General features: G+C 53.6%; 44 protein-coding genes and 4 pseudogenes. 17 read left to right on the top strand and 31 right to left on the bottom strand.

The annotated features are described in order from the left end of the window. A pseudogene (locus tag CX650_RS14310) lies at positions 1-250 on the top strand (IS4 family transposase); the annotation flags it as partial. A 93-nt stretch (positions 251-343) separates the two neighbouring features. Here CX650_RS14310 and CX650_RS14315 read toward each other — a convergent pair. From CX650_RS14315 to CX650_RS14365, 11 genes and pseudogenes are all read right to left on the bottom strand, one after another. After that, the gene (locus CX650_RS14315; protein WP_101057597.1) at positions 344-1,126 is read right to left on the bottom strand and encodes a CsgG/HfaB family protein; all 783 of its coding nucleotides are present in this window, start codon (positions 1,124-1,126) and stop codon (positions 344-346) included. Then, positions 1,123-1,515 (bottom strand): curli assembly protein CsgF, encoded by a 393-nt coding sequence (locus CX650_RS14320; RefSeq protein ID WP_071237368.1) that lies wholly within the window; start codon positions 1,513-1,515, stop codon positions 1,123-1,125. The genes CX650_RS14315 and CX650_RS14320 overlap by 4 nt, the downstream gene beginning before the upstream one ends. 12 nt (positions 1,516-1,527) lie before the next feature. Then, positions 1,528-1,950: a curli production assembly/transport protein CsgE gene (locus tag CX650_RS14325; protein ID WP_373297561.1), complete on the bottom strand. Its 423-nt coding sequence runs from the start codon at positions 1,948-1,950 to the stop codon at positions 1,528-1,530. A 164-nt stretch (positions 1,951-2,114) separates the two neighbouring features. Next, positions 2,115-3,449, bottom strand: coding sequence for a sensor histidine kinase (locus CX650_RS14330; RefSeq protein WP_101096181.1), 1,335 nt, complete (start codon positions 3,447-3,449; stop codon positions 2,115-2,117). Further along, the gene (locus CX650_RS14335; RefSeq protein ID WP_101096182.1) at positions 3,446-4,876 is read right to left on the bottom strand and encodes a sigma-54-dependent transcriptional regulator; all 1,431 of its coding nucleotides are present in this window, start codon (positions 4,874-4,876) and stop codon (positions 3,446-3,448) included. The genes CX650_RS14330 and CX650_RS14335 overlap by 4 nt, the downstream gene beginning before the upstream one ends. A 126-nt stretch (positions 4,877-5,002) precedes the next feature. After that, positions 5,003-6,203, bottom strand: a pseudogene (locus tag CX650_RS14340) (ABC transporter permease). A gap of 10 nt (positions 6,204-6,213) precedes the next feature. Continuing rightward, positions 6,214-7,524, bottom strand: a complete 1,311-nt coding sequence (locus tag CX650_RS14345; protein WP_101096183.1) for an ABC transporter permease — start codon at positions 7,522-7,524, stop codon at positions 6,214-6,216. Between the two features lie 11 nt (positions 7,525-7,535). Then, a complete protein-coding gene (locus CX650_RS14350) occupies positions 7,536-8,258 on the bottom strand; it encodes an ABC transporter ATP-binding protein (RefSeq protein WP_101096184.1) in 723 nt (240 codons plus the stop codon). A 35-nt stretch (positions 8,259-8,293) separates the two neighbouring features. Beyond that, a complete protein-coding gene (locus CX650_RS14355) occupies positions 8,294-8,542 on the bottom strand; it encodes a hypothetical protein (protein ID WP_101096185.1) in 249 nt (82 codons plus the stop codon). 10 nt (positions 8,543-8,552) lie between these two features. After that, complete coding sequence (locus tag CX650_RS14360) at positions 8,553-9,815, bottom strand: efflux RND transporter periplasmic adaptor subunit (protein WP_025008866.1); 1,263 nt, start codon at positions 9,813-9,815, stop codon at positions 8,553-8,555. Between the two features lie 390 nt (positions 9,816-10,205). Then, positions 10,206-11,045, bottom strand: coding sequence for a cobalamin-binding protein (locus CX650_RS14365; protein ID WP_478011956.1), 840 nt, complete (start codon positions 11,043-11,045; stop codon positions 10,206-10,208). Between the two features lie 281 nt (positions 11,046-11,326). Here CX650_RS14365 and CX650_RS14370 point away from each other — a divergent pair, with 281 nt between their 5' ends. The 5 genes from CX650_RS14370 (at position 11,327) to CX650_RS14390 (ending at position 17,972) form a co-directional block, all read left to right on the top strand. Continuing rightward, on the top strand, positions 11,327-12,733 hold the full coding sequence (locus CX650_RS14370; RefSeq protein WP_229800124.1) for a glycerophosphodiester phosphodiesterase: 1,407 nt from the start codon (positions 11,327-11,329) through the stop codon (positions 12,731-12,733). Between the two features lie 10 nt (positions 12,734-12,743). After that, positions 12,744-15,095 carry a PEGA domain-containing protein gene (locus CX650_RS14375; RefSeq protein WP_101096187.1) on the top strand — a complete coding sequence of 784 codons (2,352 nt, stop codon included), beginning with the start codon at positions 12,744-12,746 and terminating at the stop codon, positions 15,093-15,095. 12 nt (positions 15,096-15,107) lie between these two features. After that, positions 15,108-16,781: a hypothetical protein gene (locus CX650_RS14380; protein ID WP_101096188.1), complete on the top strand. Its 1,674-nt coding sequence runs from the start codon at positions 15,108-15,110 to the stop codon at positions 16,779-16,781. Between the two features lie 74 nt (positions 16,782-16,855). After that, positions 16,856-17,422: an imm11 family protein gene (locus tag CX650_RS14385; RefSeq protein WP_101096189.1), complete on the top strand. Its 567-nt coding sequence runs from the start codon at positions 16,856-16,858 to the stop codon at positions 17,420-17,422. 49 nt (positions 17,423-17,471) lie between these two features. Next, positions 17,472-17,972 (top strand): hypothetical protein, encoded by a 501-nt coding sequence (locus CX650_RS14390; RefSeq protein WP_198552057.1) that lies wholly within the window; start codon positions 17,472-17,474, stop codon positions 17,970-17,972. Between the two features lie 656 nt (positions 17,973-18,628). Here CX650_RS14390 and CX650_RS14400 read toward each other — a convergent pair. Then, entirely contained in the window at positions 18,629-20,557 is a 1,929-nt protein-coding gene (locus tag CX650_RS14400; protein ID WP_101096191.1) for a toxin-antitoxin system YwqK family antitoxin, read from the bottom strand. 10 nt (positions 20,558-20,567) lie between these two features. Beyond that, positions 20,568-22,727 carry a hypothetical protein gene (locus CX650_RS14405; RefSeq protein ID WP_101096192.1) on the bottom strand — a complete coding sequence of 720 codons (2,160 nt, stop codon included), beginning with the start codon at positions 22,725-22,727 and terminating at the stop codon, positions 20,568-20,570. A 294-nt stretch (positions 22,728-23,021) separates the two neighbouring features. Here CX650_RS14405 and CX650_RS14410 point away from each other — a divergent pair, with 294 nt between their 5' ends. The 3 genes from CX650_RS14410 to CX650_RS14425 all read left to right on the top strand — a co-directional run bounded on the left by CX650_RS14410 (position 23,022) and on the right by CX650_RS14425 (position 27,081). Beyond that, a complete protein-coding gene (locus CX650_RS14410) occupies positions 23,022-23,279 on the top strand; it encodes a DUF2999 family protein (protein ID WP_039034164.1) in 258 nt (85 codons plus the stop codon). A gap of 671 nt (positions 23,280-23,950) precedes the next feature. Further along, positions 23,951-24,556 carry a hypothetical protein gene (locus tag CX650_RS14420; protein ID WP_052248059.1) on the top strand — a complete coding sequence of 202 codons (606 nt, stop codon included), beginning with the start codon at positions 23,951-23,953 and terminating at the stop codon, positions 24,554-24,556. Continuing rightward, positions 24,556-27,081 (top strand): hypothetical protein, encoded by a 2,526-nt coding sequence (locus CX650_RS14425; protein WP_101096194.1) that lies wholly within the window; start codon positions 24,556-24,558, stop codon positions 27,079-27,081. Before CX650_RS14420 ends, CX650_RS14425 begins: the two co-directional genes overlap by 1 nt. A gap of 191 nt (positions 27,082-27,272) precedes the next feature. On the opposite strand, the pseudogene deoD reads toward CX650_RS14425, so the two are convergent. Both deoD and CX650_RS14435 read right to left on the bottom strand, forming a co-directional pair. Beyond that, a pseudogene (gene deoD, locus CX650_RS14430) lies at positions 27,273-27,455 on the bottom strand (purine-nucleoside phosphorylase); the annotation flags it as partial. A 158-nt stretch (positions 27,456-27,613) separates the two neighbouring features. Next, the gene (locus tag CX650_RS14435) at positions 27,614-28,786 is read right to left on the bottom strand and encodes a winged helix-turn-helix domain-containing protein (protein WP_373297562.1); all 1,173 of its coding nucleotides are present in this window, start codon (positions 28,784-28,786) and stop codon (positions 27,614-27,616) included. Between the two features lie 237 nt (positions 28,787-29,023). Between CX650_RS14435 and CX650_RS14440 the strand changes: the two genes are divergently transcribed. The 3 genes from CX650_RS14440 to CX650_RS14450 all read left to right on the top strand — a co-directional run bounded on the left by CX650_RS14440 (position 29,024) and on the right by CX650_RS14450 (position 33,377). Continuing rightward, positions 29,024-30,583: a POT-type proton-dependent oligopeptide transporter gene (locus CX650_RS14440; protein ID WP_039034112.1), complete on the top strand. Its 1,560-nt coding sequence runs from the start codon at positions 29,024-29,026 to the stop codon at positions 30,581-30,583. A gap of 1,028 nt (positions 30,584-31,611) precedes the next feature. Further along, positions 31,612-32,715 (top strand): phosphoribosylaminoimidazolesuccinocarboxamide synthase, encoded by a 1,104-nt coding sequence (locus CX650_RS14445; protein ID WP_101096196.1) that lies wholly within the window; start codon positions 31,612-31,614, stop codon positions 32,713-32,715. A 203-nt stretch (positions 32,716-32,918) separates the two neighbouring features. Further along, positions 32,919-33,377: a universal stress protein gene (locus CX650_RS14450; RefSeq protein WP_101096197.1), complete on the top strand. Its 459-nt coding sequence runs from the start codon at positions 32,919-32,921 to the stop codon at positions 33,375-33,377. A 10-nt stretch (positions 33,378-33,387) separates the two neighbouring features. Here CX650_RS14450 and CX650_RS14455 read toward each other — a convergent pair whose 3' ends face one another. The 10 genes from CX650_RS14455 to CX650_RS14500 all read right to left on the bottom strand — a co-directional run bounded on the left by CX650_RS14455 (position 33,388) and on the right by CX650_RS14500 (position 42,549). After that, positions 33,388-34,668 carry a winged helix-turn-helix domain-containing protein gene (locus CX650_RS14455; RefSeq protein ID WP_101096198.1) on the bottom strand — a complete coding sequence of 427 codons (1,281 nt, stop codon included), beginning with the start codon at positions 34,666-34,668 and terminating at the stop codon, positions 33,388-33,390. Positions 34,669-34,839: 171 nt separating this feature from the next. Next, positions 34,840-35,679: an ABC transporter permease subunit gene (locus CX650_RS14460; protein ID WP_101096199.1), complete on the bottom strand. Its 840-nt coding sequence runs from the start codon at positions 35,677-35,679 to the stop codon at positions 34,840-34,842. After that, on the bottom strand, positions 35,679-36,377 hold the full coding sequence (locus CX650_RS14465; RefSeq protein WP_101096200.1) for an ATP-binding cassette domain-containing protein: 699 nt from the start codon (positions 36,375-36,377) through the stop codon (positions 35,679-35,681). Before CX650_RS14465 ends, CX650_RS14460 begins: the two co-directional genes overlap by 1 nt. 32 nt (positions 36,378-36,409) lie before the next feature. After that, on the bottom strand, positions 36,410-36,697 hold the full coding sequence (locus tag CX650_RS14470) for an ATP-binding cassette domain-containing protein (protein WP_478011948.1): 288 nt from the start codon (positions 36,695-36,697) through the stop codon (positions 36,410-36,412). Then, positions 36,669-37,973, bottom strand: a complete 1,305-nt coding sequence (nosD, locus tag CX650_RS14475) for a nitrous oxide reductase family maturation protein NosD (protein ID WP_101096202.1) — start codon at positions 37,971-37,973, stop codon at positions 36,669-36,671. The genes CX650_RS14470 and nosD overlap by 29 nt, the downstream gene beginning before the upstream one ends. Positions 37,974-37,978: 5 nt before the next feature. Further along, on the bottom strand, positions 37,979-38,479 hold the full coding sequence (locus tag CX650_RS14480; protein WP_101057553.1) for a nitrous oxide reductase accessory protein NosL: 501 nt from the start codon (positions 38,477-38,479) through the stop codon (positions 37,979-37,981). A 77-nt stretch (positions 38,480-38,556) separates the two neighbouring features. Beyond that, on the bottom strand, positions 38,557-39,210 hold the full coding sequence (locus CX650_RS14485; RefSeq protein ID WP_101057551.1) for a nitrite reductase: 654 nt from the start codon (positions 39,208-39,210) through the stop codon (positions 38,557-38,559). 11 nt (positions 39,211-39,221) lie between these two features. Further along, positions 39,222-39,974 carry an FKBP-type peptidyl-prolyl cis-trans isomerase gene (locus CX650_RS14490; RefSeq protein WP_101096203.1) on the bottom strand — a complete coding sequence of 251 codons (753 nt, stop codon included), beginning with the start codon at positions 39,972-39,974 and terminating at the stop codon, positions 39,222-39,224. Between the two features lie 38 nt (positions 39,975-40,012). Beyond that, positions 40,013-40,399, bottom strand: coding sequence for a rhodanese-like domain-containing protein (locus tag CX650_RS14495; RefSeq protein ID WP_226684573.1), 387 nt, complete (start codon positions 40,397-40,399; stop codon positions 40,013-40,015). A 113-nt stretch (positions 40,400-40,512) separates the two neighbouring features. Then, the gene (locus CX650_RS14500; RefSeq protein ID WP_101096204.1) at positions 40,513-42,549 is read right to left on the bottom strand and encodes a multiheme c-type cytochrome; all 2,037 of its coding nucleotides are present in this window, start codon (positions 42,547-42,549) and stop codon (positions 40,513-40,515) included. Positions 42,550-42,940: 391 nt separating this feature from the next. Here CX650_RS14500 and CX650_RS14505 point away from each other — a divergent pair, with 391 nt between their 5' ends. From CX650_RS14505 to CX650_RS14515, 3 genes are read left to right on the top strand one after another with little or no spacing between them, the layout of a single operon-like run. Further along, complete coding sequence (locus tag CX650_RS14505) at positions 42,941-44,869, top strand: heme lyase CcmF/NrfE family subunit (protein ID WP_101096205.1); 1,929 nt, start codon at positions 42,941-42,943, stop codon at positions 44,867-44,869. After that, a complete protein-coding gene (locus CX650_RS14510; protein ID WP_101096206.1) occupies positions 44,862-45,260 on the top strand; it encodes a cytochrome c-type biogenesis protein in 399 nt (132 codons plus the stop codon). The genes CX650_RS14505 and CX650_RS14510 overlap by 8 nt, the downstream gene beginning before the upstream one ends. Further along, the gene (locus tag CX650_RS14515) at positions 45,257-45,856 is read left to right on the top strand and encodes a TlpA family protein disulfide reductase (RefSeq protein ID WP_025009291.1); all 600 of its coding nucleotides are present in this window, start codon (positions 45,257-45,259) and stop codon (positions 45,854-45,856) included. The genes CX650_RS14510 and CX650_RS14515 overlap by 4 nt, the downstream gene beginning before the upstream one ends. 124 nt (positions 45,857-45,980) lie before the next feature. Here CX650_RS14515 and CX650_RS14520 read toward each other — a convergent pair whose 3' ends face one another. The 6 genes and pseudogenes from CX650_RS14520 to CX650_RS14550 all read right to left on the bottom strand — a co-directional run bounded on the left by CX650_RS14520 (position 45,981) and on the right by CX650_RS14550 (position 52,833). Next, the gene (locus tag CX650_RS14520) at positions 45,981-47,033 is read right to left on the bottom strand and encodes an HlyD family secretion protein (protein ID WP_101096208.1); all 1,053 of its coding nucleotides are present in this window, start codon (positions 47,031-47,033) and stop codon (positions 45,981-45,983) included. Continuing rightward, a complete protein-coding gene (locus CX650_RS14525) occupies positions 47,033-48,361 on the bottom strand; it encodes a glycosyltransferase family 2 protein (protein WP_101096209.1) in 1,329 nt (442 codons plus the stop codon). The genes CX650_RS14520 and CX650_RS14525 overlap by 1 nt, the downstream gene beginning before the upstream one ends. Next, positions 48,354-49,790, bottom strand: a pseudogene (locus CX650_RS14530) (TackOD1 domain-containing metal-binding protein). The gene CX650_RS14525 and the pseudogene CX650_RS14530 overlap by 8 nt, the downstream one beginning before the upstream one ends. Before the next feature lie 213 nt (positions 49,791-50,003). Then, the gene (locus CX650_RS14540; protein ID WP_101096212.1) at positions 50,004-50,939 is read right to left on the bottom strand and encodes a pseudouridine synthase; all 936 of its coding nucleotides are present in this window, start codon (positions 50,937-50,939) and stop codon (positions 50,004-50,006) included. Positions 50,940-51,021: 82 nt separating this feature from the next. Continuing rightward, a complete protein-coding gene (locus CX650_RS14545; protein ID WP_100143023.1) occupies positions 51,022-51,609 on the bottom strand; it encodes an LON peptidase substrate-binding domain-containing protein in 588 nt (195 codons plus the stop codon). Between the two features lie 168 nt (positions 51,610-51,777). Further along, on the bottom strand, positions 51,778-52,833 hold the full coding sequence (locus tag CX650_RS14550; protein WP_101096213.1) for an alpha/beta hydrolase: 1,056 nt from the start codon (positions 52,831-52,833) through the stop codon (positions 51,778-51,780). A 469-nt stretch (positions 52,834-53,302) separates the two neighbouring features. Between CX650_RS14550 and CX650_RS14555 the strand changes: the two genes are divergently transcribed. Both CX650_RS14555 and CX650_RS14560 read left to right on the top strand, forming a co-directional pair. After that, positions 53,303-55,696, top strand: coding sequence for a TonB-dependent receptor plug domain-containing protein (locus CX650_RS14555; protein ID WP_101096214.1), 2,394 nt, complete (start codon positions 53,303-53,305; stop codon positions 55,694-55,696). Between the two features lie 214 nt (positions 55,697-55,910). Then, on the top strand, positions 55,911-56,375 hold the full coding sequence (locus CX650_RS14560) for a NanQ anomerase/TabA/YiaL family protein (RefSeq protein WP_039034806.1): 465 nt from the start codon (positions 55,911-55,913) through the stop codon (positions 56,373-56,375). The last annotated feature ends 115 nt before the right edge of the window (positions 56,376-56,490 follow it).

Genomic DNA, 56,490 nt, shown 5'->3' on the forward strand with positions numbered 1-56,490 from the left:
AGCGGCAGTAGAGCATGGTCGAATGCCCAATGAAATCAGCTTTAAGTACGCTTGTCAGTTCATCGCAAGTCAGCTCAAAGTCATGAGCAAAGCGGTGTCACCAGGTAATACGCCGAAGCGTCTAAACAGTCTGCGAGGAGACTTGTCCATCCTCTTTATAGACAAACGCCCTAAGCCAAATCGGCCTAGGGCGGTAAAAATATCAAAGACCCGATATCCTGTTAATCACAAGGCAGCTCCGCTTAAGTGAACTACGTTGCCGCAATTGCGGGCCCTTCTTTTTAAAAATCAACAAACTGCGGTTTACCTATCGCTCAAGCTGTTGCTCTCTCGCTCAAGCTGTTTATCCCTGACTCAGGCTGTTGTCGCCCGAAGCCTCGGCGCTCCAGTAACCCATGCGGCTCCCCTTATCGATAAGCTCGGAGACCGCCAGTTCTATCGCCTGCAACACACAAAACTGTACCGGCTCATTGGTGGTAAAGCCCACTTCGGCCTCGGCCAGGCGGTTCAAACTGGTGTAACGGAACAGGCCGGCACGCATCTCCTGAGAGAACACCCGCTTGGTGGTATTGACCGACATCAGCACTTTACCTGTGTGTACATCAACCGCCCTGAGATAAATGGTCACCTGATCTTCCCGGTACAGCTCAGAGGCGCCTATACCGTAGTATTCCACGCCGCTGCCGCCGGTTTCCACGTTGGTTTCATAGCTGATGATCCCGCCTTCCAGAAGCAGCCTGGCATTGGTCAGGGTCGGCACTTCATTATTGCGCCCCTGCTGCTTACCTGAGATCTTGCGCTCGGTCAGCAGGTTCTGCAGCCCTTCCCGCTCCACAGGGGTAAACCACCTGGAGTCCAGCAGAGTCTGCACCAACATGGAAGTAGCCCCCTGGGTCACTGCGGTCGAGAAGGAACTGACATTGGCCTGGGGCTTATATTGCCCGGTCTGATCCCGGAAAGAGTAAACCGCAACCGGGATAGGAAAACGCGGCCCGGGACGCGACTGCAGCGCCTTCATGGTTTCACTCAAGGGATTTACCTGGGCCTCATTGATATTCAAATCAGGCTTGGGAACCAGGCTGCAGCCCCCCAGTAGTAACAGTGAAACCAGTGCCAGCCACCTCATGGATTACCTCCATAGATAGGCATCTCTATCACAGTAACTTCGCCGGAAAGCAGGTTGGTAATAGTCAACATCACACCGCTGCCGGTGGAGGCAACTTCGACCCGGTAGTCCCCAGTATCATAAACGCCGTCTGTGATATCACCGTCGGCCACACCGCGGGTGATGGAGTTGATAATGTTACGCTCCAGCGACTCCTTGAAGCGGGTAACAAAGTCCTTTTCATTGCCGGCGACCTGATTGTCATTTTGGGCCTGGGCCTTGCTCAGCAGAAACGAACCGTTGAGAGGGTTACCGCCAAAACTGGGGTTGATTGGGGTATAGACCAGTTCGGTGGTCTGCCCCGAAAAAGCCAGCAAGGCGCCGGCTGCGATTAACATCCTGAGTGTCATTGTGCTTGCTTCCTAAATTCCATCCCAATGGGATCCCAATTCCCCTGTCATGGATTGGGCTCTGACCGAGGCGATATAATCTATGGTCAAGAGAATCGCCTGTTCGGCCCGCTCCTTGATGGGACTGGCTCTGCGGCCAAAATGGGTTTGGTAAATACGGGTACCGTTAACCTCCAGTGTCAGCAAGGTGCCGGCCTGAGGGAAAACCGTTTCGTAAAGGGTGACATTGAATCCCTGGGTAAAGGGCAGATCCCGCCAATACCCCGAGTAGTAAAAACCAAAATCCTTGCCAAAGCGGGTCAGGGTTCTGTCTATGACCAAGCCACTGATCTCTATGTCATCCGCCTCGGCTGCGGCCAACGCCGGAGCAGACGGAAGTGTCAGCATCAGTAAGCACAAGATACAGCGCATGGATAACAAGACAGAGTGCGGCATTGTCCCCGAAAATTCCCTTTGTTGCCTGAAAAGGCCATTCCTTTAACAAGAGCATTACATTAACAGCAGCGCCGGAACCGAGTCACCCGCCAGCGACATATTTACCTGAAAAATAGCTATTTCGGCTGAGTCGAGAACCGTTGAAAATCACCCGAAAGTATGACTCACTGTTGCGGTAACCATAGCTGAACCAGCAAGCCACCATCCTGACGGTTTTGCAGGCTGAGACGACCGTCGTGAGCCTCGGCAATCTCCCGGCAAAGCGCCAGTCCCAGGCCACTGCCCTGAGGCTTGGTGGAATAGAAGGGTAACAGCGCCTGCGACAACACCTCCGCTGACATGCCACTGCCGCGATCCATCACGCAGATACTGACGCCGGCAACCGGGTCGGCAGCATCGCTGCGCCAACCGGAGCGGCCGGCTATCTGTAGCTCAATCTCCTCAGGCGCCGAGCCGGACTCATGGGCGTTTTTGAGCAGATTCAGCAACACCTGCTCCAGCTGCACCTCATCGGCCAGCAAAGTCAGCGTAGGGGTCTCGTGGCAGACAAAGGCGTAATGCTCAGCCAACTCAGGCAGCAAGCGGGCCCATGGAATAACTTGTTGCCTGGGGCTGGGCAGTTTGGCAAAACGGGCATAACCCTCGATAAATTGCCCCAGATGATTGGTGCGATTTTCTATGGTATCGAAGATCAGGCTCAGCTTGGGATCGCGGTTCTCCGTGGTCAAGCGCCGACCCGAGTTGACCATGGAGGCAATAGGCGCCAGCGAGTTATTGAGTTCATGACTGATTACCCGGATCACCTTTTTCCACACCGCCACCTCCTGGCGGTTGAGCTCACGGGTCATCTGCTTGAGCAGCAGCAACTGATGCTGCTGACCATTGAGGTTGAACTGGCCGCGACTCAGGTGCCAGCTCTGGTTTTCGCCTTCCGGCAAGCCGAGATTGAACAGGCCATCGCGCTCACTCTCCAGCATTTGACGCATCTCTTCGCTCACCTTGGCTTTGAGCTCAGAGAGGCTGCTTCCTTCCAGGCCTTTCCTGGCATTGAACAGATGTTTGGCGGCGTCGTTGGCATAAATGATATGACCCACGCTATCGCACAGCAGCATGATATTGGGCGAGTTTTGAATGACCTTATCCAGCAGCAATTCCCGCTGGTAAATATGCTGCCGCTCCTGCCTGAGCCGGGCCGACGCCTCGTTGAACAGTTGAGCCAGTCTATCCAGCTCATTGATGCCGCTGTCCGGCAACGAGACACTAAAATCTCGATCAATCAGGTTAAGCATGCCGATTTCCAGCCCCGCCAGGCTGTCACCCAGGGTTCGGGTCAACCTAAGCCCTATGCCCAGCGCTGCCAGCAATCCTGCCACCACCGCCAGCCATAACCATTCAGGTCCCAACCACAACAGACAAAGCCACCCGAGCAGCAAACCCAGCAAGGTGCTCAGCAGCATGCCCAGCAGCAGCCTGTGTCTTAGACTGAGTCCTCCTGTCATGCCTGCCTCTTGCCGTCGATACCAAACTTCTCCATCCGCCGATAGAGCGCCTGACGGCTGATGCCAAATGACTTGGCAACCCTGGCGATAACGCCGCCGTGCTCAGCCAGCGCCGCTTCTATTTCCGCCTTACCCGGCTCCTCTGCCCCGGCTTGTTGGCCTTGGCTCTGTGGAGCTTGGCCGACACTTGAATCCAAGATAGTTTTCGAGGCGGTTGCCGCTGCCAAACCGAAATCACTGCAGCTCAAGGACTCGCCGCGACTCAGCAAAACCGCGCGTTTACAGGCGTTCTCCAGCTCGCGTACATTGCCGGGCCAGTCGTGGGCCAGCAGTGCCTCTTTGGCACTCTTGTCCAACGTAAGGCTCTTGCTCAGCGCCGAGCTCTTGTTCAAGGCCGCGGCCGCGGCGGCACAAAAGTGTTCCACCAGCGGCAAGATGTCGTCTTTGCGCTGCGCCAATGGTGGCAATGCCAGTTCCACCACATTGAGGCGATAGAAAAGATCCTCGCGAAAACGGCCTTCGATAATGTCCTGGCGCAGATCGGCGTTGGTGGCACTCAGCAGCCTGACCTTGACCTTACGGGTCTGGTGGCTGCCCAGGCGTTCAAACTCGCCCGTCTGCAATACCCGCAGCAGTTTTATCTGCCCGGACAGCGGCAGGTTGCCTATCTCATCCAGAAACAGGGTACCGCCATCGGCCGCTTCGAAACGGCCGATACGGGCCTTGGTGGCGCCGGTAAATGCACCGGCCTCGGCGCCAAACAGCTCGGCTTCCATCAACTCCATCGGCAAGGCGCCGACATTGACCTTGATAAGCGGCTTGTGTTTCAGCGGCGAATTGGCGTGCAGTATGTCCGCCAGTTTATCCTTGCCTGCGCCATTGGGGCCGGTGATCAGCACTGAGACATCCGAGCGTGCCAGTTGCAACGCCAGATCAACACAGCGCTCCATGGCAGCGCTGGCAAATACCAAACCACAGAGATCGGCGCCGTCGAATGCCGCCTGCCGTTGCTGCTCACGCTGCTGCAACTGCTGGTTATCCTGTTGCAGCTTGTAGAGGGAAATCAGGTTGGCGACACTGTTGAGCAACTTGTTGTCATCCCAGGGCTTGGCCAGATAATCGGCGGCCCCGGCCTTCATCAATTCCACTGCCATTTCCAGCTCGGTCCAGGCAGTGAGCAAGATGATTGGCAGTTGCGGCTGGCGACTGCGCAAGGCGTGAAACAGCTCCCGCCCTTCCTCCCCCGAGGTGGTGTCGCGGCTGAAATTCATGTCCTGGATCACCAGGCTGACCTCTTCTTGCTCAATAAAGTACAGCGCCTCCTGAGGGCTCTGACAACTGAGCGGCCGGTAACCAGCAATTTCCAACATCAGCGACAACGCCTGACATACGGCCTGATTGTCATCGACAACGAGTACAGTATCCATCATGCCTGCTTGTTACATCCTGTTATATCTATTGTAAAAATTATGAGTAAAACTAACCTAAAGCTGCCGCCAACGCGAGCCAAACTGCATGAGCCATGCCGTCGACTCGAATGGGCGGCAGGCGGTTCAGACGCTGCGGGTCGCCATTGCCGGTGAGATATTCGCCGCCCTGCGGGCAGGCAATACCACAGCCACTGTCGTCACCAGCAACATGCCCACCACTGTCAGCAGCGGATAGATGAGGTCGAGCTGTGGCAGGTCATAGTGCTGCATCAGTTGTTGCCCCAACACCACGGCAAGACAAGCCCCCAACAGCCCTCCGGCGATACAGATAAGGTAGTTTTCCGTCAGAAACAGACTCAGGATATCGGCCTTGGTGGCCCCCCAAGGCCCGCCGGGTGCCAATCTGTTTGGTGCGGCGCTGAATGTTGAACATCACCATACCGGTCAGACCCAAACTGGTGATCAGCAGCAGCAAAATCACCATCATGGACAGTACGCTGACCATGAGCTCGTGGTCACGATAGGAGCTTTGCTTTACTTCCTGGATGGATTGGAAATCATCGATCACCCGATTGGGGTTTTCCTTCATCAAGGCCTCGAGGATCTGCTCTTTCAACGCCTTGTGATGCTCGCTCGGCGCCCGCACCATGTAGAAATGCCCAGTGTAATCGACGTTCTGGATCAGGCTGTACTCGAGATCTTTGCTGTCCACCCAGGCACCCTGCAGTTTGTCGACCACACCTATCACTGTGACATTCTCGTCCCTGTCGGCCCAGAGGGTCTTACCCACGGCGGACTCGCTGGGCCAAACCTCATCGGCCAGCGCCTTGCTGATGATCACCAGCTTATTGCTGCCGTTAACATCATCATTAATCTCGTTGGCGTAGAAGTTACGCCCATCCACCAACTTGACCCCCAAGGTTTCCAGGGTGTGCTCTGTCCCCAGGTACATGGCAAGCTGAGGCGTCGTCTTGGACGTTTCCGGATCCGGCCCCAGATTCAGCGTGGTGGACCAGCCACTGCCACTGAGCGGCAACATATTGGTGGACGTCGCCGTGACGACATTGGGCAGGCGGCGGAGGATCTGCTGGTCGACCTTGTTCTGCAGCTTGGTATCTATATTGGGGTCGAAGTTGTAGACGGTAAAGGCCAAGATCTCCTGCTCGGCAATCCCGGAATCACGCTGCATCATGGTCAAACGTTCATGGATAATAAAGCTGGCATTGGCGACTATGGCCACCGATAAGATGATCTGCATCAGCAGTAGTATCGGGCCGCTCTTGCTGCGCATCAGGCTGCTGAAAACCGGTTTAATATTTAGCATAGTCAATCCCTTACTGGCTCTTGAGGTAAACGCTTGGTTTAGTGCGGCACACAACCCAAGCCGGATAAAGACCCGCCAACATGGCGGTACCTACCGCTATCCCGGGGGTGATAAACCACATACTCAAAGACAGGTGCGTCAGCCCTTCGGCAACCCCGAAGCGCGCCGACAGGCTATAGAGTGCTCCCCAGGCCCAGGCGAGGCCGAGAAAACCACCCAACAGCCCAATCACGCCCACCTCGACCATGTATTGAGAGAAGATCTGCCCGCGGCTGGCCCCAATGGCGCGGCGCACGCCAACCTCGGGAGCTCGCTTAAGGAACTTGGTCAGCATCAACCCCAGAATATTGACCAGGCAAACACTGAGAAACAGTATGCTCAGCCCCACCAGAATCTTATTGTCCTCGGGCACTACGTGATTTTTCTCCAGCCAGGCGTCTACATCGGACAGCTGCGCCGACTCAGAGGGAGACTTGCCATCGGTAAAGCGCCCCAGTTCTTTTTGCTGCTCGACATACTGAGCGAGGAAGTTCTTATAGGCGGCTCTGTCTTCTGCGCTTGGCAGATCGACCCAGTACTCGAGCCAGACTTTCTCTGAAACCAGTCGGTCCTGATAGTTGTCCAGACGCTCATACTTCCAACCTGAGACATTTCCCCAAACCGGAAACTCTTCATGGGCGGCCAGCGAAAACGGAATATACACCTGCTCGGCACTGGCAAAGGCGCCGCTGGTAGGATCGTAATACTTGGGCTGAGGGTTCCAGTCAGCTATCACGCCCACCACCTGAAAGGGTTTGCGGTTGAGATAGACCGTCTTGCCGACGCTGTTCTCGCCGCCAAACAGCTTCTGGTTCAGCTTTCTGCCGATAACCACTTGATAGGCCGCTTGCTCGTCCACTGATTTGTCCCAAACATTGCCATAGAGAAAAGGCACTTCGAACAGCGAGAAGAAGCCGCGGTCTGTCACCCTGACGCCCTGCAACATGGGCAGAACTTCAGGGGCATCCGTTTGCACCGCCATACCACTGCGGAACATGGCGGCCTGCGATTTGGGGAGCTCCCCCTTACGCAGATTCATGGCATCCTGAAAAGTGATCAGCGAGTTAAACTCATCCCAGGAATCGGGTCCCTGGCTCCACAGCTGCACTGTGTTGAGTTGCTCGGCGCGATCCCCGGCCGGATTGAAGGACATCATGCTGTACACGTTCAGCGTGGTGATGGTGATCCCTATCCCCACAGAGATGGCCAACACCATCAACAGCGACAATATCGGCGTCTTTTTGATGCTGCGCCAGGCCAGGTCAACATAGTAAATAAACATGCTCGCGCTCCTTAGCTGGCCACTTGTTCGGCCACATCCAGCTGCGGCGCCTGTTCGGTTTGATAACGGCTGAAGTCACACACCTGGCCATCCACTATCTGGATATTGCGCTGGGCGCGGCGGGCCAGCTCCGGGTCATGGGTTACCATAATGATGGTCGTGCCGGCCTTGTTGATCTCCTCCAGCAGTTCCATCACCTGGCGGGCCATCAGGCTGTCCAAGTTACCCGTAGGTTCGTCGGCGAGCAGGAATCTCGGCTCCCCGGCCAAGGCGCGGGCGATGGCCACCCGCTGCTGCTGACCACCCGAGAGTTGTGAGGGCAGATGCTTCATCCTCGCCCCCAGGCCCACCTGCTCCAGCGCCTGCTTCACCCGCTTCTGGCGCTCCTTGGCGCCAAAGCCGCGATAACGCAGTGGTACTTCAACATTCTCTGCCAGATTCAAGTCGGGGATAAGGTTAAAACCCTGAAAGATAAAGCCAATTTTCTCATTGCGAATGGCCGCAGCCTTGTTGTCATTCAGGTTGGAGATATTGACATCATCAAGAAAATACTCGCCATGGGTAAAGCCTTCGAGCAGACCGGCGATATTGAGAAAGGTGGTTTTACCCGAGCCCGACGGTCCGGTCACGGCAACAAACTCCCCCTCTTTCACCGACAGATTGAAATCCCGTAACGCATGGGTTTCCACTAAATCCGTTTTGAACACCTTGTTGATATTTTTCATGGTTAACATGGTTTTAGTTCCTTATTTTTGCGTTATTCGGTGGGTTATTTTAGTTTCGTCAGGGCAGACAGACATTGCCCAAACCACTGGCCCGGCGCCATCGCGGCATGGCTGAAATCGGCAACTTGCCCCGGCTCGGCCGACACAGAGTTGACTGTGGTGGCTTCGATAAGATTGAGTCCCAGCAGAAACCAGTCCGAGGTATCTCGGGTATAGATCAGAGTCGCCACCAGCAACAGCAGCAGAGCCAGGGCCGCCACCAGACGTTCGGTGTTGAAGTTTTCGGTTTTCATTCTTCTCTCCTCAGCGAACCAGCACTTGCTCGGCGTCATTGAACAGATCGATATTGGAAATCACCCATTGGTCTCCCACCTCGCCGCCTTCCAGCACCTCGATATGGCTCATGCTGCGGGCGCCGAGTTTGATCTCGGTGCGCTCGGCTATATCCCCCTGGAGACGGTACACCAGGCGGCCACCGCCACTGTTCACGAAGGCGCCGCGCTTGACCATCAGCACATCGGCACGGTTTTCCAACAAGACTCTGGCCGACAGGCGCTGATTTTGCCTCAGGTGCAAAGCGGTATCCTGCTGGAACCGGACCCGGGTAGAGACTTCGCGGTTACGTACTTCGGGGGAGATGGAGGCCAACTTGCCCATCACCATCACGCCGCCGAAGTTGAGTTCCACATCCATCCCCAGCCCCAGTTCATCGGCGTAGGTTTCCGGCACAGCCAACTCGGCCTCGAAGGCACTCAAGTCCACTACGGTCAGGATCGGCTGGCTCTGGGCGATACGGGCTTTTTGTTCCGTCAGCCAGTTACCTATAATGCCGCCAACAGGGGCTGTGATGTTCAGTGCTGCCACCTGACGTTCCAACTCGGCTACCACCAATGCCTGACGATTGACCTCGGCCGCCTTGTTTTGCAGCTCAAAGGTCAGGGTGTCTTTCATCAGTGCGGCTTCCTGCTGGGCATGGGCATACTGCAGCTTGGCCTTGTGCAGCTCATCCTTGCTCTTCTCGTAATCTATCTTGGAGATCAGGCTGGTTTCGATCAGTTGATCGCCGCGGCGGCTCTCCCTGTCTGCTGCCTCCAGATCCACCTTGGCCATATCCAGTGTCTGATTCGCCTTGAGTTGATTACGTCGGGCGTCCAACTTGGCCCGCTCCAGGGCACTTTTCATCCCATCGAGCAGGGCCTGCTGCTGCTTGAGGCTGTTGGTCAGGCTGTGGCTTTCTATGGTCGCGACCACCTGGCCCTGCTCGACCCTGTCCCCCGGATTGGCTATCAGAGTCACAGTGCCACCTTCAGGGCTGTAGAGGATTGGCGCGTTGGCGGCGACTATTTTGCCTGTAGTGGCGATATCCCTGGTCAGAGTGCCGCGCTCCAGAGTGGCGAAGCGCAGCTCACTGCGATCTATGGATTCACTGACACCGCTGCCACTGACACTGGCCCACACCAGGCCCGACAGCAACAATACTGCCGCGCCCAGGGTAGCTGGCCACTTGAGGCGACGCGCTAAACTCGGCGCCACTTGCTTGTCTTGTCCGCTGGTATCCTTAATCATCCCGTTTGTTCCTCAATTGAGCTTGTGACCATCTTGTTGCAACTAGGTTTACAAAGCTTGTGCCAAGTTTAGATAGTCATAGTTATCAATTGGTTGGAAAGCAGTGGAGATTTTATTTGTGTCCGCGGACAAGCGGATACTGTCCGCTTTCTGCAAAAGTGTCCGCCAGGCGGACACTTGGGGAAATCCGACTTCGACAGGCCCCGGCATGCCTTCAGTCAGATGCCTTGAATGCCAATTGCTGTGTAAGCCACTCTCTACAAAATAGAGTGGCGCGAGGACTTATTCGCACCTTCCTTGGGATTTAATAACAGATGAATAAATAGAGGCCGGGCTTAAAACGCCTGCAGCAGGATGACCAGACTGGCGCCGAAGCCGGGATGATGATTGTCATAGCCGCTGCCCTTCGCGGGCCTTGTCGAGCACCTTGCAGATGGCCTCAACACCTTCCAGCGCCCTTGGGGTAGCCCGGTGCAGGAGATCGGCGTTAAGTGTGTAGATTTGTTCCATTTTCACTGCAGGGATCTCCTGCCATTGGCTCCAGTCCAACCGCTTGCCATCGCCCTTTTCATCCGTCTTGATGATCACCTCGGGTTGACTGAGAAGCACATTTTCCATACTTACCTGAGGATAGGGTGAACTGCTGTCCTTGAAGACATTGTTGCCATGGCAGACTTCCAACAACTGCTGGATCCAGCTGTCCTGGGCCACTGTCATCAAAGGCTCGGACCAGAGTTGATAGAACACCTTGATCTCCGGCTTGGCGGCATTGTCCCGGCGCAAAGTTGCCAATTGTTGCCGGTAGTCGGCAGCCACTTCCCCGGCCTGCTGTCTGTGGCCGGTGAGGCGCCCTAGCTGTTCCAGCTCTTCGGCAATGCCTTCCAGGGTCTTGGGGTCACTGCCGTAAATGCGATACCCAAGCTTGGTCAACTGTTCGATATCTTCGCTGCGGTTGCCCGTATCCCAGACCACCACCAGATCCGGATTCAGCTCTATCACTCTTTCTATCTGTATGCCGTAGTAGCCGCCTATGCGGGGAATGGCCTTGGCGGCCTCGGGGAAATCGGCATAGTCTGTGGTGGCTACTATCTGCTCCCCCGCGCCAATGGCAAACAGCATCTCCACCGCATGGGGAGAGAGCGCCACTATACGCATGGCCGGCCTGGCGCTAACGCTTTTATTGACCGCTTTGTCGGGCGACTTGGCCTGGGCGACAGGGCTCAGAGCCAAACTGCAAAGCAGGCAGAGTATCAGTCGGTTCACCTGGTTTCCTTGGTTATTCACAAAATTGCTTCAAGCATACCTCAAGCAAGTTGTGAGTAAAACGCGCGCCCCAGGTTCTGCGACCGCAAAAAGCACACCATTTGACCAATAAAAAGTCAGCCAATGTTCAGTTTTGAGACGGCGCAAGTAAAACTTGTTAAACATTGGCATCACAGGTTGACCGAGAGTAAATAATTAATTTTAATACCCTGTTTTTATATATAGTTACAGAGCACCAAGGAATACAAGTGCGCCTCTTTTTTGTCCTGATATTTTGCTGTTTCGGCCTGCTTAGCGGCTGTAAAAGCACCCCATCCGCCCCCGAACCTCAACCCGTGGATCCGCAAAAACTGGCGCTGGAACAAGCCTTCAACGCCCGAGGCTTTACTCTGTCAGCACTGGATAACATCAATTATCTGGGTGCCAGGCAGTGCAGCAACCTGGAGCTCCAGGCCCACAGAGGCTCGATACGTTTTCCGGAAAACTCGCTGGAAGCCGTCATAGATGCCCTGGATAACCAGTTTGATGTGATTGAAATCGACGTGCGCCTGACCCGGGATGATGTCTGGGTCATTCATCACGATGGCCGCACCGGACGCGAAACCGGCACCATAGACAATAAGCGCCGCAAGATAGAGTCGATTCGCTATGAGAAAGAGTGGGGCTATCTGCGCCAACGGGACATGCAAACCGGCGCCCTCACAGATACAGTACCGCCCAACTTTCGCCAACTGGCGCAGGTGTTCAGCCGCTATGCCCATAGCGGACAGAAGCTGAATATTGAGATCAAGAGTCGCGCCGGCAGCCGGGATCTGGAGATGCTCGACTATCTGGCCTTCAGTATCATAGGCCAGGGGCGCTACTTCTACAGCAGTCTGGAGCTGGAAAACCTCAAAAAAATGAGGAAGATAAACGACGCTGTTTTCCTGTCCTTTATCCAGAGCCCGGCCAAGGCCTCGATGAACAAACTGGCGGCCGATATGAAACGCGGCGCAGGTCAAGATCCCATCTTTTTGCGTAATCAATCCATGCTGGAGGATATTCAGGGTTACGCCAACCGCCGCTACCGGGAAAAGCGTTATGACTCCTCGGCCGGACTCAATAAGCTGAAAAAGGCGCTCAAGTCCAACTTCGGTATCGCCCTGGACATACGCCACTATCGGCGAAACGCCCAAGGCTTCAAGTCATTGGCCCATAACCGCGGCATTCCTGTGGCCAGCTATACCATAAATGGTCATGATTACCACGAACAGAGCCTGCTGGGGCTCAAGCGCAGTCAACTACCCGACTCTGTGATTATCGACGACAGTCTCTATGGTTTTTGCAGCCGCTTCGCCCTGCCGCCCATGCTGCCTTATCAAGGCAGCACTGAGCTGACCCGCAAGCTGGCCACGCTGCCCAAGGATCTGGATCTCTCCAAGCTCTCTTTGCTGGAAACCTACTGGCCCAACGGCCTGTATCCGGCGGTGGATGGCAAACTGAAGTCCTTCAAGACAGGCGCTGTGGCCAATAAAGGCAAGGCGTCCGAGTCTGGCGGCGGCTTTGTTCCTGTGATCATGAAAACCCAGGCCGGCCCCAGAGAAAACCAGACCCAAGTAGACCTCACCGCAGATGACGCAGTGAAAATAGAGCTGCGCCGCAGCGAGCAGCAGTGAGGAACCAAGGATGAAAAAACTGTCCTGGCGGGTATTTTTCCTGCTGCTGAGCGCCGCCTATCTGATCCCAGAGGCCATCTTCAACGCCCAACTGGTTTCTTTGGTGGGCTTGGGCACACCCAAGCCCGAGCAACTCGAACACCTGGAGATTTACGGCCGCACCATTTCCGGGATAGGTGTGACCCTGCTGCTGGCCGATCTCTTGCCGGCGCGGCTGTTCAAAACCGGCCTGAGAGGCAGCCTGACCCTGTTGCTGCTCACCTTGTGCGTCTGGCCCAGCGTGTTTTTCGGCCAGAAATACCTGATAGAGCAATGGTTGATTGAACCCTCTACCCCGGAGCAGCGTCAATACGCGGCCTACAGCGCGGCGCTGCGTGATGCCCTGGCGGTTAACGCGGTCGAAGTCGAAGGTCTCAACTACGACCCCAAAGAGCTGCACAGCTCTGAAAACCTGACCTTTCTGGCCCTGTTCGGCGGCCTGGCCTATGCCGACCACAACCTCACCGACAACCTGGATGATTACAAGCAGAAGATCATTCACAACTTCGTGCAAAAGCGGGCCTATCGCGACTTTGACCAGCACTATCACGACTTTGGTCAACTCTATGATGAGCTGTCGGCCAGCTATCGCAGTTATGCCGAAGGCTCCAACCGATACAACCAGACCCTGGCGGGGATCCCGGAGCGGGAGATGGGTTACTGGCAAAACATAGAGCAGGAGGTCAATCAGGGATGGGGCAAGTATCAACAGGCGCAAAAGGCCCATGTGGCCAAGGCCGGTGCCAGGGCCCAGGAATACGGCCCCAAGATCTTCTCCTACCATGAAGACACCAACCGCTGCCAGGAACGCTACAAAAAGTCGTCCCAGAAAGAACGTCGCTATCAATGTATAGAGCGGGAAAACGCCCGCTACAAGACAATGATCTCCAAGGCGGGGCTCGGCTACATAGATCCCAACTACTGGTTGATAGTCGAAGATATCAGCACAGGCGAAAACCTGCTGTCCAGCGCCCTGTTCGGGGTGATGACAGCCGGTGTCGGCACCGCCATGCAGGCGCTGAGCCTGGCTACAGGTGGCGATGGCGGTCTTAAGGATAAACGCTATAAGTACACAGACGATCCGGATCATTACCAGCGCCTGTTCTTGGCCCATCCCAAGTTCCAGGCGATGTTTGAAAAGGAAACCGGCTATCCGTTCAACATAGGGTCACTGGCCGACTTCAGGGTGCATCCTGTGACTCAGGTGAAACTGCGCCGGGCCCTCAAGGCCAAGGGGCTGAAACTGCCGAACAGCTGGCATATCAACAATCGTCCGCTGTTTAGCCAAAGCGTGGCCAAAACGGTTAAGGCCGAAGCCGATGCCCGCTGGCAAAGCGAGATGCGTAAACGCGGTTTGGACTTGCCTATCAACTTAAGTTGGAACGCCTTTCAGTTGCATCCGCAGATCCAAAGCAAGATAGCCGCACGCATGGGCGATCTCTATGTGCCTAACGTCCGCGCCGACTGGAACCAGGCCAACTTCAAACGCCATGTGCTGGATCCCAACATCCAGAAGCGTACCCAGAGTTACCTGCAGATGTTGGCCGAGTCGGAACGTGAATTTGCCGATGGCGGCCGCTATGCCGAGCAAGGCAAGCAGGCACTGCGATCTGTGATTATTCCGCCCATCTCCATGTCACTCAGCCTGTTTTTGATCTGTATGACCTTTATCAAACTGCCGCTGAAGACGCTGCAGCTGTTCCGCCCCGGCGCGAGTCAAGCAAATGGCAGCGAAGACAGTACCAGCATAAATGAGAATGCCAATGAAAGTGCCAAGTCCGGCAAACGCCGCTGGCTGGCATTGACCGCCAAGCTGTTGCCGCCCCTGTTGCTGCTGACCTTGCCGGTGCTTTTGGTGCAAAACCGCTACACCCAGGATGATACCAGCCCGGTGAACTACTTCCTCACCAAGGTGGAACAGTCCGGCAATATCGGCTTTGCCTACGCCCTGCGCTGGACACTGCACGCCCAGCCGCTACTGCATCCTTTGGGGCTGAGCTTTGAGCAACACACGGGTATCTATCAGGCCTTCTCGCCGCTGGCGCATTCACTGGCCAAAATAGACTTGCTGCACAAGAGCACTCCAGCGCCACTCAAGGCCAGCGAGCTGGCACCGACCGAGACACGCCTCAAGGTCGAAACCAATGTGAACAACGCAAATATCAGGATCATGAACATCGGCCCCAAGTATCACCCTGGGATCCGGCTTAAACCGGGCAACTACGATGTGCAGGTAAGCGCCCCCGGTTATCAGACCTACCGCAAATGGCACAGCCTGAATGGCGGCGAACAAACACTGACAATCCGTCTTTTACCCAATTGACAAGGAAACTGAATGCACCATTGCAATCAACCCATTTATGCCAAGGAAAACTTCTGCGGTCACTGCGGAGAGTCCCTGCCTGAGCAGCCCAAACTGAAGAACATTGAGGATGTCGCCCCTGAGATCCTAAAAGATCTTAAACCCCACTATTCCGGCGCCAGGACGTTCACCGGCCGGGTCAACTCCAGTTTCCTCTACAAGCGGCGCCGGGTAGACAGTGGCAATAACCTCACCTACAGCTACTGGTGGCTTGAGCTCGAAGACAAGGACGGCAACATAGAGCGGGTCAGTGTCAATGCCGAGAACAAGTTCTACGACCAGCTTCGCCGCGGCGATGTGCTGACCTTGTTTTATCCGACAGATTACACCCTGAATTACCGCATCGAAGGTAAAGACGCCAAACGCCTGGTCAGCCATAACCATATGGCTCCGGCCGCTATCAGTCATGAAGCCGACGGTCAACGCTCCACCATAGTGCCCGACTATGAGCCGGGTAGCCAATCCAGCGCCTTCTGGTGGCTGCTGCTGGGGATTGCCAGCGCCTTGTTGCTGTACTTTGGTGCCAAGCAACCCACAGAAATCGCTATCGGGGTGGCCGTGGTCCTGTCTGTGGTGTGTTTCATTCTGGAACGTCAACGCAACCAGAAGAAGCACACCAGGGAACTGCGCCGCTACGAGGCGCTGCAACTGGCGATGAAACGCCTGTTGTCTGTCACCCAAGAAGCGCTGGGCTACCATATCGCCCAGCGGCCGAGAAAAGACTCGGATATTTTCTGCTTCAAATGCCAGAGTCGCATCGACGGCGAGCACGGCTACTGTGTTCAATGCGGCAGCTCGCAGCAGCAAGCACCGGCAACGGCCGCCAACAGCCTCAGTGTCCGCGATGAGGAAGAGGCCATGATGCAGCAATACAGCCTGAGTTACCGTGAGCCCTATCTGCACAAACATGTCTTGGCCAGCGATGAAAAGGGTGAAGTCAGCGTTTCCTGCATCATGGGCAAAGTGCTCGACAGAAGTGCCAGCGCCAGTGTCGATGACTTCACGGTCACCACCACAAAAACCACCACCACAGACCATTATGTGGGTAACAGATTCTCCCACAGCACCACAGACACTGAAACCAGCAGCCATCGCAGCCGCAGCTCCAACGTTGATGGCGAAGTCTTGCTACAACTGGCCGATGGCGAAGTGCGGGAGATGCGCTTCGGCGAAGATCTGCTGGGGGATCTGGATGTGGGCGACTGGATGGTTTACGCCAGCTCAAGAGCCAAAATGGGCGTTGATGACTATAACCGTGAGTACGCCTACAACCTGACCAAGAACAAACGCTATAACAACACATCTTTCCAGCAATACGGCAAGCTCAACGGCGCAGGCACTTGGATCTTGTTGGCGATTGCCGCCTTGGTCTTCAACTTCTGGGGTCCGGATTATATCTGGTATCCGCTGTTCGATATGCTCTACTTCCCGCTGCTGGATCCCATCTACAGCACCTCCTTCTTTAGACACAACCTGACCCTGGTGGTGTTTATCATGGTCAGTGCAGTGCTGCTGGTTTGGACCCTGCTCTACGGGCGGCGTAACCAAGAGCGTAAGCGTAAACTGCTGTCACGCCTGACCGACCATATCGACGGTTTTACCCGCGCCATCCCAGAGTTGAAGGAAAAGCTTAAACGTATGGGCTAACGCCGGTTTATACTCCCCCAAGCCACCTCACGAGGTGGCTTTTTTGCCCCAGAGAAAAATATAGAGAATTGAGAATGCAAGTAGCCTATATAAACGAAGACATGAATGAAGGGGATTCACTATTTAGTGCGGTCGATATTCGCTCGTCACTTTATGATGACAATGACTTTATCCCAACAAGTTGTCTGAATGAGATTGTATGGCAGGACACTGACATCCTCGATATTGAAGCGTTGGATTTAATCAGAGGGGGCGCTTTTAATGTTACCAAGGAGATAGCCGAATTAATCATGAGCTTTGACCCTTACGGGGTCGAAGTCTATCCCTCCAAGTTAACCTGCGCCGGCACAGGTGTTTTAACCGATCGTTATATACTGGCAGTAGACAACTTGGTGGATGCCGTTGATACCGAAAACAGCATCAAAATAACCAAAGCTACCAGCCGGTTTTTCTTATCGGCTGAAAAAATCAACAAACTTCCCGAAAGTAAAAGACATGTATTCAAGCCGATAGGAATGACGAAAACATTCTTCTCTATTGAACTACTTGAAGCCCTCATACGCCTGGACGAGGAAGGAAAGATAAACACCAGCATTGTGGCTTTCTCATTTGATACATCCGAAGAAGCACCTAGAATATAAGCCTTTAAAACGGATGCGCCTGGCTATGAATCCCACTAAGAATGCCGCTATGAATATAACCATGAATGATTACGCGCTGCTGTCCAGACAATCTCTGGCTGAATTTGCATTCCAGCCAACCCCGAAATCCACAGTCACTCTTGAACCAGACCTGCTTCTGGAAATAACATTCTCCCCCAAGCTTTTTATTGTCAACGATATAGCAGAGAGAATCGCGGAACGGGTCCAACATGGTGTCGAGTGGCTGGACGCAAGGGTAGATTGCTCACCAAGCCAACCATCAAAAGATCAAATAAAAGTATTTGAAAACTTCCGTATGCCGTACATACACCAGACTTATCGGCTAACTAATGAAGAGAAGCAATATGGCAAGTTAAACTGGTTGGATTTGGAAACCGCAAAGCTGGATTTTTCACGCCTGGAAGGTGTCCCACTTGAAGAGCGACTAATATTTAAGCTTGAAGAGGATTTCGGTTACCTGTTTATCCATAACAGCGTGGTAGCTTTGCTTAAAAAGCATGTAAAAACAGTTTGGGTAAGAGATGTATAAAAAACACGTTTATGCATTAACAACTGCCTATTGATGCCCCCTGGTATGACTTTTTTCGACCCGCGAATTTCTTTCGCGGTAATTTGCCTTGCTATAACCCAAAGTTGAATATCAAGTACAAAATAAACAAGAGTATTGCCCATATAGCCAGTTTGAAAGCCGCTCTGATTTCAGTGATTAGCGCTGCCAACTCTGAATGATACAGGGAATGACGTTCAGCTTTTCCAAACAAGATCCCCATATACAGATCATAGTTGCCTAGTTGTTGGCCTATTTGTCCCCAAAATGTCCTGTTTTTATCCTGATTGGTCTGAGTCAGTTTATGCAGTTTCAGACATGCTCTTACCCAAAGAGAGAGCACCACTGAACATAGGAATAAAAAAGTAGATTCAGCCACTTATACTTTCCTTGTAACGCTTGCGGTAAGGGTTGAAAACCTTATTTTACACCCGATTTCAACAACTCTGCCCATTAATTCGCACAGGCGCAGAGCGAAGCCGAGTTGACCACTTTCCTGACAGACAAACCGGCCTGCTTTAAGCGCCAGAGCCACTATAGTCCCTCGGCGTAACAGGTTGCCGAAGGGCTCAAGCTGCAGCGCAAACAGCTTATTGCGGCAATCATTAAGCCCACACGGCTAAACCATAAATAAAGCCTCAACAGCCAAATAACAGCGATGAGGCAGAGCTATCGCAGCCGCTCTCGACCTTAAGCTCATCGTCGTAAACATCACGACTGCCCAGATACTCACCGTGTTCGAACGTTTGGATATAGTAAGCTTTACCCTGGATGTAAGACACGGTTTCGCCATGCTCCTTACCGTCCTGATAACGGGCGACCTTGTTCAGTAACCCGTCTTCGGTGAAATAGTAAAAACTGCCCTGCGCCTGTCCTTTAGCGTCATATTGCTCCCGCCCCAGTTCATAACCCGCAGCAGAGTGCGCCAGCCAAGTGCCGACTTTTTTGCCGTAATGATACTCCCCTTGCCAGAGGGACACTTGGGTTTCATAGGGATCCTGGTACTGCCACAGGCCATGCCTTTTGTCCTGGCTATAATTTCCCTTGGCTTGCAGCTCGCCTTTTTCGCTGTAGGTTTGGTATTCCCCCTCAAGCTGCCCGTGCCGGTAATGCGCCAGCTGCAACAATTGGCCATCGTGTACCTGGATTTCTCTCACTTCACCGTGCAACCGCCCCTGGCTGTCACGCTGTTCTGTACGGCGGTTACGGGCATCTTGATAAGTCCAGAACCCCACCTTTTTGTAATGGGCATATTCGCCCTGCTCCAGCAGCTTGCCGCTGACCAGTTTCTTCTCATAAGCGCCATGGAGCTGACCTTTTTTGTAGTGACTGGTCTCTATATAGGGCTCATCATCCCAGAGCCCCTGATACATTTGCACGGCCAGCCCCTCGCGCTTGCCCTTGATTTTTTCCTCTCGTTCAATGACAACGCCGTTGGCATCAAACTTCTGATATAGTGTCCACACCCGAGTCATATCCTGCTGCATTCTTGAACTGAGCTTGCCGTCTTGGAAGTGTTGCCTATCGAGGATCTGCTTATCTTTGACAAAACGGGCGCTGAACTCCATGGTCTTGCTGCCGTCATCGGCAAACTTTTGTTCAAAGACCAAGCGGCTTTTCTCGTCAAAGCGCTGTAACTGCTGCAGCTTCGAGCTACTGGTATAAAAGGTTTGCTGCTCGCCCACCTTTTCGCCCTGCTGATAATGTTCGATTCGTGTCAGCTGTCCCTTGGCATCATACTGGCGGCTTTCCCCGTGCTCTCGATTCTGCTGGAAACTGGTTTCCCGACTAAGCTGGCCATTTTTATGCCAGCGTTTGGCCGGCCCCTGCCGCTGGCCATCCACATAGACATACTCGGCCTCTTGGACACCTGTATCCCAGTATTCATAGGCTTTTCCCTGCTGACCTTTAGGGCCAAAGGTGTCAATGGAGGACAGCTCACCATTGCGGTGATAACGTTTGCGCTCCCCTGTCAGTTTACCCGCCTGATACAGGCTGCGCTCACGCAGTTGCCCACCCGGGTAGTATTCCAGTTGCTCCCCTTCCGGCAGACCATTAACCAGCGAGTGCTGCGCCTGCAGACTGCCATCCTGGTAATAGTGGCTGTCTTTACCAACACGTTTGTCGCCCAACTGCTGATAAACCTCCTCTAACTGACCGTTACTGTAGAAGTTTTTCTGAGTGCCTCTTTGTTCACCATCAACAAAACCGGCCTCCATGGTCAAGACGCCGTCTTCATCATAGAAGCGGATCTGGCCTTCCATCTCGCTGTTATCGTTATAGTTGCCATCGGAAGACAGCTTGCCGTTATTGTGAAAGAACTGGTAGTTACCCAGGGCATTTTGGAAGATCCCCGGCTTGGCAAAGCTGCCCTTGAATCTGGGGGTATCCGAGCCGACATAATAGATGGTGGTCTGCCAACCATGCTGATCCTGGATTTGCGGATCTTTAACATAAAAACTGGCCTGGCGCTCACTGTCGACCACTTGCCAATCCTCATTCAGCCACACTGTCTCGGCGCTGGCCATCCAGCTCATCAGGCCACAAAGTAATATCAATACACGCATTTTCTTGTCCTTAAGGCAGTGGCGGGAAACTGTTGACCCAGCGGATATCCAGGGGCTCGCCCTGGTACTCGAGTTTACCGATACGTTCCACACTATCGGCAACCCTTAGGTATTTGTCTTCCATGACGGCTTCGCTCAGCGGGATATCCTCTGAGCTCAGGTAGCGCGCCTGCTTGTCCAGCAACGGCAGTTGCACGTCATCGGCACTGTAGAGATGGTAACTCTGTAGGAATTGCTGCACAGATTGCTGCAGATCCAGCTCGCCAAACACTTCAAGGGGCACCAACCAGGCACGTTCACCCGGGGTATAGTCGACAGAGTTCCATACCGGGCGACCATCACAATGCAGGTGACTGGGTATTTCCAGACCATAGAAATAACGGCGTATACCATCCTCGGTACTCAGTTGGTACTCGACTTGAGTCGTCATGCGCTCGTTAGGCTTTGCTTTCCAGACCAAAGCCGATGGCCCTTGTTTAAAATCGCCTTCAATTTGCAGCTGGCAGATACCGGCCCAGTCCTGCGGCAGAATCAGCTTGGCACCCTGTGGCGTATCGGCCTGAGTCGCAAAGCTGGCCGGATCAAAATCGACCGCCTCTTCGTCGGTATCATTGTAATAAAGGTAATGCTTGCCCATGGGAGGCAGAGTGTAATCGGCGGCAAAGGCCTCTCGGCTTACCCAGCGCACCTCACGGCTGAAACCGGCTTGTTGCTGATCCAAGATGGCATGGAAGGTTACCTCTGCTGCCGGATTGGTCAATTTCACCCGAAAAAGTTGTTGGCCGCTAAACAGCAAACTGCGATCCATGCTGTTGAGCCACTCGGGGCCACCTTGCGGTGTCTGATAGCGGAACTCGCCTTCAAGCCCATCGAAAAACGGCACCAGATAACCATCGGCGCCACTGAAATGCAGCAGATACTCGCCCTCTTGCTGCGCTACCGGGGTAATAGTGAGTGTGCCACCGGCCAGCGCCAACTGCTGCTCCTGCCCCGACTGCCATTGGCTGGAAACCGATACCAACTCGAGTGGCGTATAGTCTGCCACGGCACTGAAGGAGGATATTTTTTCAAACTGGTTTCGCTGATCCCATCCCAGGGGCACAATCGCGGTGCTGGTGATTAGCGCACCACTCTCCCGATAGGGACCCAACTGGCTGAGTATGCTCCACTCCATTGCAATGGGTTTATCTTCGGCATCCAGCGCCTGCAGATCTCGGTAGCGGATTTCCCCCAAAACTTCTCTATCGACTTCGGTCAGCAAGAATTCCAGTTGCAGATGTTCTGACTCGCCACGAAATGTGCCCTTGCCATATTGGAATAAGCTTTCGGCACTGAGCTCAAGCCCATCGGCTGGCTTGGGGGGCGATGCCATGATGGGGTTCCAGTTGTCCATATCATCGAAGGCGATTTGTTGCCTCAGATCGCCCACCTGATCGAGCAGATCCTTGCGCGACATCACTATCTGTATATGGTTGTTGCCTTGTTGGCCCATGGCGTCAATCTTGCTCTCCAGCACCAATACCATTTTCTGCAACCAACCACTCTCACGCGCCAGGCGCATATGACCATACAGGCGACTATCGCCGCTTTCGGCGGTCAACTCTGCGTCCACTATCTCCGGGGTCACCTTAGTGACCAATAGTTCCGTTTGCTGACCATTGAACCCCTCGAGTATCAGCTTACTGCCCTCTTTGGCGGGGATCTTTTGCAACACACCGGGAGTCTCCATCCCCTGAGTCAAATGCTCGATTAACTCAGGGCCCGAGCGTGCCAACATCTTTTGCCAGCTCTCTTCATCCTTGCCCTTAAATGCCAGTAATTTGCCGGAGTCTTTATCCAGGGTGATTTCAAAGCCGCTGGAAAACATCTGTTGCAACTCGGGCTCATCGTTTGCAGCGGTAAAACTACTGAAACTATTGCCACCACCGGACATAGTCATAAACTTGGGCACCAGTTCCAGCTTTAGTGTCGGCGAGGTCTCAATCACCTCATAGTGCATCAAAGAGTTGCTGTACTGAGTAAATACCCGTCCGCCAATATCTATGTTGGCTTTTGTCTCCACCCAGTAATCGACTCGATCGCCTTGTTTAGGGTCAAATTCAACATGGGAATTGGGGGTACACGCGGATAAGAGCCATAACAGGCCGAAGAGGGAAAGATACTGCTTCATTTCATTCCTTGAAGAAGAACGCTGAAAAATTAGCGCCACATTATGCCAAATCAGAAGTCACAATTCTCCTGCTATTCGACCATATACGCGGTATCGAACTGAACCCCAAGACTACGACTAAAAACAAAAAACCAAGCCCCATGACTCTTGGCAGGTTTTCTCTCAGCCAGGCTTGAATAGAGTCTTTAAAAATAACCCAAAGCAGCTTAATTTTGCGATGTCCCGATGAAGGTACCAGGCGTTTCTTCTGTTAAAATCAACTCAATCTGAATGCTTGAAACCAATGAGGAACTTATGAACCCTATTATTGCCCTGCTGAAAGAGCACAATATCAGCGATGAACAAATAAGCAGCCTGTTCCAGAGCCTGACCGAAAATCCTCTGATGGCCATGGGTATCTTGGGTCAGTTGGGATTGCCACCGGAAAAGCTGCAGGGGTTGATGATGCAGGTGATGCAGAACCCAGCCCTGATCAAAGAAGCCGTGGAAGAACTGGGACTGGATTTTTCCAAGGTTGAAGCCGCCAAAGCACAAATGAACAAACCTGTTTAATCCTGTGCGCCCTCAAGGCCTGACTCACATGGCTTTGAGGGTCAATTTCATGCTCTGTCATGCATCAGGTATTAGGCTGATAAATTGGCTGGGCCATCAGCTCAGTTCGCTGCAACGCTTACCATTTTGATAGTTCTCTGAAGCAATACCCGTATCAAGCGCCCGGCAATTTCTGCAATAACTTTGATGCCCGTCCGGATTGGCCGCGGTCACTCGTGCCGGCGTATTACCAAAATCAGTGGGATAGGGATGAAATATATGTTCCTCACCATGAGTCGTTGAACAGTTGGGACACGACTTAAACTTTCGGCCGCTTCCCGGCTCCTGCTTACGTAACATTCCGCTATTCAAACGCCCGCCACAAAAGCTACAGCTCATCAGCTCTCTCCCTGTTATTAACTGATATTCAGCATGGCAAACAGCTCACGCTGAACAAACAATAACCAAAGGCCTGTTGAAAGCCAATCTCTTATCTCTCCGTGATATTTTCCTAGCACAAGATTGAGACAAATCGTGTGCGTTTAACAAACACGCTACAAAACGCTACATCATTTGCCGTGCCACCCACTGAGTCGGCGTGCTTAAGTAGGTGCTCGGTCAATATTCGACCAAGGATGTATGGGTCGATGATCGAAAGCTGAATTTATCCCAATCATACAGGAGGTATTCCAGTGACAAGATCCCAGTGGTTCAAGCGTCTGTCGGCGCTATGTCTCGTCTCAGCCAGTTTGCTGCTGACACCCGCCGCGATAGCCCAAAAACATCTCAAACAAAATCTCAGTCAATTGACCAATCAAGCGTCCAGCATAGTCTCGGGCCAAGTGGTGTCTGTGACCGATGGCTTTGATGAGCGCAAACGCCCCTATACCCAGATAACCATTCGGGTAGGTATGGATGCCAAACACAAACATAAAGCAGGCAGCGAATATACCTTCCGCCAGTTTGGTTTGCTCAAGCCCCGCTCCATGGGTAATGGCAAAGTCTACCTGGGCGTATCACCCGAAGGGTTCGCCCGCTGGTCGGTTGGCGAGCAGGTAGTGGCCTTTATGAATCCGGATCTCGGTGCCGGCCTGACTTCTACCGTAGGGCTGGAACAAGGCAAATTCATTGTGCAAAACGGCAAAGTCAGCAATCAACTGGGCAACATAGGCCTGTTTGATGGCATGAACACTCAGTCGCTCAGCCCTGAAGAGCAGAGCCTTATCACCACGGCCGGTGCTGTGGATGCCGCCGCATTTATGTCTCTGGTTGGCAAACTGGTACAGGAGGCCAAATAATGAAGCTTTCAAGAATTGCCACTGCCTTACTTTTGGGCTCAGTCTCCTCTGCCGCGCTGGCCGGTGGCCCGCTGTATATTCACGAACCTACAATGCAGCCCTATAAGTGGGATACGTCCAAGGGGGCGATTCCCGTCTATACCGACGGCGGCCCTGTGATTAAAAACAAGGATGGCGTTGACGTACAAACCTTCACCGTTCTGGAAAAAGGGCTGGTGTTCAATCTCGACATTACACTGCCGGACGGCACTGTTATCCCGGCGGGTACTGTGTTGGACCGGGATTACACCTTCCTCAGCATAGCTCAGGCCAATGCCATTACCGCCAAGGCCGTGGGCGAATGGTCTGCGGTGGAAACCTCCACCTTTGAAATGTCGGTTCAAGGCACCATTGAACAACAAACCGGCATCAAGGACGTCAATCAAACCAATGTCGACCAGATCTATTCCGCCATTAACGGCTATGGTTTCTGGGTCAACTATGACACCGACGGCCAGATCCTGGAGCAGTATTTCGGTGTTCCACGCAGCCAGGTGCTGGGGATAGCCTTCCCCGAGTGGGCCGATGAAGAAACCGGTGAAATCCTCGAGGCTACTGCCTTGATGAACGGCTGGTATGTGGGTATAGATGACACAGAAGGCGAAATGATTGCCGGGGTATTTACCCATGAATTCGGCCACGCCCTCAACATGTCGCACTCCCAGGCCAATGGCCATCTCAGCTATATGTCAGCCTCATACAGCCCGCAATATGACGGAGTACCGGGTTGCGCCATCACCAATCAATACACCAGCGCCAGCCAGATAGCGCCGGACACTATTGAAACCATGTTCCCCTTCATCAATGTGTTAGGAGTTCAGGGTGCCGAGCAATCAACTGTTAATGTGCGCGACGATATAGTCAATCTGTCCGACCTCTATCCAACAGCGGAATATCGTTCAGGCTACGGCTCGATTTCCGGCACCTTGTACACCAAGGAAGGAGTGGACTATTCGGGCATGAACATGGTGGCCCGCAACCTGGATAACCCTCTGTACGATGTGGTCACTCAGCAGTCCGGCAACCTGACTCAAGGACTGGTAGGCCCGGATGGAAAGTTCACCATCAATGGATTGACTCCCGGCGGCCGCTATGTGCTCTATATGGAGACCATCAAAGCCGGTGGTTATCCTACCCGGCAAACCTCCCTCTTGTCAGAGGCCGAGTATTGGAACAGCAATGAAAGCAGCAATCCGGCCAGCGATAGCGCCTGTGATTTCACTCCTATCATTGCCGAAGCCGGAGTAACCAAGCAGGCAGATATCTATTTCAACGGCTATAGCGATGGCATCCAATATACCCCGTTGGTAAGCGCCTTTGTGCTGGATCATGCCAAGAACGGCAAACGTGCGATGGGGATAACCGGCACTACGCCTTTCCTCTATGACAGCACCAAGAAAGCCCTGTTCGAGCTGCACCCGGCCGGGAATGCCGTGGTTGCCGGACACGCCACCATGAACAAAAACGCCACCAAGGCTGGCGTCATGGCAGACTTCAGCGGCAACGGCATCAGCAATGCCGCCATCTGGGATCTGCGCAGCGACAAGTTGACCTCACTTGGAGATCTCAACGGTAACAGCTGTGGTGGTTCGGGCCAGTCAGGCACCAACTCCAGCTATGTCTGGGATATGGACGATAGCGGCGACACAGTTGTCGGCACCGCCTATATGGATACTGACGGTAACGGCGCCTGCCAGAGTGCATTCAAAGACGAGATAGTACCCTTTATCTGGACCAAGAAAGCCGGTATGCAGCAACTGCCTTACCAATTTGCCGACAAGGTTCAATGGCTACGTGCCGACAGGATAGCCGGCAACGGCAGTACCATTACCGGTACTTATGATGGCACCAGTCAGGTTGCCTGGGTCGATGGCCGCTTCCACGACACCTCGGCTGAATTTGGCGCCCAGGACTCCTCAGTGATCTCCAACGACGGTAACACAGTTGGCTTTGGTACCCGCACCGGAGTCACCCTGTGGCATACGGACTCGGGCCAACAGGAGAACATAGGCAGTCTGCGCTGGTGTGAGCAGGTACCTTTCAATCACTTCTTCCTGGGTAATCTGTGTGCCGAAGGTTGGGATCACGACAGCATCAGCGCCGAATTTGGCGTACCGCGTATGCTGCTGCTTGATGCCAGCGACGATCTGTCGATGATTACTGCTCGCTCCGGCAACCTGTTTACCGGTTTCAGTGGTGGTATCTACCTGGAAGGTTTGGGCTGGATGAGCACCAAGGAGTTCTTCGCCAAGCAGGGCGTTACCGAAGCCAAGGCACTGACCATAGATAACCCATTTGCCATCAGTGCCAACGGCTCTGAAATGATGGGTGGTATCGCAGGAGCAGTCTTGTCTATCGATGTCGATCTGAACAATGCCTTTGTCTGCCGTGATGGCCAGGATGTTCAGCTCAGCTTCCCTAAACAGGTGGTTGCTGCCGTTAAAGGCGGAGCCGAGTTTGGTCGCTGTGCCCACCTGAACGATTGATGCAAAGTTGAAGTGAGTCACTGCCAACGGGAGCCACAAGGCTCCCGTTTTTTACTGAAACCTATTGTGTGCTTGCAAAAAACCGACAAAGGCCATTCACAATATGTCATTTCGCGCCGTCCCGAAACGTACCATAAGCGCGCGCTGACTCTGTCACTGCTGACTATAAAGCGTATTCTTTGCTTTGATTGGCCCATTACAGAAACCGGCTTCCCCTGCCAACTGCCGGTATAACCCAGCATATTGCGCACCGAGATCACCTCGCGGGCATCATCGAGAAAGTGCTCGGCAATGTAGTTGGCCCACCAAGAATCGCCGGGCATGATAACTGTCTTGGCAAAATCGCCTTTGGCGCCGTTGGCATGTGCTGCCATAAGCTGTTCCTCGGATAAAAACTGGCCCGAGTCTACCGGCGACGCCAAAAAAGCCTTGAGAACAAAAGTCCGCTTGCGGGGATTTGTTGACCAAAATGCCACACTCCTCTCAGCCAACTACACGGCTATTTTAAGGTAGGCTCAGAGCCGAGTCGGCACTATAAACTTTGCAAACGGCGCCAGCGCTGCTTCAGCCCCTTGTGATTGCTGCGCACCAGCTTCCAGCGTTCACAGGCATTAAAACAGGCATAGTCGCCAATGGCCCTGGTAAGCTCGGCCAGCAACATATCATCCAAAGGCCGGTTGGCATACTCGGGCTCCAACACCAGGTTTTGCAACAACAGGCATTGGCGCAGCCGGTCGGCCTTGACATCGACCCGGCCGATAAACTGCTGGCGCCAGAGGATTGCCAGGCTGAAATAGCCGTAGACCCGCTTTTCCTGCGGCAGGTACACTTCCAGTTGATAGTCAAAGCCAAACCATTGCTTTAAGCGGTTACGTTGAATAACCAGATTATCGAAGGGATTGAGCAGCCAGACCCGCTCCGGGATCTTGGGCACCGCGCTCAGCTCTGCCGGGCAGAAATACTGCTGACCATCGACCTTGAACCGCTGCAGTTCACCGGCCTCCAGCCCTTGGTCCAACACCCGCTTGATAACCGGCCGCATGCCTTTTCGCAGATAGGCAAACTGGGCCTCTGAGCCAAAACCGTTGGCATTGAGAAAGCGGTTCACCAGATACCGGCCAAACTCATCATCGTCGGGCACCCTGGTATCTATGCCCGGCGGGAGCACTCGCTCGGCCAAATCATAAACCTTTTGAAACCGCTCACGCCGCAGCACCATTAACTCGCCGCGCATAAACAACTGTTCCAGCGCTTTCTTGGTCGGTTTCCAGTCCCACCAACTGCCACGTTGATCACTTGAGTGTTCAAAATCACTAGCCTTGAGCGGCCCCTCGGCGCGCACTCTGGCAAGCACTTCCCGCATCAAGGGCTCGTCCGGTTCAAACCAGTGTTTATCCCCCTGACTCAGTTGCCGTTTGCGCTGCAGGCTGTACCTGTAGTCACTCATGGGCAGATAGGCCGCAGCGTGAGCCCAGTACTCGAACACCTCTTTATCGGCCATAGCCTGTTGCAACTGCTCGGGGTGATAACCGGGCAACCGATTGTGCAGCACATGGTGATGGGCCCGCTCGACCACATTGATGGAATCTATCTGCACATAGCCCAGCTGACGGATCACGGCCGCCGCCGAGTTCGCCGGTTGCAACAAGCCCTGGCGCTGCAGATTGAGCCTGAGCCATTCATCGATAGTCAATGGTCCATACAAGGGTGTATCCATGGTGCCCGGCTCCCGATAACCTTGGTTTAGCGTGGCGCTATGATGACAGCTCAATGCCGTTGCCAATGCGAGTAATCAGTTTGCCCTTTTCATGGCTTTCGAAGCAAATTTGCACTTCAGTTCACAAAAAAAACGGTTTTGTTCATGGCCGGAGTTGAATGGAAAGCCGGATTATGCGCATATAGCTGCAACCTTTATTAGAATCGACAATAACCAAGGTACATTATGAGCTCACCTTCCTCTGCACGCTGGCCGCGGCAGATCCCTTTTATCATTGCCAGTGAAGCCTGCGAGCGCTTCAGTTTTTACGGCATGCGCAATATTCTGACTCCCTTCCTGATGACGGCTCTGCTGCTGTCAGTGCCGGAAGAACTGCGTCAGGGCGAAGCCAAAGATGTGTTCCACTCCTTTGTGATCGGGGTGTATTTCTTCCCCCTCTTAGGGGGCTGGCTGGCCGACCGTTTCTTCGGTAAATACCACACCATTTTGTGGCTTAGCATAGTCTACGTGATTGGCCATGCCTTCCTGGCGATTTTCGAAACCAGCAAAACCGGCTTCTATTCGGGCCTGTTTCTGATAGCCCTGGGGTCAGGCGGCATCAAGCCGCTGGTATCCTCTTTCATGGGCGATCAGTTCGATCAGAGCAATAAGTCGTTGGCGCAAAAAGCCTTCGATATGTTCTATTTCACCATCAACTTCGGCTCCTTCTTCGCCTCGCTGTCGATGCCGCTGCTACTGAAATTCTTCGGCCCTTCGGTGGCCTTCGGTATCCCAGGAGTATTGATGTTTATCGCCACGGTATTCTTCTGGGGCGGCCGTAAACGTTATGTCCACCAGCAACCCGAGCCCAAAGATCCACACGGCTTCCTACCTGTGCTCAAGAGCGCCATCTTCACTCCCGTACCCGGCAAGGCCAATACAGGTTTGCTGCTGAGTGCCATAGGTATACTGCTGGCGCTGTTTTCCCTCACCCAATACAACAGCCTTGGAGTGGTAACAGCGCTATGTCTGGCAATGGTGCTCTTGATGGGCTTTGTCGGCGTAGGCGCCTCCATGCAGCTTGAGCGGGCCCGCAATCAACACCCGCTCGAGGCAGTGGACGGAGTGCGCGCCGTATTTCGCATCTTAATCCTGTTTGCCCTGGTCACCCCCTTCTGGTCGCTGTTCGATCAAAAGGCTTCCACCTGGATTTTACAGGCCAACGACATGGTCAAGCCAGATTGGTTTGAACCGGCCATGATGCAAGCTCTCAACCCACTGCTGGTTATGCTGCTGATCCCCTTCAATAACTTTGTGCTCTACCCCATGCTGGAGCGCAATGGCGTGCGCCTCAATGCCCTGCGTAAAATGGGTGCGGGTATCGCCTTCTCCGGCCTTTCCTGGATAGTAATAGGCAGCATTCAGTTGATGATGGATGGCGGCACCCCCATGTCCATCACCTGGCAAGTACTGCCTTATGCACTGCTGACTTTCGGTGAAGTACTGGTTTCTGCCACCGGATTGGAGTTTGCATACAGCCAGGCACCCAAGTCGATGAAAGGCAGCATCATGAGTTTCTGGACCCTATCGGTCACTGTGGGCAACCTCTGGGTGCTATTAGCCAACGCCAGCGTCAAGAGCGATGCCGTGACCAATCAGATTGCCGAAACCGGCCTGAGTGTCACCGCCTTCCAGATGTTCTTCTTCGCCGGCTTCGCCCTGCTGGCCGCCTTGGTGTTTGCGCTCTATGCCCGCTCTTACACCATGCAGGATCATTATCGGGCAGTGGAACCGCAACAGGCTTAAGGCGTTTGCCGCCAACCTGAGCGGTAAAATCTCCTTGATTTAAAAACCCCAAAGACCCAACGTGAGTTGGGTCTTTTCATTAATGATAATAACCGCCGGAAACCAAGTTATTCCCTCCCCCGAACGCGGCGCTGCCAAGAACAACTTTTACACAAACAATCCTGTGCCTGGGTATTGGTTAAGCTGCAGCTCATCACCTGCAGTGAGGATGGGCAGGAAGGCCGAATGCAGTGAAGAATAGGATGTTCGAGAACGGCCTTTCGCACAGGCGATTCTGTAACACGGCGAGTGTTGCGTAGCAACGTGCTTTCAAGTACTGCCGTTATGCATGGATGCATTTGCTCCACGACTTTAGACCGCTGGCACAGCGGCTAGCATGGCTTCCAGCTAAAAGTATCTAAGCTAGTATTGCCCGAGCTTCCGGCGATGGATGTTGCTCATTGCCTGCCGCCGGCTTATGCATAGGCGATCCTGTGACTCGCTGCGAGTACATCCCTTATCTCCATGGATGGAGTGTATGCCGACATTTGTCTGGAACAAATGCGGTAGTCGCCTCGCCATCCCTGGCTCGGAAGGTCACAGTTCCGCCTGTGCCTGGAAAATAGGCGTATGTCTGTAGGTATATAAGCAATTTCAAGCAACGCTATGATTGCAGAATTGCACCGACTTTCCCCCTCGGTGTCGCCGAAAACTGTTGGCGCAAATAACGTGGCTAAAACATGGATGCCGAATCAGCGCCCAATCTCCCTGGGTGCAGCCTCATTAGTCTCTATCGCGAACAGAGTTTTGCTCCAGTAAACAAAGCCTCCCCGTGGCAAAAGGTTGCGACTGAGGTAAAATAACCCATCTTTTGTCGGCGGCATCTCATACTTGCATGACTCCACAGCGGCTTTACCTCTCAAGCACAGTCTTTTTTGCTGCTTGCTGCTGCCCCGCCGCCGGCTCGCATTCTCCCGGAAACAGGCAGATAACAATAACCCCGCCTGCCGGACTTAGCCTTAAACCCTACACCCAGAGGAATACTCGTCATGAGTCTTGCTGATTCCGTTCTAGCCGTAAACAATGATCTGCCTATCCGCACCGACAAGCCGGTTCACAGCGGAAAAGTGCGCAGTGTCTACTGGTTGACCGAGGCCGACAGCGCCAGATTGATCCGCGAAAAGGGCTATGATGTGCCCGCCGATACTCCGCTGGCGATCATGGTGATCTCGGATCGTATCTCCGCCTTCGATTGCATCTTCCACGGCGAAGAAGATCTCAAAGGGATCCCGGGCAAAGGGGCGGCACTCAACGCCATCTCCAACCACTGGTTCAGCCTGTTCAAGGAAAAAGGGCTGGCCGACAGCCATATTCTCGACATTCCCCATCCCTTCGTGTGGATAGTACAAAAGGCTCGCCCGATAAAGGTAGAAGCCATTATTCGCCGCTATATTACCGGATCCATGTGGCGCGCCTATCAAAAGGGTGAGCGGGTATTTTGCGGCATCACGCTGCCGGAAGGATTACAAAAGGATCAGCAGTTGCCCGAGTTACTGATCACCCCATCAACCAAGGGCATACTCAAGGGGATCCCTGGGGTGCCGGAGCAGGATGACGTCAACATCAGCCGCGCAGATATCGAGGCCAACTTCGAGGCCTTCGGCTTTGAAAAGCCTGAAGATATCGATCTGTACGAAAAGCTGCTCAAGCAGGGATTCGAAGTCATTTCCGAGGCGCTGGCACAGCAAGATCAGATCTTTGTCGATACCAAGTTCGAATTTGGCTATGTCACTGACAAACAAGGCCAATCTAAGCTTATCTATATGGATGAAGTGGGAACCCCGGACTCTTCACGTATTTGGGATGGCAGCGCCTACCGTGACGGCAAGATCCTCGAGAACTCCAAAGAAGGTTTCCGTCAGTTCCTGCTCAACCACTTCCCGGATCCGGATATCCTGTTGAACAAGGACAGAATGCCGGAACGTGAAGCCCTGGCTCGTGATAACGACCTGCCACTGGAAGCCATGATGAATGTCTCGCGTACCTACACAGGTATTGCCGAGAAAGTCACCGGAACCAAGATTACTCTCTCGGATAATCCCAAGGCAGAAATCATCCGAGTGCTCAAGGAACAATACAACCTGGTGGACTAAGGCATTCTGCCGCGGCTGCGACTCAGGCCATTTTCCATTATGAATAAAGCCCCTTACGGGGCTTTATTCATTCAATGACTACTGTTTTGCGCATGTGGGTAACAACCCAAATCTCCCCGGGTTGCCAAACACGTAATTTGTGCCTGGTCTCAGCTGACATAAACTTAAAGGTGTGGTGAAAGGCCAACAATAGGAGATGAACCATGCGTACCCGACAAATCCTCTGTCCGGTCGACTTCTCTGAAGAATCCGAACACGCCCTGGAATATGCCATAGAGTTGGCGGCGCTCTATAAAGTGAAGCTGAGGCTGCTGCATGTGATAAGCAAAGCCTATGGCGAAGACATTACCACTCTACCCCATCACGAAGAGAACTTCGGCATAGTGGCCGTGACCCAAGCGCAGTTGCAGCAACATATGCAGGCCTATGCTTCAGAAAAAATCCAAGCTCTGTTGCAGCAGTTGCATCCAGAGCAGCAGCTCGAGGTGCTTATCCGCCGCGGCAGCGCTGCCGGCCAAATCCTCGAAGAGGCCGAGAGCGCCAATGTCGGCATGATAGTTATCGGCTGTCATCAACGCACTGCGCTGGCCCATTGGCTGCTGCCCAGTGTCGCCGAGGAGATTATCAACAAGGCCAAGTGCCCTGTGATGGTAGTGAAGTAACCTTATCGACTCAGAGTTTCACTTCACTGTAAGTGGTCCAGGCCAGCAAATTACCCATCTGCGGCACTATCCAAACCGCTGTCTTGTGATCCTGATAGACCCGGAAGTAGTAGATCTCCTCATCACGGATATCGTCTTTACGGATCTCGCGGTAGAAGTGCATCGCTGAGTCACTGACATTGTCCGGCTTGATGAGCTCTTTCTGATTCACTTTCACCTGGAACACATCCACCAAGGTGCCGGAAATCTCAGTGCGGTACTGGTGAAAATGGCCCCGCAGTTGATACTTTATCGGTGTGGTGATGCAATCCTGATCGGTAACACAAGCCGATGAATAAAACTGCCCCGAGTCTTTATTGTCGTAAACCAAGGATAGGCTGAGATCGGTACGCACCAAGAGTTCACCGGCAACCGGGAAATAGATATCCGCATGGTAGTTGTGCTCAACCAACTCGGCATTGTCTACCGCCGGTGGCAAAATAATACGGTTGTAGCGGATCCGTCGCTCCATCTCCTTACTCAGGGGCACAAACTCCTTCATGCTAAGACCGGCAGGTTTGGGATCTATGGCGGTGATATTGATGATACCATCGCCGTCACAGCCGGTTTCATCGGCACTGGGACAGATGGCAAAGGAGTAATTACGCCCATCCGAAGAGGCATAAGCGCTGAAATGCTTCAATCCGGGGATCTGATTTCCCTCAGGCGTCAGGTGCTTTTGCCACATGGAAGGATGCAGCTGCTTGGCCTCATCGCTGTAAAACAACTGCGCCGAGGCCAGCGTGCCGCCCACATTCAAGGGCAACTGCTTGTCGGCCCGCCAATGGCTCACCTGCTTGACCATCTCATGATAGTCACTGTAGTACCAGAAAAAGCCCACCAGCCCCAACAACAACAAAATCCCCAGGAGCTTTATCTTGAGCGACACACTCACCAAGGCAGTGCGGATAGCTTCACCATCTGAGATAGCCAGCATATGCACGTGCGACTGCTCGGAAATATTCAGCTGATAGCCACGGCGGGCAACCGTCTTGAGCTGAATTTCAGGATAGGGTTCCAGCTTTTTTCTGAGAATACTGATGCATTGAGTCAGAGAGGTCAGCGCCACCACCCGCTCCGGCCAACCTACAGCCAGCAATTCTTCTTTTCCAAACACGTTTCCCGGGGCAGATAACAGGTGTGACAATACCTGAGCCTCAGAAAACGACAGGACGATTTCTGAACCATCGCGTTGATCCAGCAAGTGTTTTGCCTTGGTATCCAACGCCAAATAGGGAGTCAGCTGTTGCATTGTCACTCCGAAAAGTCACTCCAAAAGATTTGACTGCCCCCATCAATGGGGGTCTGAGGATAGGTTATGAGTTTAACCTGAGTGCAACAGATAGAATGTGACAGCTATATCAATTAACAATTTGTTTTTGTTAAACAAAAATATCTAATACAGCAGACTCCAATAGCAGATTTACAGTGGCCGACGCTGAAAACTGTAACGGCACAGCCAAGATAACAACAACAGCCAGCCAAAGAGTATTCCCAGTAACCAGGGCCAGGTCGGCACACCACTGGCCAAGCCCAGAACACTTTGATTTAGCAGCCGAAACACACTGGCCGGGTTCAGCAGCATCAGCCACTGCAATCCCGCCTGACCAAGGGTATCGGCCGCTACCACGGCCAATACCAGTAAGGCCAGATCATAGAGCAGCACCAGCAGCAGCCAAAGCAGCATTAGCAGCGCCAGTGCCTGAGCCTTCTGTTTAACCTGCATGCTGACCCAGTAGCCTAACAGCATAAACACCAACCCGAGCAACCAGGCGCTGGCCAGCAAAAGGGTCAGAGCCGCGGGTAACTCAACTGTACGGTATTCCTGAGCCAGTAGCGGCAGTAACCCCAAAGGCAAGCCAAACCCCAGCAACAAAGCCAGCAGCAAGGCGCCGCCCTGCCCCATCAGCTTGCCGGCCAGCCACTGACTACGGCTCAAAGGGTAAGTCAGCAGTAATAACAGGGTGCCGGCTTCGGCCTCCCCCACCACGGCATCGAAACTCAATAGCAGCGCCAGCAGTGGCACCAGAAAGACACTCAAGGTTAAAAGAGAGTTGAACAACTGCGGCAACGCCTGCCAACGAAATTCACCGCCTAAGGCCCCGGCACCGAAAATAACCGCAGCCGCCAACAGGGCAAACAAACAGCAAGCCGTTTGCAACCAGCGGCTCCGCAGACAATCTTTGAACTCTTTGGCGGCAACGATAAATAACGGGTTGGAGCGCTTGAACTTGAGCGCTTCATTTTCTCTGACCAATTGCATCAGGCGGCCTCCCCGAATCTTTTAGGCGCGACATTCCGACGATTTGAGTCAGACGGTGCCATAAAATGATGAAACAGTTCACCGAGCGAGGCCGGAGGCAACTGAAAGTCAAAGCAGCGGTATTGCTCCGTCAGTACGGCTATCGCCTCCGGCACGCTGGCCTTAGCCAGTTTCAACCGGCCAGCGGAAAAACTCGGCCCCAGCACAGGATCGCCACTGAGTTCCAGCCGAGATGGCAACAGGATCTCCTGTGGTAAGTCAGCCTCTTGCCTCAGGTTATCCAGGCTTCCCAGCGCCCGCATCCGGCCATTTGCCAGCATGAGCGCCAAGTCAAGATGCGGCTCAACCAAAGCCAGTTCATGGGTGCAAACCACTATGGTGCAGCCCCGCTGTTTCAGCGCCGCCAATTGGGCATACATAAGCGCCGAGGCCGAGGGGTCCAGACCCACTGTCGGTTCATCGAGCAACAGTAATCTGGGGCGGCTCAGTAGCGCCTGCGCCAACCCAAGTCGCTGTCTCTGGCCCTTGGAACACTGTCCCAACCTGCGTTTCACCAAACCATCCAGTTCAAACTCGACCAACAGCTCTTTGACTCTGTCTGCTCCTATGCCTTTGAGCCCGGCGAAATAATTCAGCAGTTCGCCCAAGGGCATATTGTCATAGAAACTGACGTTCTCCGGCAGATACCCCACCTGCATTGGGCTTTCACCGGCAGCCTTACCGAGAATCTTCAGCTCGCCACNATATTGTCATAGAAACTGACGTTCTCCGGCAGATACCCCACCTGCATTGGGCTTTCACCGGCAGCCTTACCGAGAATCTTCAGCTCGCCACCGGCGGGTTTCAGTAGCCCCAGCAGCAGTTTGATCAGGGTCGATTTGCCGGCACCATTGTGACCCAGCAGCGCCAGCAACTTGCCCTGGGGCAGCTGCAAACTGATATTCTCCAGCACAGGCCTGTCGCCACGGACATAGGCCAATTGCCGACAATCAATGCTGGGCATAGCGCTTCTCCTCATCACTCAGTTGCGAATTGGTTGTTATTTCTTGCTTCGTCTGAATATCAATGGGCTGCAGCAAAGGAAAACTGTCACGAATGCCGATATCCTCGGCCAATGCCAACTGGCGCTGCAGCCAGCGCAGCAAGAGCACCACAGGGCTGTCCATCAACCATCTGGCCTCTGGGTAGATCCAAAACAGCCTGTCCAGGGCATCGTTGGGCAGATAGGGAGTATCACCTATGCCATCACCATCGAGATCCCAGCCCTGATAGCTGCTCCAATAGTTGCCCTGTCCCTGAAGGCTCCACTCCTGCGATTTACTGCCGACATAACGTACCTGTGTCAGATTGTTTTCTATGTTGTTGCGCCACAGGCTATTACCTTCACCGCCCAGCGCGACACTAATGCCGGTATCGCTGTCACTGAAATAGTTATGACTGATACGGTTGTCGGCGGCGCCATAGATAAACAGCCCCTTGCCTTCACTGGCGATGGCGGGGTCGCCTTTGGGGTTGTAAATAGTCGTCACCCGGTTATGATGCACCTCACTCTGCTGGGTCACATTGAGCAAGATACCAAAATCGATTGCGGCGCTGACTTGATTATGTTCCAGGGTGATCCCCTTGGAACTCATCAACGCATAACCTCCCAGTAACCATTTGGCACTGTTATTCCAGGCGCTGTCATTGCGGGTATACATATAGTGAATACCATATTGCTGGCGGCTGAATTGATTGTGGCTGACCCGGCTGGCGTCGACGTTTTCCAGATAGATACCGTCGCGCACCGACGCTATCTGATTGTGGTGCAGTTCCGGGGCCTCAACATACTTGAGAAAGATGCCGTCACCTCTGTCCAGCAGATAACGCTTGTCGTCTCCATTTATGCGGCAGTTTTCCACTACCGGGTGTTTAAGCTGCTCGCCATGAATGCCAAAACCAGGCCCCGACAGTTCAAGCTGCAGCAAGAGGACATCATCGGCGCCCGGCAACAGACGCACCCCGGAATCATGTTCATAGAGATCGCTGCCCCAGTTACGTATTTCAAGCCCCTGCAAGCGCACACCTGCAGCCTTGATGGTCACGGCGCTGCCTTTACCACCGGCATCAATTATGGTGCCGGGCTCGCCGACAATAGCGATCGCCTTATCGATTATCAGCGGCCCCTGATATTCAGCGGCAGAGAGAGTCAGTACCTCGCCTTCACTCAGTGCATCTACACGTGCCTGCAGCGGGTTTTGGCTGCCAAGGCAGCCAAACGAGAGCAACATCAGGGCCAGCAGGGTGCGTAACATCAACCTCAGTTGGCTCCTTCCAGCAGTTCCAGGGTGATCTCCTCATAGGCCAGTACCCTACCCCCCCAGGCCTCGGCAAAGGCCTGCGCCGCTTCCTTGGTTGAAAATGGTGCAACCGCCGGTCCCATCACTCCCTTCTTGCTGGTGCCATAGACATACCAAGCTGTGGTGGCATCGATAAAGGCGTTGTCATCCGGCTGTTCCCAGTCGGTAGTGCCCATGTCATGGACAAACATAGCCTTGATTCGGCGCTGGTTTTCCGGTTGCAACGCAAAGCTGAACATGTCACGGCTGGAGCAGAACTTGGGCACGGCATCACTGTCTTTGAGCATAAGTTGCCCCTTGGGCCCAGGGTATTTGGTGATCATCATGCCGCACATATGGCACTTGTCATGCTGTTCCAGATGCTGTGCGTGAATGTCCTGATTGTGGCTCTGCGCCGGAGAGCATCCGGACAGCCCCATTAACAGGATGGGAATAGCGATAGCCAAAAGTGTCTTTTTCATCTTTCTCTCCAATCAATAGATTCAACACCTCGCCGGGGCCTTGCAGGGACAACCCATTAAGCGAGGGTTGAAAAAAATCATTCGAGTCGGCTGCGGGCGTTGGCAATGGCATATTGCAACGCCTCACGATCCAACTGCTGATTATTACTGTCGAGCAGCAGCTGCCAATGGCCTATAGCCTCGGCATATCTTTGGTTAAGGAAGGCATCATTGGCCAGCAACAGCCGGGTGCCAGGATCGGCGTTATCCAGCGCCAGGGCCTGTTCGACCCATTCTTGAGATTCCGGTAGCCACTGGCGTTGATCTCGGTAATAGGCGGCTTCGGCCAACTGCCCCAGTAAGGCGGCGCTCTTGCCCTGAAGCTGCAACTGCTGCTTCAAGGTGGCCACTGCATCCAGATACATGCCACCGCGCACATAGGCCTGGGCCAGCTGTTGTATCAGGTCGCTGTCTTGTGGCGCATCGGCACTGGCGCGTCTGAGCCGGACAATCTCGGCGGCCAGCAGATAGTCTATGCTGTCGTCGGCCTCGGCCAACTGCCAATCCTGGTAACGGCCGGTATAGGAGTAAGTCCCAAGACTCAGGCCTATGATCAGCAGCGGCAGCAAGCTCCAGTGCCATAGAGCCGGTACGACCCTGTCTCCGCGGCAGGTTTGCCACTGATAAAGGGCAAACAGACTCATAAATGCCAGACTCAGCAGGGCCAGTCCCAACCAGAGCGGGTTAGCCATAACGCCTCCTGTCAACCGTGTCCAGGCATTGGGTGCTTACTGTCTTTACCCGGCTGCTCGACCTTGACCAACTCGACTTCAAACACCAGAGTGGCCTGCGGCGGGATCACCCCGGGTGCCTGCTCGCCATAGGCCAGCTTGGCAGGGATAACGAAGCGGAACTTGGAGCCTTCAGGCATTAGTCTCAGGCCCTCTTCCCAGCCAGGGATCACTGTCATCAGCGCAAAACGGCCTGCGGCCTTATTGGTACTGCTGTCCTCAAATACTGTGCCGTCGATAAGCTTGCCGACATAGTTGACTGTCACCACATCTTCAGGATTGGGCTTCTTGCCCTTGCCCATGCTCAGCACTTCGTACTGCAGGCCACTGTCGGTAACCTTAACGCCGGACTTTTTCTTGTTCTCGGCCAGGAAAGCTTCGCCGGCCTTGAGGTTGTCCTCAGCCAGTTTATCGAAACGGGCCTCTCTTTCTTCATTGAGGGCGATGGCTCTTTGGTTGAGCAGATCCAGTATCTGTTCATCTGTCAGTTGCTGCTTGTCTTTAAGAGCATCGGTAAAGCCGGTAATCAGCAGCTCCATATTGACTTCGGCGCCCAGCTCCAACTGTTGGTAAACCTGGCCCGAAATATAGTTGCCCACTGAGGCACCCAGAGCGTAGGAGGTCTTGTCTGTCTCTCTCTTCAAGTCGGCCGCCAGCGCGGGCAAGCTCAGACAAAGAGAGAGGGAAATCGTAGTAGCAAGTTTTTGTAATTTCATGGTTTTCATCCTGCAATTTCTAAATTCAATGCCCAAATAATTTATTCTCAAGGACGCTCTATCGGTCGTCCCGAGATACGCCAGCCATAGATACCATCCGGCATCTGCCTGACATCGGTATAACCCAGTTTCATCACCTCTCTGGCGGCCACATTACTGGCAGTACAGAGGCGGTTGGCACAGTAAAACACCATGGTGGTGTCCTTGTTTTCCGGCAACAAGGTCTTCCAGTTATTGACGTTGAAGTAGATGGCGCCGGGAATGAAGCCATCACCCCATATCTCCAGGGTGTTGACGTCATAGAAGATCACCCCGGGCTGGCTGAGCAGCATCTCGGCCTCACGCATGGAGATCTGGTTGAGTATCTCTTCGTGGTAGGGAGCCGGAACCAGATCTCCGCCACCGCCTGCCAGCACCGCCGGTGCCGCAACCATAAATGCCAGCGGCAGCAGGGACTGTTTCAGCGCCTGTTTCAATGAGAGTCGAACTCGCATCTTTATCCTCCATTAAAGGCTCCGGACGAGCGCCCGGAGCCTGAGTTGCCAAATTACAGCGAGGCTGTCTTGGTGCCTTTGCCGTCAGCAATGGCTTCAGCCTGAGTCACATAAGTGACCGCTGCATCCATACGCTTGCGGGCATAACGGGGGGCGTGAACACCCCAGGAACCGTCTTTACGAATAAACTCGACTATGTCGCGAGCCTTGTCGGTCAACAGCAGTACCTGAGTCTTGTCTTCGATAGACAGTTTGTTCTTGGCGACCTTGCGATCGACACGCTTGAGCGCATCTTCCACTTTCGCCAGGCTGTCTTTGACAGGTGTCTGCCACTTCATGACCTTGCCGTAGATCTCTTTCTGATCCTTGAAGTGCAGGCCCTTGCTCAGTTCGGACTGGAACTGGCTGTGACAACCCTTACGCTCAACCACGTCGTGGTCAGAGATAGAGGTACGGGCACAGGTCCACATCAGGTCGAGATAGCCATGGCCATTCTCATCCTGAGCCACAGTCCAGCCTTTGGTGGTGGACTTACGAGGTTGACCTTCAGGAGGATTCAGCGTCTTGCGATCCGGGCTGACATCAATCTTCCACAGGTGAGACTTACGCACTGCGTCGAAGCCGGCCATATCCGGGTATTGAATCGCGGTGAAGTTTTCACAGCTACCCATGTTCGGCATGTGACAGCTGGTACAGCTGTTCTTGGCGTGAGTGCCGGTGTTGGCAGCCATTTCGGCCTGAACCTGGTGACAGTCAACACAGTCTTTCTTGATTGCTGGCTTGGTGTAACCGGATTTCCAGTCGTTACCTGTTACTTCATGTGGATCGTGACAGGTAGAACAACGCATGCCCTTGTCATAGTGAGAAGACATGAACATCTGTGAACCTTCGGTACCACAAGATGGGCAAGAAGACTTCATCTTGACGTTGAAGGCATATTCCAGCTTTTCCTTGCCTTGCTCGGTTTCGGCCAGTTCGTCAATATAGTTGAAACGCTGGTGACAACGTTCACAGTTGGAAGGCATACCGCCGCCGTTACCACCGTCCAGGTGACCACCGGCGCCATGACACTCTTCACAAGCGATACCGCGGCTGATGGTGTGTTCCTGCAGTTTCTTGGGATCGCCAAGGGCATCCAGGTATTCCTGCTTGTTCTTGAAGTCAAACTTGAAGCTATGACACACTTCGCAGTAGGAACTGGCAGGCTGGAACAGGAACTCTTTCTTGTACTTGGCACCGTAGGAGGTCATACCCCACTGGTGGGAACCACTGGCGCCGAAGTCTTCCATCTTGGTTGGGAAGTCAGGAATAACCTTCTGAATCTTCTTGGCCATTTCCGGGGTCAACCATTCGGCCCAACCACGGGAGAATTGGTTACCACCGGCAACCATGGTACCTGTACCATCTTTCAGCAGACCGCCTTCAATGTGGTAGGAACCACGCACCAGGAAGCTATCGATATAGCCATACTTGGTTCTTGGAGTACCTACAGTGGCGTAAATAGCATCCGGAGTAATGCCGTCCGGCAATATGGAAGCATCAGAACCATACAGCTTTTTCTTCAGATCATTGTCCACTTCCGGATGTTCACCGGGGAAACGTATGGTCTTGGCGTGACGGGAACGCTGCCACTTCTCATACTGCACCGCATGACACTCACCACACTTCTCAGGGCCAACAAACTTATTGGGGAAGTCGAGAATAGACTTGGCAGCCAAACGATATTGCACCGCAGAAGGGCGTCCCACCCGTTTGCTGTACTTCTGGCTGTTACCTTGGTCCATGTATTCTTCACCGCGGTCACTGACCTTATACATACCAATGAGGCGGCCTTCTTCCTGATACTTGAACACAGGGTGATTCTGGAACAGGTAATCGAACAGCTCTTTCTCCTGAACGATATAATCCTGCAGTGTTTTGACGCCGTTTACCTTTTCCATGCCGTTGGGATTGGCGATCACTTTTTGTGCCGACTCTCCCATCTGCTTATTGCCGTGACCTGGTTTATCTGCCGCGAGCGCACCAGCCCCGCTGACGGCAGTTAAACAAAACAACATACTGAGTGTTGTCCTTTGTTGCCATCGTCTCATCATATACTCCTGAATTTGTCGTCGGTTATTTCACAAACGAACTTGTTATTGCCGGCTTGACCGGTCACGACTCATTCTTCATATGCGCAAGGACAAAAATCTGCGCCAGAGCACAGCCCGCCCCCGCTTGAGAACTCAAGAAAGCAACAACTTACATTTATCTTTTAAAACAATAACTTTAATCTTCAACCACAAAATTATTCAGTTCTTTTTTTGAGCGTTTCACTTCTCAAAAAACCTCAAAACCCCGGCTGAAAATTGAAAAATGCCGCGCCGGCAAATATAGGAAAATAAAGGCGTGACAGATCACAGAGCCAAAGAAGTAATAACCCTAGTCTCAGTGCCATAGATCCATTCCCGGGGCTTCCCGGCAAAACAGAAGAGAGCGGCCATGTTTTCCATCACCATGTTGCCCGAACTGGGACACTTCCTGCTGATCCTGGGCGGCAGTTGTGCCTTGTTTGGCGCCTTGCTTGCGCTGCTCAAATATCGCATTCCTCGGTTCGAATGGCCGCTGCGACCGCTGTTGCTGGGGCAGGCCCTGGGGCTGACCGGCGCCGTACTCATGCTGGCACTGGCGTTTATCCTCAACGACTTCTCTGTGGCTTATGTGGCCAACAACTCCAACTCGGCCCTGCCGCTGTTTTATAAAGTGGCCGCAGTTTGGGGCAGCCATGAAGGGTCTTTGCTGTTTTGGATGACAGTAATGGCACTATGGGCCTGGCTGGGACTACAGAGGCGCTCGCAAGATCACAACTATCTGTTGATGCTGCACGGCAGTTGTTCAGCGATTCTCAGCGGCTTTATCTTCTTTATGTTGCTGTACGCCAACCCCTTTGCCCGTCTACTACCGGAAGTGCCGATAGAGGGACGCGATCTCAGCCCCATGCTGCAGGACATAGGCCTTATCCTGCATCCCCCCTTGCTGTTTCTCGGCTATGCAGGCCTTGGGATCTGTTTTTGTATTGCGCTGGCATTGCTTGTCAGCCAAAAGTTCAGCGCCGCCCGCCTTGGCAGGCTCAAGCGCCATCTGCTTCTAACCTGGGTGTTTCTCACCGCAGGTAATGCCCTGGGCTCCTGGTGGGCCTATAACGAATTGGGGTGGGGTGGATGGTGGTTCTGGGATCCTGTGGAAAATGCCGCCTTTATTCCCTGGCTGGTGACCACAGGCGCGCTACACTGCTTGCTGATCAAAAACCACAACCCCTTGGCCCAGCTCTCGGCCCTGGCGCTGGTGCTGCTGGGCTTCAGTCTGTGTCTGCTGGGTACCTTTATTGTTCGCTCCGGCATTATTCAGTCTGTACATGCGTTTGCTGCCGATCCGGAGCGAGGAGTCATCATACTCCTGTTACTACTACTTTATGGTGGCGCCGGATTCACCCTATTTGGCCTCAGATGTCGCCATCACTGGCAGCCGGGCAAGCTGACACCACTTGGCCGGGACGGTCAGCTGTTGCTCGGTAGCCTGATCCTGCTGACCATGGCGCTGACTACCTTGCTGGGCACCCTTTACCCACTTTTCTATCAGGCAATTGGCCTGGGAAGTCTGTCAGTAGGGGCGCCCTACTTTAATACCCTGTTTGTGCCCATGTTGGCGCTGCTGCTCTTGCCCCTGGCGATAAGCACCCTGCCGTATATGGCGCCGAGGCGCCTGGGGCTACTGGCGCTGGTCACTGTAATTGCGACCGCACTGGCGCTGTTTTTTAAAGGCAGGCTCGACCCTTGGTTACTGGCAGGCGGTGCGATGAGCCTCTTTCTACTCTGCACTCTGCTGCTTTATCTGTTGCCGCTGGGCCAGATTGCCGGCAAACGCCGCAGTATTCCCATGCTGTTGGCTCACACCGGCCTTCTTATCAGCATCATGGGCGCGACCGGAGTCAGTTGTTTCGAGCAGCACTCTCTGCTGCGTATGGGGCCGGGCCAAGGCAGCATTCTGGGTGACTACACCTTTATCTATGAGCAAACCCGCTTGCTGGACAAACCTGCCTACAGAGGTGAACAGGCCGTGATTCGGGTAGAGCACAATGAGCAACTGCTTACTTACCTTTATCCGGAACGCCAGGAATTCAACTCCAACGGCATGTCACTGTCCCAGGCTGCTATCCACCGTGGGGCCTTTGGTGATCTCTATGTCTCCATGGGCACCCAACTGAGCGATGAAGAATTTTTGGTGCGCCTCAGCATCAAACCATTGGTGAGTTGGATCTGGCTCGGTGGTGCCTTGATGGCCATTGGTGGCCTACTGGCCCTCGGAAACCGACGTCAACGCCGGCCGCAAACCGATTTATTAACCGCCTCAGGGAGACTTCAACATGATTAAGCTAATGCTACTTGGATTATGGCTCAGCTTTGCTTGCGCCGAAGCCCAGGCGACCGACATGGATATAGCCCGTCTCAGCATAGATATCTCCAAAGAACTGCGCTGCCCCATGGCCACCAACCAAAACCTGTTTGAGTCGGAAACCGCCATTGCCAGTGAGCTCAAAGCACAGATCTACTTGATGCTGCAGCAGGGCAAGAGCCGGGAGCAGATCCTCGACTTTATGGTAGAACGCTATGGCGAGCAGATCCGTTATCAACCCTCGCTGAACGCAGGCACAGCACTGCTATGGCTGGGACCTGTCATCTTGTTACTGGTATTGCCCGGCATGCTGCTGTTTTTCGGCCGCAGCAACAATCAATCCCCTCACGATCAGGAGAATCCATCTTGAGATCCTATTTGCTTCTATGTCTTGCCCTGTTGCTGCCGCTGTCGGCCCAAGGGGGCATAATGCAGCACAAGGCTTATCACACAGGTGAACCTGTGCCAAACAAGCCTATGATTATGCGTGAATTTGTTGAAATGCAGCACGCCAGAAAGGTGGCAAAGGTGACCTTTGCCGATCTGCAGGGTAATCCCAAAACCTTGGCTGAATATCAAGGACGTTTGGTGCTGCTGAATCTGTGGGCCAGCTGGTGCCCGCCCTGCCTGCGTGAAATGCCGGCACTGGCCAAGCTGCGCAGTAAACTGCAGGGCAGCAGTATTCAGATAGTGCCGCTGTCGATAGATGAAGATCCGGCTGCTGTGGCCCCTTTTCTGGCCAAGCATGAGCTCAAGTTGGATGACAGCTGGATAGACAGCAAGAAAGAGATAGAGAAGATCATGCCGGCCAATGTGGTACCGGCAACTTATGTGTTTGATCCCAATGGTAACTTAGTCGGCTTTATCCGTGGCTATCTGGACTGGGATGACCCGGATATCGCCGACTATCTGTTGCGCTTTGCCGCTAAGTATCAGGCGCTGGCCCAAAGCAAAGTGCCACAGTAAACCGTGCAACCGTCCCGGAGCATCTCCCAAGTCACTCCGGGCCACCTTAGGCAAATCTCTCCGCCATACTTTTTGCCCGCTTTCCCGTCACGCACGCCAATTTTTGTCGGGAAAGCCTTTTTTCTCAGAAACGATCGAAACTCACTTCCACCGGAACGCCCTCAATCGCCAAAGGCAGGCTCTGATGCAAAGCAAGCGTAACCTTGAGTGCCGGTTTGTCACCATCGAAAGGACCGGACAGCTGCTTGGGCACCTTGCCCACCAATTCGGTCGGTTCTTTAATTTCGGCGCGGATCCGGGTTCCATTGGGGAGTTTGACGCTGGCCTGCTGTCCCTGAGCAACATAGTTGAGATACTTGGGCGCCAGATAACAGACCACCACAGGCTGTGCCCGCCCCGACAGCCAAAGCATAGGCTGCAGCTCGGCTATGGTTTCCCCCTGCTGCACCAAAACATCGGCTACCCGGCCGGCAAACGGCGCCTGTATGGTCAACTGCTGGCGTTTGGCCTGCAGCTCCGCAAGCTTAAGCAGCAGGCTGTTGCGACTCTGGGCTATCACCCCCGCCTCCCGCTCCTGCTGCTGCAACTGCCTTTGCTGCAACAGCTCGGCCCTGGCCTGCTCCAGCGCCATTCTGGCACTGGTATGGGCCTGCATCACCGCCGCCATATCTGCAGTGGGAACCACCCCCTGCTTACGAAATGACTCGAACTGCGACAATAGTTCATCCTGACGCTTTACCCCCTGCTCGGCCACCAGCACCCGTTGTTCCAGTTGCCCCAGAATAGCCAGATCCTGCTCCAGCGATGGCGGTGTCAGCTCGGCCAACTGGCGCTGTAACTCGTCAATGCTGGCGTCCAGACCGGCATCGGCTATGCGCCCGAGCGCCTGACCGGCATCTACCCTACTCCCGGGTTGTACCGAAAGCTCCAGCAATCGGCCCTTCTGCATTGCCCGCATCTCCAGCGGCTCAGAGGTCAGTATTCCCGGTGCCAGCACAAACAGGCTGGGGCGCAGCAACACCCAAAGCAGCAAGACCACAGGGGCGATAACCAGCAATAGCAGCAGATACCAACGCCATTTCATTCCGCCCCGTTTTGCCGGGGCATAGTCCACCTTTAAACCTTGATCCCGGGTGGGTTGTTGCGCCTTGGCAGCCGCTTGATAAGTCACTTTCACTAAAATTTTCTCCCGCGTTTCAGCACCCACCAGGGAGCCATGGAACTCTCTTCATGTGAGCGTCTGACCACTTCATTAAGCAAGGCAAACAAGCAGATACTGCGCATAAACAAGGCGTAGAAGGGATAAAGCGGCAACCAGAACAGCAGCTTCAGGTCCTGACGTGGCCGCTCGGAAATCGCTACCAGTACCAGCAGATAGAAGAACAGCAAGAATCCCAAATATCTCAGGTAGATGGTCAGGGCAATGGTTGTCAAAAACTGCCAGGGGTACGCCAGTGCTATCCCTAAGCTGTAGAGCAGGATGACAAAGGGCATCAGCACGTTTTGCAAGAAGCCGTAGACCAGAGTAAAGGCGAAGGTGGCGCCCCCCAGAAGCCCGGGGGTAAAGGCCGGCCAGTGCTTGCGAAAGTAGAGAAACAAAAGGTCGCCATCCCAACGTAATCTTTGCCAGACAAGCGTCTTGAGATCCATGGGGGCATCGGTATGCCCTATGGCCAGCGTGGCAAAGGGAATGCGCCAATTGGGATGACGGCCGAAGTACTGTTTGAATCTCAGCGTCAGATCCAGATCCTCGGCGGTATGGGTATCCCAGCCGCCGATTTTGACCAGCAAGTCACGGCGAAAAGCGCCGAATGCTCCTGAGATATTATTGAGCAGATTCCAATGCCCAAGACCGGTCTTGCCGCCTTGCATGGAGATCAAATATTCAATCGCCTGCATCCGGGTCCACAGCGAATCATCGACATTGCGCACCCGCAAAGAGCCACCGACTGCCGGCACGTTGGGATCGGCGAACAGCGGCACGATTTGGGAAACCATATCATTGTCGAACGAAGTGTCGGCATCGGCATTCATTACCAGCTCGCCGCTGGCCCTGGCCAAACCGGCATTCAGAGTCGAAACCCGGCCACCACGTTGCCACTTGGGCAGCACGATAATCTCCCGCCCCGGGCGGCGGCATTGTGCCGCTGCGGTCTTGGCGACCTCGAAGGTTTCGGCGTTTTGCACCGCGCCGTCAACCACGGCAATGATCTCCATCTCCCCCGGGTAGTCCTGTTCGGCCAAGGTGGCTATGGTTTGCCGCACCGCTTCTTTCTCGGCATAGCAAGTAATGATGCAACTGACCTTGGGTCGATAAGCCTTCTCAACCTTGGGGCGGCGGAACGTTTGCCAATGCCAGCCGATGACGCCTGAGACCACTATCAGCATCAATGGCATTTCGTAGAGAAAAATCATCGGCACCAGCCAGAGAAACAAGCTGACGTCTGTCGCCAGGTTGTGCCAAATATCCAGGCTCATAAAAGCCAGGGTATTGAACTCACTCACCGTCCAATACCTCGGCCTGCTGCAGACGGCTGGCTAACCAGGATTCAACTTCAGCACCAAGTTGTTGATCCGGCAGGCTGACCGCCTTGAGCCTTAACCTCAACTCTCCCTCTGGCACGCTGTCATTGAGCCGCTGTAGTTTTTGCTTCAATGCCGGTAACTGTGACTCGCCAGTGTAAGGCAATAGTAACAAGACGCCTTGGTCATCATGACTGTTGCAGGCATCGGTCACCCGAACCAGGCTCAACAAGCGCTGCTTGAGAGCATCGAGCAGAGTCAGGGCGCGGGCTTCTCCGCTGCCGGCCAGATCCGGCGCCAACGCCTCCAGATCCAATACCAACAACAGGTGCTCATGGCCATGACGCAGTGCCAACTGATTGTGCCACTGCAGTAACCAGAGGAAGTGAGCCCGGCTCATCTGTTCGCCAAGCGCGGCAAACAGTTGCTGCTGAACCCCATGGCGCACCAGTTCCCTTCCCTGCTCCGCCAGTTCAAAGTCAGAGATGCGACGTATGGTCAGCTCGTCCGGTTGATGTCCATGACCACAGTGCAGACAAACTGCCTCGACCTTGGCCTCCAAAAACAGGCTATTACAGCTATTGCAGTGTTGGTTTTCTATTGGTCTGTCATAGTCGACACCTATATGCCGCAGCCGCTGCAAACAGTTGGGGCAACTGAGTCCGCCACTGCGACTGAAGGCTTGCTAACTATCCACATGACCACAGTTAAAACAGTGCAAACTGGTCTGCATATCAATTTCTATGCTGCGGCACTGGGGACAGAGATCGATATAGTTGAGGTGCCCTGAGTCGCACTTGCTGCATAGCCTGACTCTGTCCTTCAGCTTGGTGGGTGCCAGCCAATGCCGGTTCAATAATTTATCCAACAGCAGTTGGCTTGCCTTTGCTGACCCCGTCAATAGCTGCAGCAGTGGATACTCATAAAGATGTGGCTTTTCCGGCGTAGCCACAGGTTGTAAACGATATTCAGGAAATAACCACATAAAACTCAACAGCCGATAACTGACATCATCCTGGCTGGGTAATTTAATTAAGCTCTTCCTTTGCCAATAATTTTCCAACTCTTGTTTGAAGTCAGGCTGAAATAAACCATTGGCCAGATATTCAGAGAGAGGGCTTGGCGTTATCACTTTGATCATGGCCATAAAGCTTGATGGCTGGCATCTCAGCTGAATCAGCGCTTGGTCCTGAGCTTCAGCCGGCAGGTTCAGGCAGATGACTTCATAATCAAGACCGGCAGCCAAGAAATCACTAACATCATTAAACACTTCAAAATCAGTGCTATAACTTTCTGAATTTCGAAAGCCAATCCAACAGGGGATGGCCTGTGCCTCAACACTGATATCGGCTCTGGTAATGGACATATAAATCTCGGCAACGACAAGCCCGCCAATGAAAGATGAAAACATCCTTGGCGAAGTTTGTACGAATCAATTAGAATCTATTTTTAAGCGGTGGAGATTATATAACCAAAAAAAACAAAACCGCCAATATTTTGACGAAAAAAGAGAGCTTGCCACTTTATTATTCAGATCAACTCATAATTAATTATATTTAAAATAAAACTATGAAATATACTTAATTACCCCTAAACAATATCCTTCTTTTTATCTCCAAAAGTATCAAACTGTATCAATCAATTCAGTTTCAAAACCATCCACTTTTATATCCTGCTGTTTGCCACTGATGGGATCGATAAAGCGCAAGCGACAAGCCATCAGCTTGAGGGGCTTATTGAAATTATCTTCGCTCCTGGGTTGCAGTTCGGGGTAAAACCTGTCGTTCAGCAGTGGCATTCCAAGACTCTGCATATGCAGCCTGAGTTGGTGAGTCTTGCCGGTAATTGGACTCAGACTGAACAGCCCCATATCGCCATTAACGGCGATGAGACTGATTTCCGAGTGACTGTTGGCCTCACCCTCTGCCAAGCGCATGATAAAACTGGGCTCGCCCTTGATGAGGCGATTTTTCACTGTCCAGTGCAGCGGCAGGCTAAGTTCGCCAGTTGCCAATCCCGCCTGAAGCTCAGGTGTCAGCCGCGCCAGCGCCTGGTAGTCCTTACGTATCTGGCCTTCACGGAACAAAGCATGATAGGCATGCCGGGTTTCGGGATCGGTGGACATCAGCATGACTCCGGCCGTTTCTCTGTCCAGCCTGTGCGCCGGCGCTATGGTTTCTATCCCGGTGCGGCGCCTTAACCTGTGCACCAGGCACTCGTTGACATAGTTGCCGCTGGGAGTCACAGGCAAAAAGTGCGGTTTGAACACCAGAATGCTGTGCTCGTCCTGAAACAGGATCCGCTCTTCAAAAGGGATCCGGGTTTCTTTGGGGACTTCACGGTAATAGTAGACCCTGGCGGTAGGCCGATAAGGGGTATCAGCCTGGATAGGCTCACCATTTTGCCAGTGTACCTTGCCGGCAGCGACCCGTTCACGCCAGACATCGGCATCGATGCGGCTGAAATGGTCGATAAGAAAGGCCAAAACAGTGGCTTTGTCGGTCACATCCCTTGGCAAGACTACATAGGAGGGCTGTGCGGCTCTGTCTGTTTGGCTCATAACTCTTCCGGCAAAATAAAAAATGGCGACTCAGGGCCGCCATTCTACTCTATCTACCTTAAATTATTCGAGGCAGGTACCCTCAAAGCTGCTGCTGAACATGGGACTTAATCAACTTGAGCACAAAGTCCATGGTCTTGTGGCAATCAGGTTGATTCAACAACAGCTGTTTGTCCTTGTTGTATAAGGGCAAAACTTCCAACCAACGCTGACTCACCCAAGCGGCATCATCCAGATGCACTTCTGATGAGTAGAGCCCGCGCAAGTCCGGGTTGACCTCATAAAACTGCTCCAGCGCCGCGCTGATAAGGGTGAACTCGCCCCGAATAGGCTCCTCGGCCCAGTTGGGACAATCCATTACCTTTGCCAGCCAGCGGCCATCTTTTTCCTGTTTGGCGGACAGGACTTTGACCCTTTGCTTGCCTTCCAGGGTGATACTCAGCGAGTCATCTTCCAACTGATTGAAGTCGATGAGCTCGCAGCGAGTGGCAATGGGGAAACTGGGCGGCATGGCAACGCTGTTACGCATTCCGAAAGCCAGCGGATATTTCCCCTTCAGGACATCGGCCACCATGCTCAGGGTAATGGGGTCAAGGATCCTGATCTCAAGCCGTCCACCTGGCAACAACAAGGCATCATAGGTCAGTAACGCCATTTCCTGTGTATGCATAGCAACCTCCTTCCCCTCGGGGAGTGAGCAACCGAAAGCGAACCTGAGGTTCAACATTCGTTTTAAAGTCTAGCAGTTGCTGAAATTTCATCCATTGGCAATTTAGGCTAGTCCTTAGGTCTGCTAATGAATTAGACAGGCGTTGAATGGGTTTTGTTGCAAGCTTGCTTACAGAAGCTCCAACCTTTGGGCTATTTTGCCGCCGAGAAAGACCTCGGCAAATTCATCAGCCAATCTGTTACTCATATCGGCGGCGCGGCGCCAATATTGAATTCGACTGGCGCTATCCAGGGTTTCAAAGTCCTTGCGATCCGGAATTTTGCCATAGGGTAATGAGGCGACAAATTCCTCGGTGGGCGCCAACAGCAAGGCATTATGATAACGGCGCTTGGCCCGGCGCCATGGCAAAGATTTATCGAACCATCCCGGCGCCATATGGGGATAAAAATGCGGATACAGGGTCAACCCCGGCGCCTGTGACAGCGGCAGGTCGAAGTGGTAATCAGTGATGCCGCCATCATAGAAGTGCCCGCTGGTCACACCGCTGATTTCGGTTACCGGTGACAGCAGCAGTGGAATAGAACCTGTAGCCAGCAATACGGCTTCGATATTGTCACTGCTGAGCAAGGCGCTATTTCCGGGGAGATCTTTCAACTGAGCGAAGGGGGAACCCTCTATGGCAGAGGCAAATACCAGACGCTCAAAGTGCCACCCCAAGGTGCGGCGACTGACAAGGTTGGTCATGGCGGTAGCGCCCAGGCCTGCCGCCAGCGCCAACTTGCTGCCGGCCCGGTTCAAGTGACGGGCGCGGCACACCACTATGTGACTGCGAATATGCGGCTGTTTGAGGATCTCTTCGGTGCCGCTTGAGCCTAAAATCCCGCTGACTATACCACGGACCTGGCGGCTGACCTCTTCCCGGCTCGGACGGGTTTCATAGCACTGGCCTATGTAAAGTTGTTCCAACCTTTGATAAGCCGCCAGCGGATCTGCCTGAGCCAGGCAGGCCAAACGCCAGGCGCCGGATGAAGCGCCAAGAGTGTAAAGCGGTGTCTGCCTCTGTTTGAAAAACTCGCCAAACAGGTATTTGTCGAGCCCGGCAATCCCCAGCCATTTGGGACCACCGGACGCCGCCAATAGTTGAGTAAAACTCTCAGGCTTTAATCCCTGTTCCATCAATGTCTGATAGGCATCTGTACCGGCAAGAAATCGCAAGTTAGCCAAAAAGTCACTCCCTGAGCCGCAAAAGTCACAGGCAAGATACCGCAGCCTTGCACGGCAGCCAAGTTTGACTCAAGAGTGCCTGGCTTTTGCACTGCCAGAGTGTTCCCCCTCTCCTCCCGGCTGCTCCGAAAAACGGCCGGGACGACTCAAGTTCAAACGCCCAAGAAAACACTCGTAAGGCAGATTTGAAAGTCAAGATAGTCATAAATAGGCTTTTAACTCAAAAACAACTGTATAAATAAAAGCAAAACAGCCAATTAAACCCCAAACAAACCCAATATCGCCCTTAGATAACCCAAACAGCCAAAACCCCGGATAGCCAAGGTCAGGGAAAGGTTTCTATCCAAAAAACTAAATGTTTCTAGAACGCTGCGCTCTGAGTTATCACTTTTACGTCTAAATGCATCAATTGTAACAATGCTACTATCCGCGCAATAAAAATGCAGTTTTGAATCATTCAAGAGGTCGTATGCGCTTAGCTCTTATTTCACTGGCAGTGGCGAGTCAACTGACTGTTCCTGCCGTCTTTGCTGCCGAAGAGCAGCCCAGTATCGAAACCATCTCCGTCATAGGTTCACGTATCGCCCTGCGGACCGCAACCGACAGCGTGGCACCGGTCGATATCATTACGGCCGAACAGCTTGAAGCCACTGGCATGACGGAAACCGCCAAGGCGCTGCAGTTTGCCGCACCTAGCTACAGCTTCCCCTTCTCCTCGGTCACCGATGGCTCAGATGCCGTGCGTCCCGCCAGTCTGCGCGGCCTGTCACCGGACCATACCCTGGTGCTGGTTAACGGTAAACGCCGTCATGGCTCGGCACTGGTCCACCTCTCTGGTACTGTGGGCAAGGGCTCGTCCAACGTCGACCTGAACGCCATCCCTATGACGGCCATCAAACGCATCGAAATTCTCCGTGATGGCGCTTCGGCACAGTATGGCTCTGACGCCATCGCCGGGGTGATCAACGTAGTGCTCAAAGACAACAGTGAAGGTGGCATGGTATCGGCCCAAGCCGGTCAAACCTATCAGGGTGATGGCGAGCAGTGGCGTGTCGGCCTCAACCACGGCCTCAGCATAGGTGACACTGGCTTTGTGAATCTGTCGCTGGAAGCGCATCACAAGAACAGCACCAATCGCGCCGGTTTGGATCCGCGTCAGCAATATCCATTGCTGGCCGATGGCAGCCCGGATCCCCGCGAAGAAACCGTTAACCGCAAGAATCACCATGTGGGTGACGCCGAATATGACAACCTGGGGTTGTTTCTCAATGCCGCTCAGGAGTTTGCCAATGACAGCAAACTGTACGCCTTCGGTGGCTTGAGCCAGCGCGAGACCCGCTCCGGCGCCTTCTTCCGCCGTCCACTGGATAGCCGCAATGTTGCCGAAATCTATCCCGATGGTTTCCTGCCGCAGATAACGCCCAAGATCACAGATCAGTCTCTGCTGCTGGGTTATGAATTTAACCTGGGCGAGTGGCAGTTGGATGCCTCGGCCGGATACGGCAAGAACCGCTTTAAGTACCGGGTTGAGAACACACTCAACGCCTCTTTGGGCCCCGGCAGCCAAACCGAATTCGACGCAGGTACCCTGTCCACCGAAGAGTGGAACCTGACTCTGGATGCCTCACGTTACTTCGACTTTTACAATGACTCAGAGCTCCTGGTCGCTGTAGGCACAGCCTGGCGCCAGAACGCTTATCAGGTGGAAGCCGGAGAGCAAGCCTCTTATATCAATGGCGGTTATCAGAACAAGGCTGGCGGCAGCCAAGGCTTTGGCGGCTTTACCCCAGAATCAGCGGTAGATGAGGATAGAGACAACATAGGTGTCTATCTCGAGGTGGAAAACCAACTGACCGACGACTTCTACTGGGCCGCCGCGGTGCGCTATGAAGACTATTCCGACTTTGGTGACAACACCAGTTGGAAGCTGGCCGCCAGATACGATCTGACCGACAACCTGGCACTCAGAGCCACTGCCAACACGGGCTTTCGCGCCCCCAGCGTGCAGCAGTTGTACTTCACCAATATCTCGACCCTGTTCAACCCGGATCCCGTGACAGGCCAGCTGGTACCGACCGAGTCGGGCACCTTCAACAACCTGTCTTCCGTGACCCAGGCGCTGCAGGTAGGCAAGCTGCAACCCGAGTTGTCAGAGTCCTTCAGCCTGGGATTGGTATACACCAATGATTCCGGTCTGGCGGTGACTCTGGATGCCTATCAGATCAGCATAGATGACAGAATCGTGCTCTCCAGCTCACTGACACCGGCCGACTCCCAGGTGGTGGCAGATGCACTGGCCGGTACCAACGCCGAGTCGGCACGCTTCTTTATCAATGCCGTAGATAGCCGCACCCGAGGTGTGGATCTGGTGGTGACCCAGGACTTTGATCTCGGCAGCTACGGCGATCTGCGCGCCAGCCTGGCCTATGCCTATAACGACACGGAAATCCGCGATATTCATCTGCCAAACCTTCTGGATGGCCTGGAAGACCAGCTGTTTGACCGTATAGAGCAGACCCGGATGACCAAGGCCAATCCGAAGAACACAGGTAACCTGGGGCTGACCCACAGCCTGGGCGACTTCAAGACCAATCTGCGCCTGAGTTACTTTGGCCCCTACACCATAGGTTATTCCCGTGAAGACGTGGAGTACGACGGTAAGTTCACCGTGGATCTGTCGCTGACCTATGCGGCCACAGATAGTATGAGCTTCACCGCCGGGGTGCAGAACCTGTTCGATACCTATCCGGAAAAACGTCCGGACGACAACAACTTCAACGGGATCTTCGTCTACCCCTTGACCAACACACCTTTTGGTTTCAACGGCGGTTACTACTTCCTCGAAGCCAGATACAGCTACTGATTTACCGGGAAACACATTTGCAGGGAAACATATTTGCAGGGAAACACAGGGGCCGGCGATATCGCCGGCCTTTGTGCTTTTTGGCGCTGATGCCGCTGATATCTGCCGCTTGGCAACTCAAGCGCCTGTAGGCGCCTGCTGCTTCTCAAAGAGATCAAACTACCAGCAGGAATGCTATTATACTGAGCCAACCCCTTTCCCCAGAAGATACAAAATGATAGTGGATACTCTGGCCAACCGTGGCCATTACCGAGTGCTGGGCCCGCGTATTCAGGCAGCCCTGGATTATCTGGCCGCGACAGACTTCAGCCAACTGGCCCCCGGCAGCTATGAACTGGATGGTAAAAAGCTGTTTGCCATAGTCAACGATTACCACACCAAGCCCAGAGAGACTGAGCCATTCGAGGTACATAGACGCTATCTGGACGTGCAGTATGTGGTCAGTGGTGAAGAGGAGTTTGGCTACCTGCCGCTGGGAGCCCAAACGCCCAGTCGCCCCTATCATGAGACGCACGACTATGCCGAGTTTGATTATCAATCCAACCGCCAAGCCGCGGCATTTATCCCTTTGAAGGCAGGCATGTTTGCCATTTTCTTCCCCGGAGACATGCATATGCCGGGTACGCTGGCCAAGGCCGTTGCTGTCCGCAAGGTAGTCGTAAAAGTACTGTTGGATTAAAAGAGCACTTGCAGTAAAACGCCCGCGATTGCGGGTAATGCCGATCAGTTAAGACAGATCGCTTGACGATCTCACTGAAAGGATCAAAATCCGATGACCTCATGTCATCGGATTT

Source organism: Shewanella indica (genome assembly GCF_002836975.1).
Lineage (GTDB): Bacteria > Pseudomonadota > Gammaproteobacteria > Enterobacterales > Shewanellaceae > Shewanella > Shewanella indica.

Excerpts from the sequence above, each read along its gene's own strand:
- CX650_RS14315 (WP_101057597.1), bottom strand. The coding sequence starts at position 1,126 with ATGAGGTGGCTGGCACTGGTTTCACTGTTACTACTGGGGGGCTGCAGC.
- CX650_RS14320 (WP_071237368.1), bottom strand. The coding sequence starts at position 1,515 with ATGACACTCAGGATGTTAATCGCAGCCGGCGCCTTGCTGGCTTTTTCG.
- CX650_RS14325 (WP_373297561.1), bottom strand. The coding sequence starts at position 1,950 with ATGCCGCACTCTGTCTTGTTATCCATGCGCTGTATCTTGTGCTTACTG.
- CX650_RS14330 (WP_101096181.1), bottom strand. The coding sequence starts at position 3,449 with ATGACAGGAGGACTCAGTCTAAGACACAGGCTGCTGCTGGGCATGCTG.
- CX650_RS14335 (WP_101096182.1), bottom strand. The coding sequence starts at position 4,876 with ATGGATACTGTACTCGTTGTCGATGACAATCAGGCCGTATGTCAGGCG.
- CX650_RS14345 (WP_101096183.1), bottom strand. The coding sequence starts at position 7,524 with ATGTTTATTTACTATGTTGACCTGGCCTGGCGCAGCATCAAAAAGACG.
- CX650_RS14350 (WP_101096184.1), bottom strand. The coding sequence starts at position 8,258 with ATGTTAACCATGAAAAATATCAACAAGGTGTTCAAAACGGATTTAGTG.
- CX650_RS14355 (WP_101096185.1), bottom strand. The coding sequence starts at position 8,542 with ATGAAAACCGAAAACTTCAACACCGAACGTCTGGTGGCGGCCCTGGCT.
- CX650_RS14360 (WP_025008866.1), bottom strand. The coding sequence starts at position 9,815 with ATGATTAAGGATACCAGCGGACAAGACAAGCAAGTGGCGCCGAGTTTA.
- CX650_RS14375 (WP_101096187.1), top strand. The coding sequence starts at position 12,744 with ATGAAAAAACTGTCCTGGCGGGTATTTTTCCTGCTGCTGAGCGCCGCC.
- CX650_RS14380 (WP_101096188.1), top strand. The coding sequence starts at position 15,108 with ATGCACCATTGCAATCAACCCATTTATGCCAAGGAAAACTTCTGCGGT.
- CX650_RS14385 (WP_101096189.1), top strand. The coding sequence starts at position 16,856 with ATGCAAGTAGCCTATATAAACGAAGACATGAATGAAGGGGATTCACTA.
- CX650_RS14390 (WP_198552057.1), top strand. The coding sequence starts at position 17,472 with ATGAATATAACCATGAATGATTACGCGCTGCTGTCCAGACAATCTCTG.
- CX650_RS14400 (WP_101096191.1), bottom strand. The coding sequence starts at position 20,557 with ATGCGTGTATTGATATTACTTTGTGGCCTGATGAGCTGGATGGCCAGC.
- CX650_RS14405 (WP_101096192.1), bottom strand. The coding sequence starts at position 22,727 with ATGAAGCAGTATCTTTCCCTCTTCGGCCTGTTATGGCTCTTATCCGCG.
- CX650_RS14410 (WP_039034164.1), top strand. The coding sequence starts at position 23,022 with ATGAACCCTATTATTGCCCTGCTGAAAGAGCACAATATCAGCGATGAA.
- CX650_RS14425 (WP_101096194.1), top strand. The coding sequence starts at position 24,556 with ATGAAGCTTTCAAGAATTGCCACTGCCTTACTTTTGGGCTCAGTCTCC.
- CX650_RS14440 (WP_039034112.1), top strand. The coding sequence starts at position 29,024 with ATGAGCTCACCTTCCTCTGCACGCTGGCCGCGGCAGATCCCTTTTATC.
- CX650_RS14445 (WP_101096196.1), top strand. The coding sequence starts at position 31,612 with ATGAGTCTTGCTGATTCCGTTCTAGCCGTAAACAATGATCTGCCTATC.
- CX650_RS14450 (WP_101096197.1), top strand. The coding sequence starts at position 32,919 with ATGCGTACCCGACAAATCCTCTGTCCGGTCGACTTCTCTGAAGAATCC.
- CX650_RS14455 (WP_101096198.1), bottom strand. The coding sequence starts at position 34,668 with ATGCAACAGCTGACTCCCTATTTGGCGTTGGATACCAAGGCAAAACAC.
- CX650_RS14460 (WP_101096199.1), bottom strand. The coding sequence starts at position 35,679 with ATGCAATTGGTCAGAGAAAATGAAGCGCTCAAGTTCAAGCGCTCCAAC.
- CX650_RS14465 (WP_101096200.1), bottom strand. The coding sequence starts at position 36,377 with ATGCAGGTGGGGTATCTGCCGGAGAACGTCAGTTTCTATGACAATATG.
- nosD (WP_101096202.1), bottom strand. The coding sequence starts at position 37,973 with ATGTTACGCACCCTGCTGGCCCTGATGTTGCTCTCGTTTGGCTGCCTT.
- CX650_RS14480 (WP_101057553.1), bottom strand. The coding sequence starts at position 38,479 with ATGAAAAAGACACTTTTGGCTATCGCTATTCCCATCCTGTTAATGGGG.
- CX650_RS14485 (WP_101057551.1), bottom strand. The coding sequence starts at position 39,210 with ATGGCTAACCCGCTCTGGTTGGGACTGGCCCTGCTGAGTCTGGCATTT.
- CX650_RS14490 (WP_101096203.1), bottom strand. The coding sequence starts at position 39,974 with ATGAAAACCATGAAATTACAAAAACTTGCTACTACGATTTCCCTCTCT.
- CX650_RS14495 (WP_226684573.1), bottom strand. The coding sequence starts at position 40,399 with ATGGTTGCGGCACCGGCGGTGCTGGCAGGCGGTGGCGGAGATCTGGTT.
- CX650_RS14500 (WP_101096204.1), bottom strand. The coding sequence starts at position 42,549 with ATGAGACGATGGCAACAAAGGACAACACTCAGTATGTTGTTTTGTTTA.
- CX650_RS14505 (WP_101096205.1), top strand. The coding sequence starts at position 42,941 with ATGTTTTCCATCACCATGTTGCCCGAACTGGGACACTTCCTGCTGATC.
- CX650_RS14510 (WP_101096206.1), top strand. The coding sequence starts at position 44,862 with ATGATTAAGCTAATGCTACTTGGATTATGGCTCAGCTTTGCTTGCGCC.
- CX650_RS14540 (WP_101096212.1), bottom strand. The coding sequence starts at position 50,939 with ATGAGCCAAACAGACAGAGCCGCACAGCCCTCCTATGTAGTCTTGCCA.
- CX650_RS14545 (WP_100143023.1), bottom strand. The coding sequence starts at position 51,609 with ATGCATACACAGGAAATGGCGTTACTGACCTATGATGCCTTGTTGTTG.
- CX650_RS14555 (WP_101096214.1), top strand. The coding sequence starts at position 53,303 with ATGCGCTTAGCTCTTATTTCACTGGCAGTGGCGAGTCAACTGACTGTT.
- CX650_RS14560 (WP_039034806.1), top strand. The coding sequence starts at position 55,911 with ATGATAGTGGATACTCTGGCCAACCGTGGCCATTACCGAGTGCTGGGC.